We start from the raw sequence: 46,607 nt of genomic DNA, 5'->3' as shown, positions 1-46,607 counted from the left end.
CGCACAACTTCCCGCTGGACTTGGCGGCGGTGGAGGTAGCGCCGGCTGTGCGGGGCTAGTGCCTCCCCAGGTTTCCTGACTCTACTTCCCCTGGCCCCAGCGCCAGGGGTTTTTTTGGTTGCCGCAATTCTCCTGGCGGCTAGAAAGACCGCGACGTTTTCCCCTTTGGCCTTTTAAAGTTAAAGTTGGGCCGTTGTATCTGCAGGTAACAGATGGCAATTATTTCTTCTCGAGAACGAAGCCCAGAGTCGCCTCTTGACGCAAGCGAAGCAGGAAGGGGGCTGCTGCAGCCCCAGGCTCAGGCTGGCGAAGCCCAGGAAGACTCCTTGCGCCCGCGCACCCTAGCTGAGTACATCGGCCAGACGGAGCTCAAGGAAGTGCTCTCGATTGCCATTGCAGCCGCCCGCGCCCGCGGGGAGCCTCTGGATCACCTCTTGTTCTACGGGCCCCCTGGCCTGGGCAAAACCACCGTGGCGGCAGTGCTGGCAGCGGAGATGGGATCCCGCTTCTACATGACCACGGCTCCAGCGCTGGAGAGCCCCCGCGACATTGCTGGCTACTTGGTGCGTCTCAAGCGGGGCGACGTGCTGTTTATCGACGAGATCCACCGCCTGCCTAAGGTTACGGAGGAATTGCTCTATCCGGCAATGGAAGATTTTCGCCTCGATATCACCATTGGCAAAGGCCGCTCTGCCCGCATTACCTCCATACCCCTGGAGCGCTTTACTCTCATCGGAGCCACTACCCGCATTGGCGCTCTAACCTCGCCGCTGCGGGATCGCTTTGGTCAGGTGCAGCGGCTGCGCTTCTACGAGCCTCACGAGCTGGCGGAAATTGTGTTGCGCAGCGCCCGCCTCTTGAACACCTCCATTGATCGGGAGGGAGCCGAGGAGATCGCTCGCCGCTCTCGAGGCACGCCTCGCATAGCCAACCGCCTTCTCAAGCGAGTGCGCGATTATGCCCAGGTGCGGGGCAATGGCCACATCAGCCGCGAGGTTGCCATTGCTGCTTTGGAGTTGTTCCAGGTGGATCCCATGGGTTTGGACTGGACGGATCGCAAGTTGCTAACCCTACTGGTGGAGCAGTTTGGGGGAGGGCCGGTGGGCCTGGAGACAATGGCGGCCATAACCGGCGAGGATCCCCAGACTATTGAGGAGGTGTATGAGCCTTACCTAATGCAGATTGGCTATCTGCAACGCACGCCCCGCGGTCGAGTAGTCACCCCTGCTGCGTTGCGGCACTTGGGCTATGCAGGCCAGTCCCCTCCGCCTCTGGGGAACTGATCCTACCTCGGTTTCGGGGGGACTGGAACGTTGCAAAAAGCCCCTGGCTGCCAGATCCAGGGGCTGCCTCAAGCCTGGGTATGGAGATTTTCAGCTAGCTGCGATCGTTGCCTAGAGGTCTGAAACTGGGCACCACCAGCTCTTTGTTTTGCTTGGTGAGGCGGCCATACAGTTCTTGGGTGTTGGGGAAGTTGGCTGCCGGCAGGGTGGGGAAGCGGCGGTAGGGCACCGTGTCCTCGCCAAAGAGATCCCGGTACTCCTGGGTGTTGAGCAGAGCGCGCACGAAGGCCTTTAACCCCTGGGTAGCCAAGATCTGGTTGTATTTGCGGATCTCCTGCTGGTTTAGGGGTGCGCGGCCTAGGAAGTGCTTGGTGCCCAGCTCGATGACCTTGGTGTTGGGGTAGGGGGCATAGAACTCAGCGCGGTACAGTTCGGAGCACCCCAGCGCCTCGATAAACTCCTTGACGGTGATCTCGCCATTGCGCAGCTTAGACTCGGCAGAGCTAAGCTCGGCGCTGATGTTGTAGATGTCCATGTCGCGCTCGAAGATCTGCCGGTAAGCAGCGCGGATGAGGTTGTTGACCTCGGCTTTGTTGGCCAAGCTGGTGAGCTTGAAGACAGGGATCTCTTGACGAATCCTAGGCACCCCTTGCTGGACGCGCCGCTGGATTTCCAGCTCGCCGGAGGGCTTGTCCTGAGGCTGGCCCAGCTTGACGAAGAGGGGGATATCGTCGTCGGTGCGGATGGGCCGGGTAACCACGGCCATGTCGCTGGATCCAGGGCGCATCCGCCGCCGCGCTAGGCCAGCAGGGGTGAGGTAGCGTTCGTAGGGCACGATATCTTCCCCAAAGACCTGCTGGTACTCCTCACTGTCGAGGATGGCGTCTACCACGGCGTAGAAGCCCTGCTTGGAGGCAATGTCGAACAGGCGGTTCATCTCCTGCCGCCCGTAGGTGGGCCGGCCCAGCAGCTTGCGGTGGATGAACTCGATGGCTTTGCAGACGTAGAGGCTAGACCAGTATTTGTTGCGGAAGAGATCCGACTTGGCCAACTGGCGGACAAACTCTCTGACGCTGATTTCTCCGGATTCCAGCTTGATTTCCCAGCGGGTTAGCCGTTGGCCGGCGTAGGGCACATAGCCATACACCTGCTGGTAGCAGGCGCGGATGACCGCTTGCGTCGAGACTTCGCTGCCGACAATCCCAGCCCGTACCCCCAGCCGCCGGCTGCGATCTCCAGGGGTCTGGGTAAGCTTGAAGACTTTGGGGCCAAGGCTGCCGGGATCCCCGACCGCCTTGGGGTTGGTGCGAGCGTTGGTAAGAGCAAAGCCGCGCCGGATGAGGATGCGCTTGACATCCTTGTTGAAGGGGGCCGGGCTGGCGTTGAGGGAGCGGGTCTCTTTGGGGAAGATGGCGCCAAACTGGATCTCCAGCGGGTCGTTGCCGACGCCATAGGGGTGCTGATCCGGCAGGGGACGGTTGTAGCGGGCGAAGAGGGTGATAAATTGTGGCACCTTGCGGCGAGGAGCCGCGTAGTTGTAAAGGTCGAACTTGGGCCCCCAGTTGGCGCTGGTCTGGGCTTCCACCCCCAGCTTGCGCAGGTAGGGCACCGTCTCCTCACCAAAGTAGTCGCTGTACTCGCGGCTGTCGACCAGGGCGTCCACCAGACCTGCCAAGCCCTTGCTGGAGACGATGGCAAAGTAGGTCTGCACCTCCTCGCGGGTCTCTGGGGCCCGCCCCAGGAAGTGGCGGAAGGCCAGCTCCACCACACGGCTGTTGATGTAGGGCTCGTAGAACTGTTTGCGGTAGAGGTCTGATTTGCCTAGGCGGCGGATGAACTCCCTCATGGAGATCTCGCCGTTTTTTACCTTGGACTCCAAGTCGGCCAGCTTGAGGCCATAGGCGCGGCGGATATCCCGCTCAAACACCTGCCGGTAGGCAGCCTTGATCACTTCCTCCTTCTCGGCGTTGGAGAGCCCCGGCTTCATGGCAAAGACGGGCACTTTTTCTGCCGCCAAGCTGTAGACCTGAGGCAGTTGGAGTCCCTGCAGGGGCAGGCCGTCGGCGGTGCTGGCATTGCGCTGCCGCAGCTTGTCGGAGGGGGCAGGGGCAATGAACTCGCTCAACAAGACGTCAAAATACTGGTTGATGATGGCCACCGCCTCAGCATCTCTGCGGAAGTAGCTGGCCGAGGCCCGCTTCATCTCCTGGAGGGCAACGATGGTGGCTTCGGCGGAGCAGGCATTTTCGATAATCTCCCGCAGGCCACGGGTGTTAACCACAAGGATATTGGGATCCCCGGCCACAAGGGCGTAGGTGACGTAGCGCAAGAACCAGCTTAGATCCCGCAGCGACTTGCGCATGTTGGCAGCCCCGTAGCGGGCGATGCTAATGGGGCGGAAGTTGGGCGGGATCTCGACGCCACTGGCGCTGAAGAGGTTGCGGATGGCCTCGATAAAGCCCCCCGTGGATTCCACGTAGAAGGCCGTGCCCAGCTTGAAGGCCTCTTTCTCATCCTGCGTGGCTTCTGGCCGCTCCAGATAGGCCATGGGGGAGCCGCCGGTGAAGATGCGGTTGGCGGCCCGACTGACAATGATTTCAGAATTGGCCGCCAGAACCTCGGCAATCTCCAGCCGTTTTAGGCCAGTGGAGAAAAAGTCCTCGAGGCGATCCAGCTCAGTGCGCGACAGGTAGCGATCCTGCTGTTCCGCCTGGGAGATGGTCGATAGGGGCAGAGTTTGGTAAAGACGCGGACTGGAGAGGACGGCGCCGCCGGATGCGTTGATACCCATCGCTTCTTAAACTCCGCTTATCGATTACCGAAAAGTTTCCAACCAAAACCACGAGCCCTGCTCCACCCCCCTCTTGCCGTCGAGGAAGTAGGGACGCCGGACCCCTGAGGGAGAAGCCAAGCCTAGAATACTAGGGGGATGCGCCCGGAGTGGGGAGGTTGTTGCAGTTTGTAACACTCCTGCTCAGCTCCCTTCTCAGCAAAAGCCATGGCCTCTACCCCTCTTGTCCAGGACCCTCTCCAGAGCCATTGGGAGCAGGGATCCTACGAGTCGGTTGCCCAAGAGCTGTTGCAGCAGTTGGAGCAGGGATCCCAGCATCCCCTGCTCTACTGGTGGTTGGGAGCCGCCTACCTGCTCCTGGGGCGAGAGCTGGAAGCCCAGCTTACCTGGCAGGAAGGGGTGGCGCTGCTAATGGGAAAAGGCCTGGGCGAGCTAGAAGCTAGCCGCTGCTGGGCAGAAGGGCTGCAGGAGCTGGCGGAGGGGCTGTGGGAAAGAGGCCACTGGCCGCAGGCGGCGGCCTTGTATCGGCAACTGGTGGAGGGATCCCTTCCCGCCGAGCTAGAACCTAGGCAGGCCCTGGCCGCCCATCGCCTTGGCCTAGTCCAGGAGCGCCGTCGGCTGTGGCTAGAAGCAGCAGCGTGGTTTGAGCAGGCTTGCCGCCGGGATCCAACAGCCACGGAAAGCTTTTGGCGCTGGGGCCTGGCCCTGCTCAAGTTGGGCCGGCTGCGGGAGGCGCTCTCCCCTCTCCAGGAGGCAGCGAGGCTAAGGCCAGACTGGGGGGATCCCTGGGTGCAGATGGGCCTAGCTTGGCTGGATCTGGGGGAGCTGGAGCAGGCGGTGGCCTGCTTTCAGGAGGCAGCGGCGCGGGGCACCCAGACAGCGGAGCTCTACAGCTACTGGGCGGAGGCCCAGGTGCGGCGGGACGACCCCCAGGCAGCTTGGGAGAAGTTCCAGCAGGCGCTGGCTGCCGAGCGGCAGTGGCTGCAGGCTTGGTGTGAAGGCAGCGGCAGAGACAGCTCCCTGCGGCTGGAGCTAGAGCAGGCCCTCCAGGGATCCCCGGGCAAGCTTTGGCAAGAGCGGTATCGCCTCTGGCGGCAGCGCTGGATCCCTGCAGAGGTAGCTCCCCCTTCTGCGGCTTGCCAGAGCCCATCGCCCAGGGCCAGCGACCCCCTGCCAGTGCCCAGCCAGGGCTACCTCACCACCCGGCAGTGGCACCAGGCCACGGGCGAGGGCAGCTACCAGGTGTTGGATCCAGAAGGGGTTCTCTACCTGCAAGCCCCTCCGACGGCTGACCCTGCCCTTGGGCAAAAGCTGCGCTCACAGCGGATCCCCTTGGCCGAGACCTTTGTGGCCCAGATCCCGCAGGGATCCGTGCACGTGGGCCACTATCCCCGCCACCTCTACGCCAGCTTTGCCAGCGCCGTGCTTACCCGTAGGAGGGAGTTGCTGGCCGATGTCTCCCCCGGCTTGCCACCGCCGGAGTTTCTCGACTGGGACTGGAAGTCGGAGCACCTGGAACACCACCCCATTTGGGACTTGCCTCACCTGCCGCCGCCGATTCCGCTGGAGGGCTCTGCTGCCCTCTTGCCCCTGGGGGCAGTCAACTACTTCCATTGGATGGTGGACATCCTGCCCGCCCTCGAGCTCCTACGCCGCGCCGGCTTCCTCGAAAAGGACATTCCCATCTTGATCCATGGCTACCAGGGCAAGCCCTTCCAGGTGCAGAGCTTAGCTGCCCTGGGGATCCCCACAGAACGCCTTCTAAGCTTCGAGCAGGTGGGGGGATCCCATCTGCAAGCGCAGAACCTCATTGTGCCCTCGCTAGCTGGGCCGGTGGGGTGTCTAACCCCCAGGGGCTGGAAGGTGCTGCAGCGACTGGTTCCTCTGGGGCAGGCGGCGGATCCCTTGTTGCCGCGGCGGGTTTACATTAGCCGTCGTGCTGCACGCTGGCGGCGGGTCATCAACGAGACGGAGGTTCTGGAGGCCCTGCGCCCCTGGGGCTTTGTGCCTGTGCAACTGGAAGCCCTTTCCCTAGCCGAACAGATAGCCTTGATGCAAAGGGCAGAGGCAGTCATGGGGATCCACGGGGCGGGCCTGACCAACCTTGCCTTTTGTCAGCCTGGCACAATTGCCATCGAGATCTTCCCCAGCAACGCCGTGCTCCCCTACTTCTGGAGCCTTGCCCAGGTGGTGGGGCTAAACTACTTTCCCCTAGTGGCCCCAACCTGCGACCCCGCCCTGGTGGCCCTGCTGGCTAGCCCAGAGCTAGACCGGGAGGATGCCTGGGTGCCGGTTCCGGCTCTACTTGCCTTGCTAGAGCAAACAGGGCTGCAGTAATGGGATCGGAGGGACTCGAACCCTCACGTTCTTGAGGAACAACGGATTTTAAGTCCGTAGCGTCTACCATTCCGCCACGATCCCTGGAGTAGCCGTACTACTCTACCAAAGGGTTTGCTGTGGGGGGGCTAGGAGGCTTCTATAGGGAGAGTATGGCATGCCAGCTTCTGGCAGACAGCCTGGCGCAGGAAATGAGCTAAGGCCGCCACGCAGTCTCGATCCTCAAGAAGCAGGTCGCGCCGCTCTTGGATTTGCTGAGCGATTTGCTGCCGAAATTGGGGATCCGTTCCCAGTTGTACGGCCAGCTCTTCGTAGCGCTGGAGGTCTGGGGCAATTAGAAGCTCAAGGCCCATTCTTTTGAGGATGGCGTAGGTGTGGCGGCCCCGCAGAAACCGGCCAGGGCAGGTGACCACTGGCAAACCGGCAGCAATGGCTTCCAGGGTGGTGATCCCGCCCGACCAGCCGTAGGAGTCCAGCATGATGTCCGCGCAGCGATTGAGATCCAGGTAGTCTTGGTGGTCCAAGGCGGGCAGGATCCTACAGTGGTCTTCCACCGCAAGGCCATAGCTGGAAAAGATGGAGGCAAGCCGCTGCCAGAAGCGCTGACCAATGGCGGCATTGGGCAAGGCCAAGAAGACAAATTGGGCCCTGGGCACTTGCCGAGCAATAGCTGGAAAAAGGTAGTCGTATTGCGGCAGGTACTTGCCCAAATACTGGCAGGTGAGATAGACAACGGCCTCTTGAGGCAGACCAAAGTCCTGGCGGTAACGTCTCTGGGGAGGCAAAACGGGCTTTTCAAAACAGGTACCCAGGTGGGGCAGCCGGACCAAGGTTTCGCTGTAGTGAGCCTGCCCATTTTCAGGCTCCATGAGGTCGCTGGAGAGAAAGTAGTCAATGGTCGACAGTCCCGAAGTAACGGGATGAGCCCAGGTGGAGCATTGGACGGGGGCTAGCCGCAGGGACGCCAGCTGCAACATAAGAGGAGAAAGGCCAATTTCCAAGTACACCAAAACATCCAGCTGATCCTGCAAAATTTGGCGGGCAGCCTCTTCAAAGCCGGTGGGAATGTGGCGGAAGACATCGGCATGCTGACGGTATTGCTCCGTCAGGAAATCAACTCTGGGATCCAAGTGGTAGGCAAAGACCTGGAAAGGCTGCTTGGAGCTGGCCTTTAAGTACTTCACCCACCCCAAAGAAAGGCGGCTGTAAGAGCAAGCGCGCATGGAGGCCGAGACAAACCCAACGCGAATGGGATCCCCTGGCCGGGCTTGCCGGGGAAGATACTCCCAATCGGGGTAGGAGGCTTTCACAATGCGCTGCACAAACTGAGCGTATTTCTTCTGCAGCTCCAAGTCGTCGTAGCCCTGGTACTGCAGAAGGTGAGGCGTTCCCCAACTTGACCCTAAAAAGGCAAGCCGCCGCTGCTCTGGGGTGTCTAGGGGCGTCTCCTGAATGAGGCGATCCAGGTGCTCTACAAAGCGCAAGCGAAAGCGGTGCAGCTCCTGTTCATCCTGATAGATAGCCGGCAGATAGAGATGGTAAAGCCAGCGGGCTTGCACCAAGTTAGGATCCAAAGTCCATGCCTTTTCCAGGTGAGCCAGAGCCGCGCTGTGTTCCCCTTGCTCGCGATGGGCTATCCCCAGATAAAAATGCACCTCAGCCCAAGGGATCCCTGCTAGTGGATCTGGATTTTCTAACAGGGAGCCCAGCAAGGAGATTGCCTCTTCGTGGCGGCCTAGGTTAACAAGAATCTTGCCCGCTTGAAAGGCAGAAAGGTAAGCCTTGGGATGGAGGCTCAGGCTTTGCCGATAGCAAGATAGAGCCTTTTCCAGTTGCCCCAAAGACTCATAGACAACGCCCAGGTTGTGGTGATAGAGGGCTACGCGGGGATTGAGCTCAATGGCCTCGGCAATCAAAGCAGCCGCCCATTCCTCCTCCCCTTTGGCGTGGGCCACCGTCCCCAGCAGATGGAGAGCGTCGGCTTGATCTGGAAACTCCACCAGAATTTCTGAGTAGATGGCTTCCGCTGTCCGCAGGTCGCCAGCCTGCTGGGCCTGGATCCCGGCTAGAAGCTTCTCTGTAAGGGTGAGATCCGACATCGACAGCCACGGAAGCCGGAGAACTTCCCCCACTATAGGCGCTTCAGCTCGGTCAGAACCCTCCTCACCGCCCCCTGAGGCTCATGTTGCCAAAAGCACAAGAAAACGGTATCCGCAGCTCTGCGAGCAATCCGCCAAAACCCCAAAAGGCTGATTCTTTCGTCGGATCCCTCGACGCCTTACGCCACAAGGCTTTCAGGCCCCAAAGCCCCCTCGCCAAAGCTCCTTTTGCCAACTTTTTCTCGGATCCCTCGCAAATGGGTCTTGCATCCCTTGCCCTGCTTGGGTTTAATGGGGGTAGAGTTCCCCCTTTGTGGGGATCCCTAGAAATTGGAAACGCTCCAAACCCTTCAAGAGGCCCTCCTGGCCGCAGTAGAATGTTCCCCCTTTGTGGGGATCCCTAGAAATTGGAAACCCGATGAGATGTACCGGTCGATCCCAAGCTTTTAGGTATTCGTATAGCAGCGTCACGACTGTCTCCAAACTACAGGGCTCATCCTGGGTTTGGTGATACTCCCAGTAGGCTACACGGAAACATTTTCCCAGGGATCCCAACAGAGGCCGATCGAAAAGCTTTAGACTGGGAGAAACGCCCAAATAAAGTGCTTCAAAAGAAGGCGCAGAAGCGGAACCTAAGCTCATTTTAGCCATCCCATTTCGACGGTCGAAAGATTAAAGTTGCTGGCTGACAAAAGCTTCATAAAAAAGGGTTATCGGATCCAGAAGCCGGCAGGCAAAAGGTAGAGCCAGATCTCGACAGAGAGGAGGGGATGAGGATCTCCCCTCCCTGCTTTGAGAAGCCTCAACCCTCCTTTACAGCCCCGGCAAAATCTGGGCTACCACATCGCCGCTGCCCAGGAGCATGTAGGCAAACAGGGCACCGCCAACGCCGCCCACCAGAAACCCTCCGGCCAACTGGCTCCAACCGGCGCGGGTGCGCAAGTTTTCCGGCAAATCCTCAGAGCCTGCCGGCACGCGCACCGGCTGAGGGGATCCCTGCGATTCGGCCATCAGTTGCACGCCCGGCGTCGGATAGGCCACCTCGCCGTAGGGGGTATTGACCACTGCCACCAGCCGCGAGCGAGGAAAGGACACCCGTCCGTAAATGGAGAGACAAACCGTCAGGATCAGCACCAGGCCGATGGTCGCCAGCGTCCCTGCCGTCAGGGCCTCCTCCGAATTCCGCAGCGGACTCAACTTGTAAAACGGCCCCACTAGGAAGTACCCATGAGCCATGCCGATCTCCAAGCCGCGCAAAAAAGGAGAGAGGCCCTCCCGGTAGATGGGCAGGTTTTGCAGCAGCAGCAGGGTGAGATCGCCCCGGTTTACCGGCGTGTCCAAGTTGCCCACCTGCGGATCTGTGGCTCGCACCCAGCCCCCGTGCTGGAAGTCAAAGCCGCTGGCTGCCGCCCGCGCCCGGATGGCATGCCAGATGTGCCCCGCCAAAAACAGGATCCCCAAGACAAAGTGGGCTGTGGCCAACCAGGTGCGGCTGCTCACCACACCCATCTCGTCGGCAGCCAGCCCCAGCGGCCCGTAGAAAGCCACCGGATAGGCGATCTCGTTGACGCTGACAAAATAGGCCGCCAAGATGCCCATGTAGGCCAGGGCCCCCAGGCTGTAGGAGAGGTAGGCTTCGCCCGAGTAGATCAGCACCTGCTTGGCCCAGGCAAAGGGCCGTGTGGCTATGTGCCACCATCCCCCCAGCACACAGAGCAGGCCGACATAGATGTGCCCTCCCACCAGATCTTCCAGATTGTTCACGGCGGCCATGCCCTGCTGGCCCATGAGCGGCGTCAGGTAGGCAAAGATCCGCAGCGGATTGAGGGTGGGATCCGTAACTACGCGCACGCGGCCCAGTTGAGCATCGTACAGCCCTCCCCAGAAGAGCGCTTTGGCCACCAGCAACCAGGCCCCCAGCCCCAGCAGCAGCAGGTGGATCCCCAGGATGGTGGTCATCTTGTCGTCGTCTTCCCAGTCGTAGCCGAAAAACTCGGCAAAGGTTTCTCCCTTGGCCAGCACCTCCGGCCCCAAAAGGGCGTGGAAGATCCCTCCTGCCCCCAGCACCGCCGAGGCAATCAGGTGCAGAACGCCCACCACAAAAAAGGGATAGGGATCCGTGGCCACCCCCTCTGCATTCACGCCGATGCCCAACGTGGCCAAATGGGGCAGCAAGATCAGCCCCTGGCTGCCCATGGGCTGAGCCGGATCCCAGTGGGCCACCTCAAACAAAGTCATGCCGCCGGCCCACAGCATGATCAACCCCGCATGGGCCACGTGGGCCCCCAGCAGCTTTCCGGACAGATTCACCAAGCGAGCATTGCCCGCCAGCCAGCTCACCTGAGGGGATCCCTCAGCAGAGGTAGGCGATGAAGATAGAACTGCGCCAGTCATGACAAACTCCCACAGTATCCACAACAAGCTAAGAAGCCGAGTTTGAGATTACAGATTGAAGAGTGTTTTGAGTTTGGCCGTCCACTCTTTAATTCGTTTTTCCGTCAGCTCCGGCTGATTGTCTTCATCCAGAGCAAGGCCGACAAACTCGCCGTTAACCACTCCCTTGGACTCATTGAACTCGTAGCCTTCTGTAGGCCAGGAGCCGACGTTTTTTCCGCCGCGCTCGGCAATTTTTTGGGCCAGGATCCCCATGGCATCTTGAAAGTTGTCGGGATAGCCCAACTGATCCCCAACTCCAAAATAGGCTACCGTCTTACCGGAAAAATCGATTTCATCCAAATAGGGGAAAAACCCATTCCAATCGGCCTGCAGCTCCCCGATATTCCAAGTTGGACAGCCGATGATTAAGTAGTCGTACCTATCAAAGTCCTCAACCGTGGCCTCGGCAATGTTGATCAAATCTACATTGTCTTCGCCCAGCTCTTTTTGGATCATCTCAGCGGCTCTCTCGGTATTTCCGGTTTGAGTGCCGAAAAATAGACCTACTTTTGCCATTGCTCCTACCTCGAAACTGCAAGTGCAAAGCTCAAAATCAGATGGCTAGATTGCCGTTAGGCCTGCTGCGCTGCAAGTTCTACTCTGCCGGTACGGAAATTGAACCCTCGCGCTTTCAGGGCATGGAACAGGTGGCCCTGAAGGAAGAAAAAGGCCAGCCAAAAATGGGCATTGGCCAGCCAAACCCTAGATGTGAGAGCTCCCCCTTGCTCAAAGAAGGGATAGCGATCCAAGCCCACCTGCAGCAGCGGCCCATAGAAAACTTCGGGATAGACCACTGGGTTAACGGCAACGAAATAGGCGGCAATAAATCCCATCAAGGCCAAAGCTCCCAAGCTGTAGGAAAGATAAGCTTCCCCAGACCAGATAAAAATCCGTTCTGCCCAGGCAAAAGGCTTGGTCGCGATATGCCAAACCCCACCTGCCACCAGGAGCAAGCCCAGCCAGAGGTGGCCGCCCACCACGTCTTCTAAAGTGTCCACCCCGGCGATCCAGTGGCGCCCTTCTATGCCCAACAGGTGGCCAAAGGGGTTCCAGTTGGGAGACACCAGGCGCACCTCTCCTGCCACCGGGTCGAACAAGCCGCCAAACACCACTGCCTTGAGCACCAAAAGCCAGGCTCCCAATCCCAGCAGCACCAGGTGGATCCCTAGGATGGTGGTCATCTTGTTTTTGTCTTGCCAGTCGTAGCTAAACAGGGGAAAGGCTTTGGGATCCAGCACCGCCGGCCCGCGCAGGGCATGAAAAATGCCGCCAAACCCCAAAAAGGCAGAGCTGATGAGGTGGATCGCTCCCACCGCAAAGTAGATATCCGTATCCAGGACTTCCCCGCCGGATCCCACCCCCAGCCCCAAGCTGGCCAGGTGGGGCAAGAGAATCAGCCCCTGCTCATACATCGGTCGGCTGGGGTCAAACTTGGCCAACTCGATCAGGGTCATCGCCCCTGCCCAGAGAACGATCAGCCCGGCATGGGCCACATGCGCCCCCAGCAGCCGGCCAGAAAGATCGGTCAAACGGGCGTTGCCCGCCCACCACGGGATCTGTTGTTGCGAGCCAGATCCCCCTTCTTGCTTGAGTGTCGTCGCTGTCATCTCCGCTCCTCTTGCGTTTCTAAACAAGCTTTTCTAGGAAAAGGCCAGAGACCTTGCCCCAGGCCCGCCTCTGGCCGCACGGACACATCCTTTCGAGACACGTAACCAACTGTTGAGAGTAAATCTCAACAGCGAGCTGTGACCTACTCTAGGCTTCTTGCAAACAAATATCAATGTCTTTAGAGTTAAGTTTTGTTAAGAGTCGGACTTGTATCCGCCCATAGCCCCACCTGGGGAAACTGCAGATGGAAGCTGGCCCGCAGAGGGACGAGCCGGGCGATCCGGTGGCAGCCGGTGATAAAAATCTCTCCCTTCTTAAGATTGAGTCGCAATAGCTGGATTACAATCAAGCCAAAGTTGGCCAAGTCGAGGGCGAAGGAGTCGGAGGAGATGTCGAGGTATCTGAAGCTGTGGACGGGGATAGGGCTTTATGTTCTGGTCAGCGGGGCCGCTTGCGGGGAAACCCAAAAGGATCCCTCGGCTGCGGGCGGCGGGGATCCACCGGCCCTGAGCCAGGCTTCGCCTCAGCAGGCAGCTCAAATGAACCCGGAGTGTCGGCCTATCCCGGTGGATGGCGGCGGCGAGGGTGGGGAAGAAGGGGCAGGCTCTCGCCGGCCAGCCGTTGTGCTCTCTCCTGAGCAGCGGTTTCAGGATCGGCAGATTTTGCTCGACTTTGCCGATCAGGTGGTGATCCCTGCCTATGAGCAGTTGGTCGCCGATACCCAGGCCCTGTCTCAGGCCATCCAGGCCTTCGTGCAAGATCCCAATGCCCAGACTTTGCAAGCGGCTCGCCAGGCTTGGTCTGTTGCCCGCATCACTTGGGAGGAGAGCGAGGCTTTTGCCTTTGGGCCGGCGGCTTATTTGGGGCTGGATGCGGATTTGGACGAATGGCCCCTGAACGAGGTGGAGGTGCTGGAAGTTCTCAACAGCGGCGATCCCCTCACTCCAGAGACCGTGGCCAAGTTGGAAAGCGGGCAAAAGGGATTTCATGCCGTGGCCTTCTTGCTCTTTGGCGTGGATAACAACAAGTCTTTGCAAGACTTTACCGAGCGGGATCGGGAGTACTTGGCTGCCCTTGGCCCAGTTTTGGCGGATACGGCGGCAAAGCTGCTCAAAAGCTGGACAGAGGGAGTGCAAGGGCTGCCTGCTTTTCGCGAAGAATGGGTAAAAGCCGGCGAGGGCAGCAAGAGTTATCTCACGCTGCAAGCTGCTGCTGAAGAAATAGCCCAAGGTATTCTCGGCATGTTGGACGAGCTGGGCAAGGTCAAAATTGGCGAAGCCTTCGCCCAGCAAAATCCTTTTCTGCTGGAAAGTCGCTTTGCCCACCATTCGCTGCCGGAGTTCCAGGCCAATGTGCGCAGCGTTCAGTATGCTTACTTGGGCGGATTTAGAGATAGAAAAGGTCGTGGCCTGAGCCAATTTGTCCGGGACATCAATCCCAATTTGGATAGTCAAATTCAGTCGGAGTTACAAGCAGCGGCGGCGGCTCTCCAGGGGATCCCTGCCCCTATCGAAAAAAGCCTTTGCGATGCCAATGCCCGTGGATCTATTACTGCCGCTATGGAAAAAATTGAAGACGCTTTCGACAGCTTTGCTCAGGAAGTTGTGCCGCTCCTGCAGTAGTAAGAAAGTCCCAAAAGAGCTGAGTTGCCGATATTTTGATAGCCGATGCGTCGTCTTCTCCAGATTTTCATGGTTCCCCCTTTGTGGGGATCCCTAGAAATTGGAAACCGAACGGAGCACCGGCTACATCGTGGACGCGGTCAACGTCGTTCCCCCTTTGTGGGGATCCCTAGAAATTGGAAACTTACGAGCCTTCAGAGCGTCCAGGATATAATCGTAAAACTGTTCCCCCTTTGTGGGGATCCCTAGAAATTGGAAACTTGAGACTTCCGTTGTTTGTAGAGCAAATAGCTCACTGAGAAGTAATAGCAGGACTTCCGGAGATAGTGCTTTCATTGCCGTAAGCATTTACGGCTGACACACCATATATGTAGGTAATACCCCGCTCTGTGGCTGTATCTCTGAACTCATACCAACCCCTGTTGTCTCCTGTAGCTTCTACTCTGGCAGTAAGTTGCCAATCTTCATCATTGGCAATCTTTCGGTATACTCGGTAATACTCGATTCTGTCATCACCAGTGCCAAGCCATGTCAACACAATCACGCCGGCTGTTGCCCGCGCTGCGACTTGAGTAGGATGAGATGGATTCAATTGAGAATCTTCCTCACGGGAGATACCAACTTCTTCCGATGGGCCAACAACTTCTGCGTCTATTGCTGTTTGAGTTGCATTTACTCTTGGTGTTGGCGAAGCAATTCTCGGCGGTGTAACATCTGTACGAGGTGCTAAAGTCGCTTGCTTATTTGACACAACTATACACCCCGATAGCCCGCAAAGCAGTATAAACGTTACAGCAATTGGAGCCAGTGTCTTAAGTGTTTTAACGTTGCCCACTTGTCAACCCTCCGTAGTGTCTCTTGAGTATAAGGCATTGAGCTGCCAACTAAGCCGACTCGGCCATTTTACGTACTATGCCGGCTAAGCGATAATATCCTATGCTGCGTGCTATGCTACCTTAGCTAGCAGCCTATCACAGTTTGCCATGCGTGCGTTCCCCCTTTGTGGGGATCCCTAGAAATTGGAAACGAGGGGAAGTCTCGCACCATGAACCAGCTGCTCGACGCGTTCCCCCTTTGTGGGGATCCCTAGAAATTGGAAACACCTGTGCATGACAGCCTCGTCGGGAATCATAGACTCAACGTTCCCCCTTTGTGGGGATCCCTAGAAATTGGAAACGCATGTAGATGTCATTTGTTTCAGTGACTGCAACAACGGTGTTCCCCCTTTGTGGGGATCCCTAGAAATTGGAAACATGCTCACCATGCTTAGCGCATGGCGAATGATGTCACCGTTCAGGTTCCCCCTTTGTGGGGATCCCTAGAAATTGGAAACTCTCGCGCAATCTCTAAGGAAAGACAACCGCAAGACTTGAAGTTCCCCCTTTGTGGGGATCCCTAGAAATTGGAAACAACCGCCAGGTGCTCCCAAACTTCACGCGCCTGTGCAGCGTTCCCCCTTCGTGGGGATCCCTGGACAGCCGACGACGAGATCCCCAGCACCCAGGGCGTAGAGCGTCTCTGCCGTCTCCTCCGTCAAGCACACGATGCGCTCTGGCAATCGCGGTCGCGGAACATGTCTGCCAATTATCGGGATTGCTTCGAGCGAGTCCACAAAGTGGTTTGCCAGATTCTGGCAGGCAAAGTTACTACCTACGGTCACCTTGCCGAGGCCCTGGGGGTACGCTCCGCTGCACGCAGGGTCGGTTGAGCGCTCTAGGCTGCCCGCTTCGATGCCTCACCCCGACGCTCATGCAAGAGCTCTCGCAGTCGGAAGGGGTTCAATGCAAGACGACTGCGGGGGGTTCCTAGAAATTGGAAACAGCTTTAGGAGAAGTCCGCCGCTACCCGGTGGGCGCAGGCAAAGCCAGAGAAAGCGACGGCGTTGAGTCCCTGGCCAGGGAAGGTGCTATCCCCCACGCAGTAGAGGTTGGGGATGGCCGTGCGGTTGAAGGGCATACCCAAGAGGCCGCAGGGAGTGCCGCGAGGGATAGGGCCGTAGGTACCATTAACGCGGCCTAAGAAGCGGCGGTGGGTGCGGGGCGTGCCCACTTCCTGAAGTTCAATGTGGGATCCCAGCTCTGGCCAGAGGGCCTCCAGGCGGCGGATAAGGCGCTGGGCTGCCGCTTGTTTTTGCTGCCGGTACTGCTCTGGGCTCAAGCCCTGCCACGTCTGCATCCAACTGGGGGTAAAGGCGTGGACAATGTGGCGGCCTGGTGGGGCCAGCTCCGGATCCAAAAGGGTGGGGATGGAGACGAAGATCGTGCCCTGCTCCGCCTCCATGGCTTGCCAGTCTTCGAGAAGAATGTGGTGGCAGTAGCGCTCACCGGCCAGGGCCTCGGCCCGCACCCCCAAGTGCAGGCTCAAGAAACTGGGGGACTGTTGATAACGGCTTTGCCAGCGCCGCTCCGCTGCCGGAAAGGGTCCTGGCCAGAGGCGGCCAAAGGTATCCCAGCGGGTGGCATTGGAGATGATCTTGCGCGCAAAGAGCTTTTCCCCCGTGGAGAGCTCGACGCCCACGGCCCGGCCCCGTTCTGCCAAAATCCGCCGCACCGACGCTCGGTAGCGGATTTGCCCCCCGCAGGTCTCTAGCCCCTGGGCCAGCTTTTGAGCAATCTGCCCCACCCCTCCCTTGGGGTAGTTGACGCCACCGTAGTGGCGGTCGCAGAACACCATGCCAGCGTTGATCATGGGCGTGCGCTCTGCCGGCACCACCGACCAGCAGTAGCACTCCATATCCACAAAGCGCAGCAGCGCCGGATGGCGGAGGTAGCGCCGCGCTACCTGGCCCACATTCACCGGCAAATAGCGGGCCAAAGTCAGGCAGGCGCGCGGGTGGCCGACAAAAGAGCGCCAGAGATAGCTCCACTCCTCCAAAGAGAGAAGCTCCAGGGCGTTAAGGCTGTTGAAGATAGGCCAGAAGCTGTCGTAGAAACGGCGGATGCTGCCCGCTTCCTGAGGGAAATAGCTAGCTAGCTCCTGCAAAAACTCCTCGTAGTTCCGGTGTACGCGCGGGCTGAGCCCCTGGGGCAGGTGGTAGGCAATCTGCACGGGGTCGGGGATGGATTCCAGAGTTTGGCCCACAGCAGCCAGGGCACGGGTGAGCAGGTTGGTGGTGCCTTGAGTGCCCAGGCCAAAGATCATGGAAGCCCCGACATCAAAGCGATAGATCCCGTTGCCGTTGGGATCTGGGCGCTCGAAGTAGCCAGCGCTGCCACCGGGGATGAGGTATTTTTCCAAAACCAACACCCGGTAGCCCTTGGCCGCCAACTGGGTAGCTGCCACCAGGCCACCAATCCCAGCGCCAATGACAATCACATCCCAAACAGAAGGGGGGGAAGCGGGAGGTGCCGCAGCTTGAGGTCGAGAAAACAGCGTCTGGGTCAAGGGATCCCTCTAGCGCAACGCCAGTATCCTCAACCTACCAGAGCTTTAGGCAGCATCCGCCATCCCATCTCAGGGCAGCGACTTAGATTAGATCTTCCAGGCCGCGGCTGCCGACGTAGCGGCTGTAGGCGTAGACTAGCCCCAGGCTCAGGCCAGTAACCAGAAAGCTAAGGGCCGCTCCAAAGGGGTAGTCCAGGCTCGCGCCAAACTGCATCTGAATGACATTGCCAATCAAGAGCGTCTTGCTGCCCCCCAGCAAGTCGGGCACCACGAACATGCCCAAGGCCGGGATCCCAACCAAAATCAGCCCCGCTGCCAGCCCCGGCAGCGTTTGGGGAAAAAGCACCCACAGGAAAACCTGCCAGCCGTTGGCGTAGAGATCCCGTGCTGCCTCGGCCAGGCGCCAGTCGATGCGCTCCACGGCTGTGTAGAGGGGCAAGACCATGTAGGGCAAGAACGTGTAGATCATGCCCAGATACACCGCCAGCCAACTGGGGTAGAGAGCCGTCTGGGGCGGAATCCAGCCCAGCCAGGCTGCTAGCCGCGCCGGCCACCCCTCCGGGGCCAACACCACCATCCAGGCGTAGGTGCGGATCACCAAGTTGGTCCAGAAGGGCACCACCACCAGCGTCAGCAACAGATCCCGCTGTCGGGGCGGGTGGGCGGCGATAAAAAAGGCCAGGGGATAGGCCAGGAGCACACAGAAGAAGGTGGTAACTGCCGCCACCAGCAGGCTGCGGCCCAGGATCTGCCAGTAGATGGGCGTCCACCCTAGGGGACCGTAGCCAAGAGCGCGCAGGTAGTTGGCCAGCGTCAAGGGCAGGCCCACCTGGCCAAACTCGCCGCGGCTGAGAAAGCTACAGGCCAAGAGCAGCAGCCCCGGCAGCACCAAAAACGTTACCACCCACAGCACCCCCGGCCCGGCAAAGATCAGGCTGTGCAGCAGCTCCTGCCAGGGCGTGAGCAATTCCCCGGCGCGCACTTGGGCAGGCTTCTCCAAGCGCTTCAGCATGGGGAGTCCTCCCGCCGGGGATCCGGCCGCAGGCGCACCAAGTTTTTGGGAGGAAGATGGGCCACCAGGGCCTCCCCAATGGCAAAATCCTGGTCTTCGATGTCGGCGTTGAGGGTGAGGGCCTTGAGCTGCTGGCCGCTAGCTGTGCGCAGGAGGTACTGGTTTTCTGCCCCCGTGTAGATGAGGTTTTCCACCCGCACGGGCACTTGGTTGGGCAGCAGATCCCAGCCGCTCCGAGAAAGCCGAATCTTTTCCGGTCGAATGGCCAGCTGCACTGGCTCCAGGGTGGGTTGGATCCCAGGCACCTTGAGCTTGCCCAGGGGCGTCTCGACGCAGTCGGTGCCGCAGGCGATCCCTTCAATGAGGTTGCTGGCCCCCAAAAAGTCGGCCACAAAGGCTGTTGCCGGGCGCTCATACACCTCGTCAATGGGGCCCACTTGCTCAATGCGCCCAGCCCGCATCACCGCCACCCGGTCGCTGGTTACCAAGGCCTCCTCTTGGTCGTGGGTCACGAAAATGAACGTCATGCCCAGGCGGCGCTGCAACTCGCACAACTGCACCTGCAGCTGCTTGCGCAATTTGGCATCCAAAGCTGAGAGCGGCTCGTCTAATAGCAGCACCTCTGGCTCATTGACCAAGGCGCGGGCTAGGGCCACCCGCTGCTGCTGCCCGCCGGAGAGCTCCTGGGGCTTGCGCTTGGCCAGATCCCCAATCTCCACCAACTCCAAGGCGGCGGCCACCCGCTTGCGCAGCGCTTCCCCCCGCACTCCCCGCATGCGCAGGCCAAAGGCGACGTTCTCTTCCACGGTCATAAAGGGAAAGAGGGCATAGCTCTGAAACACGGTGTTGACGTTGCGCTTGTGGGCAGGCAGATGGCCCACCGGCTGCCCTCGGATCACCACCTCTCCGCCATCGGCAACCTCCAGGCCAGCGATGATGCGCAGCAGGGTGGTCTTGCCGCAGCCGGAAGGGCCCAAAAGGCCAAAAAACTCCCCCCGCTGAATCTGCAGGTCAATGCCATCGAGGGCCACAACATCGCCAAAGCGCTTGCGGATTCCTCTAAGCTCGACACTCCATTGGCAAGCCTGGGAGAGGTCAGCAACGACACCGGCCATTGCAGTTAACAGCCCTGCTCAATTCTTAACCCAGTATGCAAGTTGGCGGCGCCAGGGGGATGGGGAGGCCGGCACCCTACCGCCATTCTGCCTCCGGCATCTCTTCCCCTGACGGCTCCTGGGCTGCCCAGACCCAATCCGTGAGATTTTGGTTGGGGATCCCTTGCCCCATCAGCCCGTGGCAGCGAGCGCAAAACAGGCAAGCAGCACAGCGCTCGCCATAGGGGAGGGGAGGGAAGTCCTGGGCCTCCAGTTGCCGCAGGCGGTTCAGGGTGGCTTTGAGGTGGGCCAGATCCCGCTGGTAGGCAGCAGCGCTGTAGCGCCACTGAAAAGGCCGCTGGGGGTGTTGCACATACCAAAGGGTCAGTTGCACCTGCTCCGGCTCAAAAGGGCCTTCCAGGGGCAGTTGGTGGGCCAACCCACACACGAGCAGCGGGTAGAGGCGCACCTGCCAGTCCTGGGCCAACTGTTCGTCGGGCGGGCGCTGCCGCTCCGTCTTCCAATCGACAATGTGCAGGGATCCCGGGGCAATCACCAGCCGATCTAAGCGGGCAGTGAGGTTAAACCCCTCAATCCGCTGCCGGAGGGGCAATTCCGCCAACACCCGCCCCTGCGGTTGGGCATGGGGACTGGCCAAGAACACCTGCCACCACTGGCGTACTGTTTCGTCTAGGGCCGACAGGCGCGGCTCCACCTGCTGCCCGCGGCTAGACCACTCCACCAGGCGGTGAAACTGCCGTCCCCGCTGCTGCTCCACTTCGTGCTCAAAGGCATCGGCGGCAGGCCAAATCAGCCGCTCTAGGTACACGTAGCAAAACAAGCGGGGGCAGTAGTCGAATAGCGCCAGGGCTGCGGCCGAGAGGTTGACCTCATCAAGGCTCCACCTCTGCGGGGAAGGAGCAGCAGGAATCATGGGTCAAGAAGAAGCATTATGGCCATTCTATTGGACTGCTAGGGGGTCGGCTGCCAGGAAAAGAGTGGCCTCTGGATCCCCAAGGGGGGCTAGACAAAGCGATAAAATTAAACTCAGGCTCACGCTAGAGGTCTTGGTTTTTTGCCGCTAGTGGCCGAGCGTCTGCAAACTGTCTTACTTAAGCGAGGAAAACGCCGTGGAGCTAGCTGAGATCGAGGAGTTAATGAGCAAAGCGGTGCAGGCCACCCAGCGTTCCTTTAGCACGGTGCGCACGGGGCGAGCCAACGCCAGCCTACTGGATCGGGTTCAGGTGGAGTACTACGGCGTTCCCACTCCCCTGAAGGCGCTAGCCAGCATTACCACTCCAGATGCCAGCACTCTCCTGATCCAGCCTTTTGATCCCTCGACCCTGGCAGCAATTGAGCGGGCCATCCTCGCCTCCGACCTGGGCCTGACGCCCAGCAACGACGGCAAGGTCATCCGCCTCACCCTCCCCCCCCTGACGGAAGAGCGGCGCAAAGAGCTAACCAAACAGGTGGCCAAGCTGGCAGAGGAGGGGCGGGTTTCCATTCGCAACATCCGCCGCGACGCCATTGACGCCGTGCGCAAGCAGGAGAAAAACGGCGAGATCTCCGAAGACGAGTCCAAGAGTCGGCAAGAAGAGATCCAAAAGTTGACTGATCGCTACATCAAAAAGATTGATGAGCTGCTGGCGGAAAAAGAAAAGGAGCTGACCACAATCTAAACGCCCCTTTCCATTACTTTTTTGGGCCTAGGCCAGCAAGGCGCTGCTGCCAGCATGGATCTCATCCTGTGTCACCAGTCGGCGGACTTCGACACCTTGGGAGCGGCGGTAGGCGCAGCACGGCTGTATCCAGGCGCCCGCATTGCCCTAGCTGGTGGATCCCTGCCGGGAGTGCAGGAGTTCTTGGCCCTCTACCGGGACGAGTTCCCCCTCATTGAGCTGCGCTCGGTGGATCCCCGACAGGTTCAGCGCTGGATCTTGGTGGATTGTTACGATCCGGATCGCCTCGGTAAGGCTGCGGCCTGGCTGAGCGTTCCTGGGGCGAAGATTGAGATTTTCGACCACCACCTGCCTGCCACCTCGCTGGAGGAGGTATGGCCGCAGCAGCAGGTCAGCGCTCACATTGAAGCCGTGGGCTCCACCTGTACCCTTCTCGTGGAGCGGCTGCAGGCGGCCGGGATCTGCCTCAGTCCATTTGAGCGGCTGGCCCTGGCTTTGGGCATTCACATGGACACGGGATCTCTGACGTTCCCGGAGACCACTGCCCGCGACGGTGCTGCCCTCACCTGGCTGTTGCAGCAGGGGGTGAACCTGGTGCTGTTGCGGCGCTTTTTGGGGGACGGCCTCACCCCGCCGATGCAGGAGCTGCTTGCCCAGGGGCTTGCCCAGATCCAGGTAGAGACGGTGGGGGAGTACCGCTTGGGCACGTGGCTGCTGGATCTGCCGGAGTTTGTGCCTGGCCTGGCCGGCCTGGTGATGCGGCTGATGGAGCTGACGGGGGTGGACGTGCTGCTCTTGGTGGCGCAGCAGGGGGAGCGGCTCAGCCTCATTGGGCGGGCGCGGCAGGAGTTTGCCCAACTGGGCCAGGTGATGGCCCGCTACGGCGGCGGCGGCCACGACTGCGCGGCGGCAGCCACGCTGAAAGCTTCCCCGGGCCGGCCCTTGCCCGATCCAGCCCAGGTGCTGGCCGACCTCAGGCAGGCGGTTAAGGAGCGGATCCCGCCACCAGTGACCGCTAAGGATCTGATGTCCTCGCCGGTGCGCACCATCCGACCGGAGGTGACCATCCAGGAGGCCCAGCGGGTGCTGCTGCGCTATGGCCACTCCGGCCTGGTGGTAGTGGATGCCCAGGGCTGCCTGGTGGGGGTGATCTCGCGGCGGGACATTGACATTGCCCTGCACCACGGCTTTGGCCATGCCCCTGTCAAGGGCTACATGACCACGGAGGTCAAGACCCTCTCCCCCGATACTCCGCTGGCGGAGATCCAGCGGCTGATGGTGCAGTGGGACATTGGCCGTCTGCCCGTGCTCCAGGATGGCCAGTTGGTGGGCATCGTTACCCGCACCGACGTGTTGCGGCACCTGCACGAGCTGCCGGCTCTCTCGCCCCGGTTGGCCGCTCCTGAGCTTTCCTGCCCCCTGGATCTCTCCTTTCCGGCCCTGTCGCCGCAGCACCGCCGCTTGCTGGAGGTGGCGGCCCGCCTTGCCGACGAAAAGGGTCTGCGGCTGTATCTGGTGGGGGGAGCGGTGCGGGATCTGCTGCTGCACCAGTGGGGTCGGCAGCCTCCCTCTTGCCTGGAACGGCTGGACCTGGACTTGGTGGTGGATGGGCCTTACCCCTCAACCTCCCCCGGGACGGATCCGCCAGGCTGGGGGTTGATCCTGGGGAAAGCCCTCAAGCAGCACTTCCCGGAGGCGCGCTTGGAGATCCACGGCAAGTTCCAAACCGCCGCCCTGATCTGGCCAGGGGGCTTCTGTGTGGATATTGCCAGCGCCCGCACGGAGTTTTACCCCTACCCGGCCTCGCCTCCTGAGGTGGCCATGGGATCCATCCACCAGGATCTCTACCGGCGAGACTTTTCCATCAACGCTCTGGCCCTGCGCCTCAACGGCCCGCAGCGGGGTCAGTTGCTGGATTTTTTCGGCGGGCAAGCTGATTTGCAAAAGGGAATTATCCGCGCCTTGCACCCCAACAGCTTCATCGAGGATCCCACCCGCATCTACCGGGCAGTGCGCTTTGCCGTGCACCTGGGCTTTAGGCTAGACCCGGCGACGGAAGAGTGGATCCGCGCCGCGGTAGCTAGCGGCCTTCACGACGCTGTCGGCGGGGAGCGCCTCAAGCAGGAGCTGGCCTACATCCTCCGCTCTCGTGACTGGCCCTTGGCCTTTGAGCGGCTCTCAGCGTGGGGAGCCCTGCGCTGCATCCACCCTGATTTAAGCTGGGAGCCCTCCCTGTACCGGCGGCTACAGCGGGTGGGCCGCTGGGCCTCTCACTTCCGCCGCCGCTACCCCGAGCTGGGATCCCAGGAAATCTGGCAACTGCGCCTGGAAGCCCTGCTTCTGGCGCTGCCCCAGGCGCCCCAGGTGGCCAGCCAGCTCCACCTCACCCAGGCAGGCATCGAACGCCTCCGCCATTTCCCCTCCTACCAGACTCTGCTGGCGCAACTGGAGAGCGGATCCCTCTCCCCAGCTCAGGTGGTGCAGCTACTGCAGAGGCTGCGCATCCCGGCGCTGATCCTGTTGGCTGGGCTTGCCGACAAGCCAGCGCGGCGGCTGATCTGGCGCTACCTGCAGGAGTGGCACTGGGTAAAGCCGCCTCTTAACGGCCACGATTTGCGTCGCCTGGGCTACAGGCCAGGCCCTCTGTTTCAGGAGATTCTGGATGGCCTGCGCTACCTTACCCTCAATGGCAAGCTCTCCACCCGCGCTGAGGCAGAAGCCTGGCTACGGGAACACTACCCTCTCAATCCCAAAGCCTCCAGAGAAGGGCCAGCCCCACCCCTAGACCGCTCCACACTCCCAAAACCTGTCGCAGCAACTGCAAACTTTCCCGCACCACCTGGGGGCTCAAGGGGCGAGCCGGGATCCCCAACTTCGGCTTAACCTTGGGAACGCCGCGGTAGAAGTTGGTGCCTCCCAACTGAATCTGCAGCCGCCAAGCAAAGGCCGCCTCGCTCCAGCCCGAATTGGGGCTGGGGTCTGCCTGACCGTCGCGGCGACAGCGCTGCCAAAACTCCCAGGGATCCCCGCCGAGCAGCGCCAGCGTCAGTACCGTCAGCCGGCAGGGTAGCCAGGTCAGGACGTCCTCGCAGCGGGCTGGCACTGTGCCCAGGTAGGTAAAGGGGGCATGGCGATAGCCCACCATGGAGTCCAGCGTGCTGCTGGCCTTGTAGGCCAAAGCCAGCGGCGCTCCCCCCAGAAAGGCGTAGAACAAAGGGGCCGTTGCCCCGTCAGGGGTATTCTCTGCCACGGTCTCGATCACCGCCCGCAAAATCTCTGGCTCCGTCAGGTGCTCCGTATCCCGGCCTACGTAGCGGCTAAGGCGTTGGCGGGCCTGGGGCAGATCCCCCTTTTCCAGGGAATCCAACACTTCCAAGGCGGCAAAGCGCAGGCTGCGCCCCCCTAGGCAACTGGCCATTAGGACGGTCTGCATCAGGATCCCTGCCCAGGGGTGGAGTGCCTGGGCGATGGCAATCAGACTCCAGCCCGCCGCGTAGGAGCCCGCCACCAACGCCAAGGTGAGCATTGCCCCGCCCCAGCGCTGGGCTGAGGGAGTTAGGCAGTGCTGGAGGATATAGCCTTGACCCCAGGCAATCACCGCCCCCATGACCCGCACTGGGTGAGGCCACCCCCAGGGATCTGCCAGCAGGTAGTCCAGGGCCAAAGCCATCGCCAGCACCAGCGGGGCCGTTGGCTGAGCGGGGAAAAACAGCCAAGCTTCAGACCACAAACTTTCCCTCCTGGCTTTGGGCTGCCTGCCAACTGCGGGCGTCAAAATACAAATCTTCCAGGGTCGTTTCCTCCAACACCTGCTGCACTCGCTGGGCAATCCGTGCCCAGAGGGCCGCCGTTACCCAGTCCGCTCCCGCGCCGGCGCTTTCTTGAGGAGCTCTTGCCCCCTCCGAGCTGTTGGTGCGGAGATCCAAGGACTCCCCCACCGCCGCCAAAATGGCGCTAATGGGGATTCGCCGCGGCGGCCGTGCCAGCCGATAGCCCCCCTGCGCCCCTCGCTGGGAGCAGACCAAGCCAGCTTGGCGTAGCTCTATCAGCAGCTTTTCCAAGTAGGGGGCCGGGATCTGCTGTCGCTCGGCAATCGCCCGCACCGACGCCCTCTGGCCCTTGCTAAGCATCGCCAGATCTAGCAAAGCCTTGATGCTGTAGGTGGCTCGCGTCGTCAGGCGCACCGGCACTCTCTTCTCCCTTTTCCCCTCGATCCTGTCACAGGCAGCTAGCCTGGAGATCTCAGGATCCCCTTAGCCTTAAGGCTTGGCCATGGAGCGCCCTGGCGCCGTCCTTTACTTAGTGGCCACTCCCATTGGCAACCGCGAAGATATCACCCTGCGGGCCCTGCGAGTTTTGCAGGAGGTGGACTGGGTGGCGGCGGAAGACACCCGCCACTCCGGCCAGTTGCTTAGCCACTTTCAAATCTCCGCTCGCCTCATGAGCTACCACGAGCACAATGCAAGCCGGCGGATCCCGCAAATCCTCAAGTACCTGGCAGCAGGGCAGTCAGTGGCCCTCATCAGCGATGCCGGCACACCTGCTCTTTCCGATCCAGGCCAGGAGCTGGTGCGCGCCTGTATCCAAGCTGGGATACCGGTGATCCCAATACCTGGCCCTGTGGCGGCGGTGGCTGCGTTGACAGCTTCGGGCTTGCCCACCGACCGATTTGTCTTCGAGGGCTTTTTGCCCCTCAAGCCCCGTCAGCGCCAAGCACGCCTGCAGCAACTGGCCCAGGAAGAGCGCACCATCGTCCTCTACGAAGCCCCCCACCGCCTGCAGCGGACTTTGCAGGATCTCCTCGTGCACTGCGGCCCTCAGCGGCAGATCGTGCTGGCCCGCGAGCTCACCAAATGGCACGAGTCCTTTTGGCGGGGATCCCTGGCCGCTGCTCTGGAGCACTGCCTAGCCCAGCCGCCGCGGGGAGAATTTACCCTGGTTTTGGAGGGACGGCCTTGCTCAGAAAAAGCCGAGGAGCTCTCCCCTTCCGAAGCAGAAGTGCGCCAGGAGCTGGCTCGCCTGCTGGCTAAGGGCCTGTCCCGCTCCGCTGCCAGCCGGCAACTGGCCCAGCGTCTGCAGGGATCCCCCCTCTGGACGCGGCGCCGCCTTTACCAGCTTTCCTTGCAGTTGGAGCCCCTTCCCAGCGGGGATCCCGACGACGAGGCGGAATCCCTGGGGTAGGGGATTACCTGGACTTGAGCTTCTCGGCCTTCTCGATGGCCTCCTCGATGGTGCCCACCAGGTAGAAGGCCTGCTCTGGCAGATGGTCCAGCTCTCCCGACAGGATGCGCTGGAAGCCCTTGATGGTATCCTCCAACTTCACATACTTGCCAGGCGAGCCGGTGAACACTTCCGCCACGAAGAAGGGCTGCGACAGGAAGCGCTCGATGCGGCGGGCACGGGCCACCACCAGCTTGTCTTCTTCAGAGAGCTCGTCCAGGCCCAAAATGGCGATGATGTCCTGCAGCTCCTTGTAGCGCTGCAGCGTCTGCTTCACGGCCCGGGCGGTGTTGTAGTGCTCTTCCCCCACAATGTCCGCCTGCAGGATGGTGGACGAAGACTCCAGGGGATCCACGGCTGGGTAGATGCCCTTGGCCGCCAAGCTGCGCGACAGCACCACGGTCGAGTCCAGGTGGGCAAACGTCGTCGCCGGTGCCGGATCGGTCAGGTCGTCGGCAGGTACATACACTGCCTGCACGGAAGTGATGGATCCCTGTTTGGTGGAAGTAATCCGCTCCTGCAGGTTGCCCATTTCCGTAGCCAAGGTGGGCTGGTAGCCCACCGCCGAGGGCATGCGGCCTAGGAGCGCCGACACTTCCGAGCCGGCCTGCACAAAGCGGAAGATGTTGTCGATAAACAACAGGACGTCTTGCTTGTTGACGTCGCGGAAGTACTCGGCCATCGTCAGAGCAGTGAGGCCTACCCGCATGCGGGCACCTGGCGGCTCGTTCATCTGGCCGTAGACCAGCGCCACCTTACTCAGCACCCCGGACTCCTTCATTTCGTTGTAGAGGTCGTTCCCCTCGCGGGTGCGCTCTCCCACCCCAGCAAACACCGACAGGCCGGAGTGCTCCTCGGCAATGTTGTGGATGAGCTCCTGGATCAGCACCGTCTTGCCTACGCCGGCACCCCCAAACAGACCCACCTTGCCGCCCTTTTTGAAGGGAGCCAGCAGGTCAATTACCTTAATGCCAGTTTCAAAGGGCTCCGGCTTGACCGTCAGCTCCACCAGGGGCGGGGCACTGCGGTGGATGGGGGCGAACTCCTTAGCTTGTACCGGCCCCTTCTGATCCACCGGCTCTCCCAGCACGTTGAAGATGCGGCCCAGGGTGGCCTCGCCCACTGGCACGGTAATTGGGGCGCCTGTATCCACCACCGGCATACCCCGCACCAGCCCATCGGTGGAGGACATGGCCACGGCCCGCACGCGGTTATCCCCCAAAAGCTGCTGGACTTCGCAGGTAACTTTGACCTTCAAGCCACTTTCGGTTGTGGCCTCCACCTTGAGGGCATTGTAGATTTGAGGGAGTTTGCCGCTGGGAAACTCAACGTCAACAACCGGTCCAATGACTTGGGTAATGTAGCCAACGTTAGCTGCAGTGGCAGTAACCATGTTGGGGTTTAGCTCCTTGTTTGCTCAGGTGTCAAAACGTCAGCGGATCCCGGCAGGGAAAGCCAGGGGCGGCTTCGTTGTAGGACTTGGTTTCACTGCTAGGATCAGCCTACCACTCTATAACCAAAGTTTGGCCCCGCGGCTCTTGCCCACCCGCTGGCAAACTGGCTCAGTACTCAAAGGTCATGGATAGAAAGCGCGAGGGAGAAAAGCTGGCAGGGCTGGGCTTTGGGGAAGAAACGGGATTTCGAAAAGCCTCTGCTGCCTGCTGAAAATGCTGCAGCGCTTGTTCAATTTCCTGAAGCCGTGCCTGAATTTGCTCTTGCCGTTCCTGGAGAAACTCCAGTTCCTGATTAAGCCGCTGCTTTTCCGCTGAGAGCTGCTGCATCTCGGCATAGAGGGCAGATTCAGCTTTGCGGCGAGGGATCGAGCGCAACTTGGGCCGAGGTCGGGAGCGAGGCAGGCGAGGCAAGCTCATCGCAAGAGGTCTCAAGGGCATGTGCTTATCCTAGCGCGGTTTTGAAAAGAAGAAGGAGCTGTGTTCTTGGCAGCAACTGTCTCCCCCAGTAGGATCCGACTTGTCTAGTGGAGGAAAGGCAATGGTTGAGAGCGCAACAGAACTGCTGCAGCGCTACGGCAAGGGTGAGCGCGATTTCAGCAACAGCCAACTGCCAGGAGCTGACTTGGCTGGCGCGGATCTAGCCGGGATTGATCTGGGGGGAGCCCTCCTCCAGCAGGCCAAGCTAGCTGGGGCTAACCTGGAGCGGGCCTACCTCAGCGGCGCCGATCTCAGCCAAGCTGACCTCCAGGGATCCAACCTGCGCCTAGCCAACCTGGAGAAAGCCAAGTTGCCGGGAGCCCAACTTCAAAAAGCCAACTTGCGCGGCGCTAACCTCAGCCAAGCCGACCTCAGTGGCGCCGACCTCAGCCAGGCCGATCTAGCAGGGGCCAACCTCAGCGATGCCAACCTCAAAGGGGCCAAGCTCAGCGGCTGCAAACTCAAACTGGCCAACCTGCGCGGAGCCTGCTATGACGCCGCCACCCAACTGGAAGCAGCTACTGAGGAACTGGGCATGGTTTTTGCCTAGTCCTCCTGCGGCTCCAACTCCAAAATCTCCTCGATCTCAGCGTCCGTGTAGCCCACTGCCCGCAACTTCTCCGCCACTACCTCAATTTCCTGGGCTGCCAAATTGTGCTGGCGCACCCGCTCCCAAAGATTGGCCGCAGTCTGGAGCAACAAGCGACGGCTTTCTACCTCGAACAGTTCAAAAGCCGTTGCCAGCTCGATAGCCTGCAACACCTCCTCAGCGCTGTCAATGGGCTGATCCAGGGACTGTTCCTCCAGCTCCACCAGCAGCTGGCGCAGCCGCTCTAGGCCATCCCCAAGGGCAGACATCCTCTTGGCTCCCTCTCCCCTGCTGCCTAAGTACCCACCCTAGCAGGCTTGTCTCTCCCAACGAAAGGGATGCGACCCATCCTGTTCCAGCTAGGGCTATCCTGAGTGGAGTAACCCTAGACCAGCAAGCGCTAGGATTATTGCACAGCTAGCAAAGGGATCCCGGCGCTCGACAGCCCATCAAGGAGATGCACGAGTATGGCCCCAGCAAACGTTTCCCTCCCAGCCAATGCCAGCGACACCACCCTAGACTACAGCAGCCCCGCGTATCGGCAGGCCTACTCTCGCATCAACGGCATTGTTATTGAAGGCGAACAGGAAGCCCACGACAATTACCTCCGCTTGGCCGAAATGTTGCCGGCAGCAGCAGAGGAGCTGCGCAAGCTGGCCAAGATGGAACTGCGCCACATGAAGGGCTTCCAAGCCTGCGGCAAAAACCTGAAGGTAGAACCGGACAGGGAGTTTGCCCGTGCCTTCTTTGCCCCCTTGCGGGACAATTTCCAAAAAGCGGCAGTAGCTGCAGACCTGGTGACTTGCTTGGTCATTCAGTCGCTAATCATCGAGTGCTTTGCCATTGCCGCCTACAACATCTACATCCCGGTTGCCGATGAGTTTGCCCGCAAGATTACCGAAGGGGTAGTTCAGGACGAGTATCTCCACCTCAACTTTGGGGAGCGCTGGCTGGGCGAGCACTTTGCCGAGGTCAAAACCCAAATTGAAACGGCCAACGCCCAAAACCTGCCCCTGGTCTGGAAGATGCTGCAGCAGGTGAATGAAGACATAGAAGCTATCTACATGGATCGCGAGGCCATTGTGGAAGACTTCCTCATTGCCTATGGCGAAGCGCTGGCCAACATTGGCTTTAACACGCGCGAGGTGATGCGCTTGTCAGCCCAGGGGCTGCGGGCTGCCTAACCTCCTTCCGCTTTGTGGGGATTCCTGGCTGAGCTGCGGCACTTCCTATCCTCCTTGGGGGGATCCGGAGAGGATCCACAACAAGCTACGTGAGTGAGCCTCTATGTTTGGCCTGATTGGGCACTTGACCAGCCTGGCCCATGCAAAGCAAGTGGCAGACAAGCTGGGGTATGCCGAATATGCAGAAAGTGACCTGGACTTTTGGTGCATGGCTCCACCTCAGGTGGTGGACGAAATTGTAGTTACCAGCATCACTGGCCAGAAAATTTATGGTCAGTACGTCGAATCCTGTTTCTTGCCGGAAATGCTGGCCAGCGGTCGGGTCAAAGCCGCCTGTCGCAAGGTTTTAAACGCGATGGCTTTAGCCCAGCGGCGAGGCCTTGATATCACTGCCCTGGGCGGGTTTAGTAGCATTATCTTTGAGAATTTTCGCCTCGAAACCCTCAAGCGGGTGCGCAACGTCAACCTGGAGATCCGACGCTTCACCACTGGCAACACCCACACCGCTTACATCATTTGTCAACAATTACAGGCGGCAGCCCAGCGCTACGCTATGGACTTGGCCGCTGCCACCGTTGCCGTGGTGGGAGCTACCGGCGATATTGGCAGTGCTGTTTGCCAGTGGCTGGTGAACCGCACTTCAGTGGCCAAGCTGTTGCTTGTAGCCCGCGAGCGGCGACGCCTAGAAGAGCTGCAGGCCAAGCTTAAAAAAGGAGAGATCTGTTCCCTGGAAGAGGCCTTGCCCCGTGCCGATTTCATCGTCTGGGTGGCCAGCCTGAGCCAGGGGGTAACCCTTGATCCACAGGTGTTGCCGGATCCCTGCGTCATCATCGACGGTGGCTATCCAAAAAACATTGCCTCCCAGTTGCAGCGCAAGGGGCTATATGTCATCGACGGCGGCATGGTGGAGCACTCGCTGGATATTGAGTGGACTATCATGCGGTTTTTGAATGTGGCCAACCCTGCCCGTCACCTCTTTGCCTGCTTTGCCGAGTCAATGCTGCTGGAGTTTGAGGGCCTGCACACCAATTTCAGTTGGGGCCGCAACCTGATTACCCTGGAGAAACTAGATCTCATCGGGGAATTGTCTCGCAAGCACGGCTTCCGTCCCCTCATGCCGGCAGCTTAGGTTCAAAGACAGCTGCGGGAGCGCTTCTATACAGCGATGCAGGAGAAGGTAAACTCCCCCGCCGGTTAGAGGTTGGCAAACCAACCACCCTCCTGCGCCGGTTTACGGAAGCTCCAAGCAAGGCAATTATCTTGGCTACGTTGCAGCCCACATCCGCTCTGAAAGACTCATACAACCCCGGACAAAAGCGGACTTTTGCTCCAGGTTGAGGCTTTCTTCCTGCTTCCATGACATATAGCTAGCAGCAGAGTTCACCTCCACTACCCCACTAGAGGGATCTCCCCAGGCGTCACTTCCCGTCGAGCTGACGGTAGCTACTCCTTGCTCTGGTTCGAGCACACAGGCTCAAGACAGAGCCAACTTTAGCCTAGGCAAAAGGCCTACCAGAGGAAATGTACCTGCCAGCCTAGCTAATCCACGTGAAGGCAGAAGGTGCGTTGGCGAGGTTGCCCATTGTGCCACAAAGCGGCATTTTTGACTGCCTCTTGCCTGGATGGCTATTTTCTCCCAGCCCCCTCCCAGGAGGAGAAGGGAGTTAGCTGACGGGGCAGCAACTGCTACTAACACTGGATCTGGCAGCAGCTGTAGGGGGTGTTTTACTGCCACCAGCTTGCCAGTGCTGGGCCCGATCCCCAAACCCCCGCAAGCGCGGCTTACTCTTCTTCCTCCTCCTCCGGCTCGTCGACAGGGGTGGAGTCGTCGATGAGTTGGTCGTCCTCCAGGACCACGCGGCGTGGCACCGTCGGCAGCACGGCTGGAGGTTCTTCCTCCTCAGGAGGCTCCGGCTCTGGAGCCATCTCCTGGTAGGTGCTAAAGCCTGTGCCTGCCGGGATCAGGCGGCCAATGATGACGTTCTCCTTCAGACCCCGCAGCCAGTCGGATCTGCCCTCGATGGCTGCCTCGGTGAGCACCCGCGTGGTTTCCTGGAAGCTAGCTGCCGAGATGAAGCTGTCGGTATTCAAGCTGGCCTTGGTGATCCCCAGGAGGACAGGTGTGTACTTGGCCGGCGCCCCGCCACTGACGGCTAGGGAGGCATTCTCTTGCTGGATTTGCCGCAGCTCTACCAGCTCACCCGGCAGCAAGACGGTGTCACCGCTGTCGTCCACCCGCACCTTGGAGGTCATCTGGCGTACCACAATCTCAATGTGCTTGTCCGCAATCTCCACCCCCTGCGAGCGGTAGACGTTCTGGACCTCGTTGACGAGGAAGCGCTGCACCTCCCGTAGGGCTAGCCGCGCCGCTTGGTCATCTCCCAGGGTCTGGCGGTAGTACTCGAAGTAGATCTCCAAAAGGTCATGGGGGTTGGCAGGGCCGTCAGTCAGGGGATCCCCTACCCCCACCGATTGGCCGTCCACCACCATCAAGCTCTGCCCTGGCAGCACGGCATAGGGAGTAACCGTGCCATCAGCTTCAATGACCTTGAGATCCGGCTCCTCTCCCTGCCAGCTTAGCTGCACGGTGCCGGGTCGCTTGGCCAAGACACACATTTCCTTGGGTTTGCGAGCCTCCAGCAGCTCCTCCACCCGCGGCAGCCCCTGGATGATGTCGCCGGTCTTGGCCCGCTCGAAGATTAGGATAGCTAGGGCATCCCCCCGCTGAACCAGATCTCCATCTCGCACCTGGAGGATGGCACCTGCCGAAACCAGGTAGGGCCGCGCCCGCCGCAGCACCAGGTGATCCTCCGCAATTTGCATCACTTGTCCCGACTCGGGAGCAGGGATCCCCGGCGCCAGTTCTTCTCCAGCTCGCACCAGCGCTCCCACCTCAACGCTGGCTGGCCCGTTTAAGGGTACCGTCAGCAGATCGTCGTCGGTAATCACCAGCACCCGCCGCACCACCTCGGTGCCCTCGCGGATCCCTTGCACAATCCCAGCTTTTTTGGCCTGGATCTCGGTGCGGGCGATAACCCCCCCTCTGCCGACGGTGTCTCCTTGGTTAACCAACAGCCGGGTGTGGGTACTCCCCTGAGTTAGATCTGCCTCTACATCGCGGCGCAGCAGCAAGGTTTCCAGAACCACCAGTTGCAGGCGGCGGATACTGGGATCTTTCTCATCCTGGATGAGCTCAATATCGGCCTTGAGCTGCGGCGCGTCAGTATCGATCTCCAGCACCAGTTGCGTGCGCAGCAATTCCACCGGGCCCACCGACTTGACCCGCTCCCCATCCTTGAAGGGAACCCGCTGGACAGCCCGCAGACGAATGGAGCGACCGGACTCGCTCGTAGACTCCTGGGTGGGCACCACCGGTCGGTCGGGGATTTCATACTCATACACCGGCCGCAGCAGGATGCCGGGTCCTTCGGGAGTTTCCACCTGCTCCAGATAGACCAGTCGGTCAGGGACAATGCTGCTGAGCAGCTTTTGACCCGGCTGGATGAAGGTGCCGGTGGGGATTTCCAGATCAGCGGGATCCTCCACCAGATGCAGGGATCCAGGCTTGATGACGATTTCCCGGAGGATGTCGTTTTTCTGGATAACCTCGACAACACCGGCATTTTGGCAGAAGATGTCCTTCACTACCTCGGTGCCGGCTTCCACGTACTGGCCATCTTCCACATTGAGGAGGGAGATGTCCTTGTTCACCTCATGGGTCTCCTCCGGGATCCACAGCAGGGTGCCGCCGCGGATGACTTCGTAGCCCTGCTTTGCTCTGCCCCGCCGGGCTACCTCAACGCCAGCAAACTTTGCCAAGCCTCCCGTGTGGCTGCGGAAGTGGTTGTCGATGAGCTCCGCCACCACCTCGTCGTTGCCCACCTTGGTACCTGGTGTAGCCTTGAGAACAAAAGTCTGGCCGCTGGGCGTGTCCAGCAAAAATTGCTCTCGGCCTTGGTGAGATTCCACCCGCACCCGCGCCTCGTGGAGCACCACCGCCGCATTGATGATCTCCACCTCCCGTCCGCCTTTGATGTCGCTGCGCTCTGGCAGGCGCACGATGCCACCGTGCTCGGTGACCAGCGAGGTTTGGGCAATAACATCCCCCGGCTGCACCCGATCCCCGTTTTTTACCGCTGGCTCAGCGCCGGGAGGCAGGTTGTACACCTGGCCAGACAGGACCCAGATCAGCCCTTGCCGCTGGGCAGTAGAGGTGGTGTTGCCCTGGCGGTCGGCTTTCTCCTCGATGAGCAGGTCGGTAAAGCGAATTTCCCCCGCCAGATCGGCCACCACTTCCTTCTGGGCTTTCTCGGTGCTCTTGCGCACCGCTTTGGCTACGGCCACTTCCGCAATTAACTGATCCCGCTGCACCAGGGCCCCATCTCGCACCAGCAGGGTGGATCCCTGGGTCAGGTCGAAGACTTCTCGCTGTCCCTCTGGCCCTTCCAGAACGATTTGGTTGTTGACCTCCACCTGGAGGGCATCGTCGCCGTGGCGGGTGCGGAAGGGGCGGGTGCGCAGGTTTTTCGGGAAGCGCACTACCCCGGCAAAGGGGGCGCGGATTTGGCGAGCCACCTCCCCTGTAAACACCCCTCCCGTGTGGAAGGTGCGCATGGTCAACTGCGTGCCCGGCTCTCCAATCGATTGGGCGGCAATGATCCCAACCGCCTCCCCCAGATCCACCAAGCGAGAGTGGGCCAGGCTCCAGCCGTAGCACATGCGGCACACTGAGCGGTTGGCTTCACAGGTAAGGGGAGAACGCACCATTACCTGCTGGATGCCCGCCTCCACAATGGTTTTGGCCAAGTCGTGATCTACCTCTTGGTTGCGGCGGGCCAGGATCTCCTGGGTTTGCGGATGCACCACATCTTGGGCCAGCACCCGCCCTACCAGGCGCTCCTCCAGCGGCACAACGACTTTATCGCCATCCATCAAGGCCTGGAGCGGGATCCCTTGATCCGTGCCGCAGTCGGCCTCTCGCACAATCACGTCCTGGCAGACATCCACCAGGCGGCGGGTGAGGTAGCCGGAGTCGGCAGTCCGCAGCGCCGTGTCCACCAAGCCCTTGCGCGCGCCGTAGGAGGAGATGATGTATTCGGTCACGGTTAAGCCCTCGCGGAAATTGGCCTTGATGGGCAGGTCGATGATCTCCCCCTGCGGATTGGCCATCAGGCCGCGCATGCCCACCAACTGCCGCACTTGCGAGACGTTCCCCCTTGCCCCCGAGTGGGCCATCATGTAGACGGAGTTGAGGGGATCGTTCTGGCGGAAGTTGTTGAGCATTTCCTCTTTAATTTGCTCATTGACTTGGTTCCAAGTGTCGATGACCTTTTGGTAGCGCTCCACCTCGGTAATCTCGCCGCGGATAAAGCGCTCTGTGGCCGCCTCGATCTCCGCCTCTGCCTGGGCCAAGAGCTGCCGCTTGCTGGGCGGAATGCGCAGGTCTTCAATGCTGATGGAGACGGCAGCTTGGGTGGCGTACCTGAAGCCCAATGTCTTCAGGGCATCCGCCATCTGCGCTGTGCGGGCAGTGCCGTAGCGGGCAAAAGCCCAGGCAATGAGGTTGTGCAGCTCTTTTTTGCCGATTTGATAGTTGCGAAAGGGAATAGGAGGCGGCGGGGTCTCGGCCCTAGAGCTAGAGGCAGGCTGCCACCGCAGGCTGGGGGAAATTTGTCCTTTTTCGCTCATGGCTATGCCAACAGAATGTCCTGCACCGTCTTGTTAAAGATGATCCGGCCTGGCGTAGTGCGAATGTATTGACTGATAACGTTGCCCTCTTGATCCTCGCGGATGCGGCGGTAGTTGGTGATCTTGAGGCGGGTACCGCCTGGCTCCTCGACAATCTGGGGCTCTGACTCTTTTTCTCCTTTGCCCAACTCCATCGGGCCGCTGTAGCGCACCCAGATTTTGCTGTGCAGGCCAATGATGCCGCGGTCGTAGGCGACAAGAGCATCCTCCAGGCTAGCAAAATAGCGGTCGTTAACCTCGGGTGCCTCGGGGTTGTCCACTGTCAGGTAGTAGCAGCCCAAAACCATGTCTTGGGTAGGGGTAATGATGGGGGCACCGGTGGCTGGGGAGAGGATGTTGTTGGTGGCCAACATCAGCAGGCGCGCTTCCGCCTGGGCTTCCAAGGACAGAGGCACATGGACAGCCATCTGGTCGCCGTCAAAGTCAGCGTTAAAGGCGGGGCAGACCAAGGGATGGAGCTGAATTGCCCTCCCCTCCACCAGAACCGGCTCAAAGGCTTGGATCCCGAGGCGGTGCAACGTGGGAGCGCGGTTGAGCAAAACTGGGTGGCCGTCGATGACCTCCTCCAGCACGTCCCAAACCTGCGGGTCATTGCTTTGGATGAGCTTTTTGGCGGCTTTGATGTTGTTGACGATATTTCGCTTGATCAACTTATGGATGACGAAGGGCTGAAATAGCTCAATGGCCATCTCTTTGGGCAAGCCGCACTGGTGCATGCGCAGGTTGGGCCCCACCACAATCACCGAGCGCCCTGAATAGTCCACCCGCTTGCCCAGCAGGTTTTGCCGAAAACGGCCCTGTTTGCCCTCAATGATGTCCGACAGGGACTTGAGGGGACGATTGTTGGCTCCCACCACCATGCGCCCGCGCCGCCCGTTGTCAATGAGGGCATCTACTGCCTCCTGCAGCATGCGCTTTTCGTTGCGCACAATGATCTCCGGCGCCATGATCTCCTGCAGGCGCGCCAGGCGGTTGTTGCGATTAATCACGCGGCGATAGAGGTCGTTGAGGTCACTGGTGGCAAAACGGCCCCCATCCAACTGCACCATCGGGCGCAGATCGGGGGGGATGACCGGCAGCACCCGCAGCACCATCCACTCAGGCCGAGCTCCCGTGGCAATGAAGTTGTTGATGACCCGCAGCCGCTTGATCAGGCGGGCTCGCTTCTGGCCGCGGGCACTGGCGATTTCCTCGCGCAACTTCTCCGCCTCTTTTTCTAGGTCAATGTCTTTGAGCAGGCGTTCGATGGCCTCGGCCCCAATCATGGCCCAGTTTTCCGGCAGCTGCAGGTTGGATCCCTCCTCGTACATCTGATCTTCGATCTCAAGGTATTGATCCTCCGTCAGCAGCTGCTTGTAGGAGAGGTTGGGGGCATTGCCCGGATCCACCACGACGTAGGCGTTAAAGTACACCACCTGCTCCACGTCGCGCAGCGGCATGTCCAGCAGGGTGGCAATGTAGCTAGGGATCCCTTTCAGATACCAAACGTGGGTAACCGGGGCAGCCAGCTTGATGTAGCCCATGCGATAGCGGCGCACCCGCGACTCCGTCACTTCCACCCCACAGCGTTCGCAAACAATGCCGCGGTGCCGCACGCGCTTGTACTTGCCACAGTGGCACTCCCAGTCCTTAACCGGCCCGAAGATGCGCTCACAGAAGAGACCATCCATCTCCGGCTTGAGGGTGCGGTAGTTGATGGTCTCTGGCTTGGTAACCTCTCCCACGACTTGGCCGTTGGGCAGGGTGCGCTGGCACCACTCCATAATCCGCTGGGGAGAGGCCAACCCAATCTTGATGTAGTCAAAGCGCTGCTCTGGTCTGGCCATAGCCATTTCTCCTGACTTGCTGCCTTAGCACCTAGATAGGAAGGAGAGAGGGATCCTCCCCCCTTTCCTCCCTTAGCTGAAACCTGCCTGGCGCCACCTAAAAATCGTCCTCGTCTTCTTCCTCGTCCCGGCTGCGGCTAGCTACGAAGCCTTCCCTGGCTGCTGGGGAGAGATCCTCAGCCGTAATTGACTGGTAAGTGGGCCGAGAAGGGACATGGCGGGTCGAGACATCGGCCATTAGGTCTACCTCCACATGGTGGGGCTGGCCTTTGCTGTCCACCTCCACCTTGTACACGGAGACGTCCAGGCACAGGGACTGCAGCTCCCGCACCAACACCTTGAAAGATTCCGGCGTGCCCGGCCGAGGAATGGGCTTGCCCTTGACGATGGCGTTGAGGGCCTCGTTGCGCCCCACCATGTCGTCCGACTTGACCGTGAGCAGTTCCTGCAAGATGTAGGCCGCCCCAAACGCCTCCAAAGCCCACACCTCCATCTCCCCAAAGCGCTGGCCACCCTGCTGGGCTTTACCCCCCAGCGGTTGCTGGGTTACCAGCGAGTAGGGGCCGGTGGAGCGGGCGTGGATCTTGTCGTCCACCAAGTGCACGAGCTTCAGCATGTAGGCCCGGCCCACCGTAACCGGCTGGTCGAAGGGCTCGCCCGTGCGGCCGTCAAACACCTGCACCTTGCCGCAGTATTTGCCCTCAGGGTTGAAGATCCAGTCCTTGCCGGTCTTCTCGCGCGCCTCCCGCAACTTGGCTTCCACGGTCAGTCGGGAAGCCTCCAGGCCGTGCATTTCATCGAAGGGCATTAGCTTAAAGCGCACCCCCAAGTGCTCCGCGGCCCAGCCCAGCAGGCACTCGTACACTTGGCCCACGTTCATGCGGGAGGGCACTCCCAGGGGGTTGAGCACCACGTCCACCGGCGTGCCATCGGGCAGATAGGGCATGTCCTCAACCGGCAAAATGCGGGAGATGATGCCTTTGTTGCCGTGGCGGCCAGCAATCTTATCTCCCACCTGGATTTTGCGCTTGAGGGCAATGTAGACTCGCACCACCATGTTGGCCCCCGGCGGCAGCTCATCCCCCTGCTCGCGGGTAAAGATGCGCACATCCACCACCCGCCCGCGCTCACCGTTGGGCACGCGCAGGGAGTTGTCCCGCACATCGCGAGCTTTCTCCCCAAAAATGGCCCGCAGCAGCCGCTCTTCCGGAGGCTGATCCGACTCCCCTTTGGGCGTAACCTTGCCCACCAGAATGTCGCCGGCTTCCACCCAAGCCCCAATGCGCACGATGCCGTTTTCGTCCAGGTTGCGCAGGGCATCTTCCCCCACGTTGGGGATCTCGCGGGTAATCTCCTCTGGCCCCAGCTTGGTCTGCCGGGCCTCAATTTCGTATTTCTCGATGTGCACGGAGGTGAAGACATCATCGTAGACCAGCCGCTCGCTGATCAAGATGGCGTCTTCGTAGTTGTAGCCCTCCCAGGGCATGTAGGCCACCAGCACGTTCTGGCCTAAGGCCAGCTCGCCGCCCTCGGTTGCTGGACCGTCAGCCAGCACCTGGCCGGCCACTACCCGATCCCCCACGTAGACCAGAGGACGCTGGTTGAGGCAGGTGTCTTGGTTGGAGCGCTGATATTTTTGCAGGCGGTAGACAATGGGATCTCCCCCATCCTCGGGCCGCACCACGATTTCATCGGCGGAAACATAGGTCACCACCCCGTTGGTGCGCGACACCACCACCATGCCGGAGTCCCGCGCCGCCTGGGCTTCCAGGCCTGTGCCCACGTAGGGCCGCTCTGGCTTGAGCAGGGGCACCGCCTGGCGCTGCATGTTGGCTCCCATCAAGGCGCGGTTGGCGTCGTCATGCTCCAGGAAGGGGATCAACGAGGTGGCCACCGAGATCACCTGCACCGGCGACACCTGTACGTAGTGCACCTCACTGGGGTGAGCAGTGGTGAATTCTTGGCGGTAGCGCACGGGCACCACCTCGGCAGTGATGCGGCCTTCGGCGTCCACCGGCACGTCCCCTGGCGCCACGCGGTACTCGTCCTCTTCGTCGGCGGTGAGGTAGACCATCCCCAGGTCTTTGCGCACCACGCCATTCTCGACGCGGTAGTAGGGGCTTTCGATAAAGCCGTATTGGTTGACGCGGGCGTGGGTAGCAAGAGACCCAATCAACCCGGCGTTGGGCCCTTCGGGGGTTTCGATGGGACAGATGCGCCCGTAGTGGCTGGGGTGGATGTCCCGCACGGCAAAGCCAGCCCGCTCCCGCGTCAGGCCCCCAGGGCCCAGAGCCGACAGCCGCCGCTTGTGGGTCAGCTCTGCCAGGGGGTTGGTCTGATCCAAGAACTGGGAGAGCTGGCTGGAGCCGAAGAACTCCTTAATAGCTGCCACTAGGGGCTTGGGGTTAACCAGCGAGGCAGGGGTAAGGTTTTCCGACTCGGAAACCGTCATGCGCTCGCGAATAATCCGCTCCAGGCGGTTGAGGCCCACCCGCACCTGGTTTTGCAGCAGCTCGCCCACCGAGCGCACCCGCCGATTGCCCAGGTGGTCAATGTCATCCACCTGGCCAATGTCGTATTCCAAGTTGATGAGGTAGTCGATAACGGCCAGAATGTCGGTAACGGTAAGCACCCGAACATTTTCGGGCACCGTCAGGTTGAGCTTCTTGTTGAGCTTGTAGCGCCCTACCCGGCCTAGGTCGTAGCGCTTGGGATCAAAAAAGCGCGATTCCAGCAGTTGCTGGCCGCCAGAGACTGTAGGAGGCTCCCCGGGCCGCAGCTTGCGGTAGAGCTCCATCAGCGCCTCTTCTTCGCTGTATTGCCCCTCCTCTTCCATGGTCCTTTGGAAAAATTCGGGGTGGCGCAGGCTGTCGTAGATCTCCGAGTCACTCAGGCCCAAAGCTTTGAGCAAAACTGCTGCCGAGAGCTTGCGGGTTTTGTCGATGCGCACCCACACCAGCCCCTTCTTGTCCGTCTCAAACTTCAGCCAGGCACCACGGTTGGGAATGAGGCTAGCGCTGTAGGTGCGGCGGCCACTTTTGTCCAGCTCCGCCTTGTAGTAAACGCCGGGGCTGCGCACAATCTGGTTGACGATCACCCGCTCCGCGCCGTTGATGATGAAGGTGCCTCGATCCGTCATCAAGGGCAGCTCGCCCATGAAGACGTCCATGTCTTTGATTTCGCCCGTCTCCTTGTTGATTAAGCGCGTCGGCACCCGGATTTGGGCTTGATAGGTGGCATCCCGCCGCTTGGCCTCCTCTGGGTCGTAGCGCGGCTTGTTGATCTTGTACCCCTTGGAGGGATCCCCAGGCCGGTAGTCTGGCAGAAAGTGCAGCTCCAGCTTGCCGGTGTAATCGACAATGGGAGAAAAACTCAGGAGCTCCTCTTCAAACCCTTCCCGTAAAAACCAGAGGAAACTTTCCCGCTGAATCTCTACCAGGTCAGGTAAGGTAAGAACAGGGGAGGGAACAGCTAACGAGCTCATGCGTTGCTTAGCAGGGCTTGCGCTGCAGTCAGGCCTCCAATTATAGAAGCCCCGCCAACGATCGTCAACGAACTTTACAAGGGTTGGCGGCAACTCCTGCCTTTAGCCTGGGAGCTAGCAAGCTCTGCTTCCTCTCCAACCTGCCTTAAGGATTGTTCACATCCATTCACACTCGGGCGGATTATTCTAAGCTTAAGCCATTGACCGCCAGTCGAGTGCTGCTTAGATAGGGATGGCGGGGAAAAAGAAGCATCGAGCCCCGGAGAAGGGCGTTTAGCTGCCGCAGCGAGCGGTCTGCGTTGCCTTTGCCGGGTCTGCTGCTGAGGCATCCCTCGCTGCCTCCATAAGCCGGTCAATGGCCGGAGCCAAGCAACTTTTTACAAGGAGGGTTTTGTGAGTAAAGGTTTGCCCAGCCAAGAAAATCAAAACGCTGGCCTGTCAACCCAGTTGCGGGAGGGCACCAAGCAGTCCCACACCATGGCCGAGAATATGACCTTTATCAAATGCTTCCTCAAGGGAGTGGTTGATAGGCGTACCTACAGCCGCTACGTGGGCAATTTCTACTTTGTCTACAGTGCGCTGGAAGAGGGGTTTGCGCGGTTGCGAGAGCACCCGATAGTGGGTCAGCTCTACTACCCCGAATTGTGGCGCAAGGCCAGCCTAGAGAAAGATTTGAACTATTTCATCGGTCCCCATTGGCCCTCTGTGGTCAAGCCCTCTCCCGCTTGCCAAGTCTATGTCAACCGCATTCAAGAAGTGGTGGAAAAAGATCCGGTTCTGCTGATTGCCCACGCCTACACCCGCTACATTGGCGACCTGTCGGGCGGCCAGATCCTGAAAAACATTGCCCGCCGGGCCCTGCGCCTGCCACCAGGGGAAGGCACCGCCTTCTACGACTTTGAACAGATCCCGCACGAGGGCAAGTTTAAGCAGCGCTACCGCGCTCAACTGGATGCGCTGGGGCTGGACCAGGCTACTATCGAGCGCATTGTGGCAGAAGCCAACTACGCCTTCAAGCTCAACATGGACTTGTTTAGAGAGCTGGAGGGCAACTGGCTGCTGTCCATGGCACGCATAGCCTGGAACTCGCTCCTGGGTCAGTTTCAGCGCAAGCCTGCCCCCTCAGAGGCGGCTGCCCCCAGCTCGTAAGCTAGGGCTATTTCCAAAGTTTCGCCCCTCTCTCCCAGGGAGGGGGGCTGGGGGTGAGGGCTAGTTGCACCCCAGGGTGTCGCGGGTGGCCCGGCCGGTAACCGGGTTAACGCCGCTAGCCCGCTCGCAGAGGATGGCGAGGGCATCCTTGCGGATTAGGGCATTGGTAAAATCTGCTCCCTCGATCTCGATCCCTTCCACCCGCACCAGCCACATCATGCTGTCTTGCAGTTGGGCTTCCCGCAGATCAGCACCCTGCAAATTGGCCATGTCCAGGGTGGCGCCGCGCAGATCCGCCCCGCGTAGGTTAGCTTTGCTGAGGTTGGCTCCGAAAAAATTGGCTCCTGCCGCCTTCACGTGGCTGAGATTGCTCTGTCGCAGGTTGGCTTTGAGAAATTTCCAGCCGCTCAGGTCTTGTCCGGCAAAGTCTGCCCCCTGCAGCTCCCGCTTGCTGTAGTCTTCCGCCCAGGCCGGGGATCCCAGCAGGAATAACCCCAAGGCCAGCAGAGGGAGAACCGCCAGCACGGCCCGTAAACAGCGGGCCCACCTAGGCCCTCTTTTCTCCGTCGAAGCTGGACCTGTAGCGGACACTGCAGTGGACATGGCGGCTCTCTCCCTTCTAGGGCTTTATATCCTATCCTACTGGCTGCGGATCTGGGCTAACTTGGGCTCCTATAGGTCGGCCTCAACTGTCCATGTCCACAACCGAGGTGTTCAATGCCCAGGAGATGGCTAGGCAAATGGCGGCTTTGGCGGCGGCCATTGGCAGAGATCACCCCCACCTGGACAGGCTGGTGTTGATCGGCATCCGCACCCGCGGGGTGCCTTTGGCCTACCGGCTCCGGGATGGCATAGCCGAGCTGTTTGGGATACCGCCCCAGGTAGGGGAGTTGGACATCACCTTCTTCCGCGACGACCTGGGCTCTGGCCGGCTGCGCACTCCCGATCGCAGTGAAATGCCCCGGGATCTCACTGGCCAAGAGGTGGTGCTAGTGGACGACGTTATCTTTCACGGCCGCACTGTTCGGGCGGCTTTGGAGGCCCTGAACCACTTTGGGCGCCCAGAACGGGTGCGCTTGGCCGTGCTGATTGACCGCGGCCATCGGCACTTCCCCATTCAGCCGGATTACTGCGGCCATAGGCTGACCACAACTCCCGAGCAAATGGTCAAGGTGCACCTGCGCGAAACCGACGGCGAGGAGCGGGTGCTGCTGATCAACCCTGATTCTGAGTGAGCTCTCCAGAGTGCGCTAGGGTGGGGATATCGGCTCAAGGTTTTGCGATGTCCCAGTTGCCGGAAAGCCGCCGCTATGCGGTTTTGGGCAGTGGCGCCGTGGGAGGATTCTACGGGGCCAAGCTACAGCAGGCCGGCTTTGAGGTGCATTTCCTGCTCCATAGCGACTACGAGCAGGTGCGCCAAAACGGCTTGTGGGTGGAATCCTGCTGGGGAGACTTTCACCTGCCCCAGGTCAATGCCTACGCCTCCGTGGAGGCAATGCCCCCTTGTGAGGGAGTAATCGTGGCCCTGAAAGCCACCCAAAATCACCTTCTGCCCCGGCTGCTGCCGCCTGTGCTGGCTGAAAAGGGCGTGGTGATCCTGCTGCAAAACGGCTTGGGCGCAGAGCCGGAGATTGCCAACTGTGTCGGCCCTGAGCGCGTCGTGGGTGGCCTCTGTTTCATCAGCTCCAATAAAGTTGGCCCTGGCCATATCCGCCACCTCGACTATGGCTCAGTACTGCTGGCCGAATATGGCCCTGGCTATGCCCCCCAGGGGATCACGCCCCGTCTGCAACAGATCCAGGCCGATTTTCAACGGGCTGGGATCCCTACCTCCCTCTCGCCGGATCTGATGGAGGCCCGCTGGCAGAAGTTGGTCTGGAACATTCCCTTCAATGGCCTCTCGGTTGTTTTCAATGCCGACACCCAGCAGATAATCCGGGATCCGGAAGCCCGCGCCCTGGCAGAAGCCCTGATGCAAGAGGTGGTGGAGGGAGCTGCGGCCTGTGGTCGCCGGCTTCCCCCTTCCCTAATTCCCGAGATGCTGGCTAACACCGAGAAGATGGTCCCCTACCGCACCAGCATGAAGATTGACTACGAGCGCAAGCGTCCCCTGGAGCTGGAGGCTATTTTTGCCAACCCTCTCCGCTATGCCCAGCAGGGTGGAGTCCAAATGCCGCGGGTGGAGATGCTCTACCGGCAGTTGCAGGTGTTGGATCGCCTCAATCGAGGGATCCCTGCTTTTTCCCCCACTTGCGGCTAGACTCAGCCCCAGGGGAGGGCTGTGCTCTTTATGCCCTGGGGATCCACCCACGATCGCCTCATCCTCTGGACAGCTCCCGGCATTACCCTGGCAGTGGCTTTGCTGGGCAACAGTGCCGCTGTGGCTTTGGCGGTGGGGTCGGCCTATCTCTTCAGCGGCCTGATGTTTTCCGGGGATCTGGACACTGACTCTCGCCAGTATCGCCGCTGGCTGTTCCTGCGCTGGATTTGGCTTCCCTACCGCCGCTGGCTGCGGCACCGCTCCTTCTGGTCCCACGGGCCGCTGGTGGGCACTGCTCTGCGGCTGCTCTACCTGGGCTTGTGGGTGACAGGGGTGGGCCTGACCGTCGCCTGGCTGGGATCCCACCTGGGCTGGTGGCCGTGGCAGCCGGGGATCTGGCGGGACAACCTCTGGCAGTGGCTGCAAGCCCACGCCGAGACCCTGGGGTGGGTGGGCCTAGGGCTGGAGCTGGGATCCGTTAACCACAGCCTCAGCGATTGCCTGGTCTCCCGCTGGCGCCGTTGGCGCAAAAGATGGCAGGGGGAGGCCAAAGGAGAGCCAGTTTCCCTCAGATCCCGCAAAAAAGCTGCTAGGAGGGGATCCCGGCAGCCGTTGAGGAGCTAATCTCCGCTAAGCTGATCGGGGCAGAAGCCTTTTGGATGGCCCTTGGTGCAGCCGCTGCGTAGCTATCGCCGTCTCTTTCCCTTCATTCGGCCCCATCTGTGGATGTTGCTGCTGGGGCTAGTCTGTACCCTCGGCTTTGTCCTCACCATGCCTGCCCTTGCCTACTTGATCGAGTGGGTGGCTCGCTCCATTGGCGCTGGGGATCTCAGGCAACTGCGGACGTTGGCCTTGATTGGGGTGGTGTTCTTCTTAGTGCGTGGCGCCTTCCAGTACGGCCAGGACACCCTCATGGCCAGGGCCTCCCTGCAGATGGTGTTGGAGCTGCGGCAGCGAGTCTACGCCCACTTGCAAGGATTGGACGTGGACTATTTTTCCGGGAGCCGCACGGGTGACCTTGTCTATCGCCTCACCAGCGACCTGGATCGGGTGGGGGAGGTGGTACAGCGGTTTTTCCACCGCTTTATCCCCAGCGTGCTCACCATCCTGGCCGTGGTGGCCTACTTGTTCTACCTCAACGGCATCCTCACCCTAACCACCCTGGTGATTGCTCCCCTGATGGGCGCCTTGATCAGCTGGTTTGGAGAGCGGCTGCTGCAGCGCTCCCGCCGCAACCAGGAGAGCATGGCCGACCTGTCTTCTCTGTTAACGGAAGTCTTTGCCGCCGTCAGCCTCACCCGCGCCTTTGCTGCCGAGGACTACGAGATCCGCCGCTTCAGCGCCCTGGCCGAAAGCAACCGCCTGGCTCGCTTTCAAACCGAACAGGTCAAAGCCATCCAAGACCCGGTGGTGGGCTTTCTCTACGCCATGAGCGTCCTGGGGGTATTCTGGGTAGGGGGCTGGCAGATTAGCGAGGGCAACCTGACCGGCAGCCAGTTCCTCGGCTTCATTGCGGGGGTGGCTCTGCTCATCGATCCCATTGTCCACATCACCAATAACTACAGCGACCTAAAGCAAGGGGAGGCTTCCGTGGAGCGGATCTTTGAGCTCCTAGATACCCGACCCCGCGTGCGCGAGCTGCCTGGCGCCCGCCCCCTGCCGCCGATTCAGGGCTGGGTGGAGTTCGATCGGGTCTCCTTTGCCTACAAGCCGGGCCAGCCGGTGCTTAAAGACATCAGCTTTCAGGTAGCTCCCGGCGAGATTGTTGCTCTAGTGGGATCCTCCGGGGCCGGCAAGTCGACTTTGGTGAATTTGATCCCTCGCTTCTACGATCCGCAGCAGGGGTGTATTCCTGTCTCTTATACACATCT

At 60.4% G+C, this 46,607-nt stretch carries 35 protein-coding genes, 1 tRNA gene, 1 pseudogene and 1 CRISPR repeat array; of the genes and pseudogenes, 15 read left to right on the top strand and 22 right to left on the bottom strand.

The window, feature by feature from the left end; all coding sequences use genetic code 11:
- Nucleotides 1–212: 212 nt before the first annotated feature.
- Nucleotides 213–1,283, top strand: coding sequence for a Holliday junction branch migration DNA helicase RuvB (gene ruvB / locus NW804_RS08440; protein WP_414423317.1), 1,071 nt, complete (start codon nucleotides 213–215; stop codon nucleotides 1,281–1,283).
- A 94-nt stretch (nucleotides 1,284–1,377) separates the two neighbouring features.
- Here the strand turns inward: ruvB and NW804_RS08435 are convergent, their stop codons facing one another.
- Nucleotides 1,378–4,074, bottom strand: coding sequence for a phycobilisome rod-core linker polypeptide (locus NW804_RS08435; protein ID WP_414423316.1), 2,697 nt, complete (start codon nucleotides 4,072–4,074; stop codon nucleotides 1,378–1,380).
- 207 nt (nucleotides 4,075–4,281) lie between these two features.
- On the opposite strand from NW804_RS08435, the gene NW804_RS08430 reads away from it, so the two are divergent.
- A complete protein-coding gene (locus NW804_RS08430; protein ID WP_414423315.1) occupies nucleotides 4,282–6,411 on the top strand; it encodes a glycosyltransferase 61 family protein in 2,130 nt (709 codons plus the stop codon).
- Here NW804_RS08430 and NW804_RS08425 read toward each other — a convergent pair.
- The 6 genes from NW804_RS08425 to NW804_RS08400 form a co-directional block, all read right to left on the bottom strand.
- Nucleotides 6,412–6,495 (bottom strand) — tRNA-Leu (locus tag NW804_RS08425). It abuts the gene before it with no gap.
- A 44-nt stretch (nucleotides 6,496–6,539) separates the two neighbouring features.
- Nucleotides 6,540–8,543: a tetratricopeptide repeat protein gene (locus tag NW804_RS08420; RefSeq protein ID WP_414423314.1), complete on the bottom strand. Its 2,004-nt coding sequence runs from the start codon at nucleotides 8,541–8,543 to the stop codon at nucleotides 6,540–6,542.
- A 255-nt stretch (nucleotides 8,544–8,798) separates the two neighbouring features.
- Complete coding sequence (locus NW804_RS08415; RefSeq protein ID WP_414423313.1) at nucleotides 8,799–9,107, bottom strand: hypothetical protein; 309 nt, start codon at nucleotides 9,105–9,107, stop codon at nucleotides 8,799–8,801.
- A gap of 216 nt (nucleotides 9,108–9,323) precedes the next feature.
- On the bottom strand, nucleotides 9,324–10,904 hold the full coding sequence (locus NW804_RS08410) for a chlorophyll a/b binding light-harvesting protein (RefSeq protein ID WP_414410246.1): 1,581 nt from the start codon (nucleotides 10,902–10,904) through the stop codon (nucleotides 9,324–9,326).
- A 48-nt stretch (nucleotides 10,905–10,952) separates the two neighbouring features.
- Nucleotides 10,953–11,462: a flavodoxin FldA gene (gene fldA, locus NW804_RS08405; RefSeq protein WP_414358087.1), complete on the bottom strand. Its 510-nt coding sequence runs from the start codon at nucleotides 11,460–11,462 to the stop codon at nucleotides 10,953–10,955.
- Between the two features lie 56 nt (nucleotides 11,463–11,518).
- Nucleotides 11,519–12,553, bottom strand: a complete 1,035-nt coding sequence (locus NW804_RS08400; RefSeq protein ID WP_414421065.1) for a chlorophyll a/b binding light-harvesting protein — start codon at nucleotides 12,551–12,553, stop codon at nucleotides 11,519–11,521.
- 390 nt (nucleotides 12,554–12,943) lie between these two features.
- Between NW804_RS08400 and NW804_RS08395 the strand changes: the two genes are divergently transcribed.
- Entirely contained in the window at nucleotides 12,944–14,176 is a 1,233-nt protein-coding gene (locus tag NW804_RS08395; RefSeq protein ID WP_414421066.1) for an imelysin family protein, read from the top strand.
- A 292-nt stretch (nucleotides 14,177–14,468) separates the two neighbouring features.
- Here the strand turns inward: NW804_RS08395 and NW804_RS08390 are convergent, their stop codons facing one another.
- Nucleotides 14,469–14,927 carry a hypothetical protein gene (locus NW804_RS08390; RefSeq protein ID WP_414423312.1) on the bottom strand — a complete coding sequence of 153 codons (459 nt, stop codon included), beginning with the start codon at nucleotides 14,925–14,927 and terminating at the stop codon, nucleotides 14,469–14,471.
- Between the two features lie 239 nt (nucleotides 14,928–15,166).
- Nucleotides 15,167–15,586: a CRISPR direct-repeat array (repeat unit 36 nt; unit sequence GTTCCCCCTTTGTGGGGATCCCTAGAAATTGGAAAC).
- 22 nt (nucleotides 15,587–15,608) lie between these two features.
- Nucleotides 15,609–15,788, bottom strand: a complete 180-nt coding sequence (locus NW804_RS08385; protein ID WP_414410259.1) for a hypothetical protein — start codon at nucleotides 15,786–15,788, stop codon at nucleotides 15,609–15,611.
- On the opposite strand from NW804_RS08385, the gene NW804_RS08380 reads away from it, so the two are divergent.
- Complete coding sequence (locus NW804_RS08380) at nucleotides 15,750–15,884, top strand: MGMT family protein (protein WP_414410243.1); 135 nt, start codon at nucleotides 15,750–15,752, stop codon at nucleotides 15,882–15,884. The genes NW804_RS08385 and NW804_RS08380 overlap by 39 nt on opposite strands.
- A gap of 116 nt (nucleotides 15,885–16,000) precedes the next feature.
- Here the strand turns inward: NW804_RS08380 and crtH are convergent, their stop codons facing one another.
- From crtH to NW804_RS08360, 4 genes are all read right to left on the bottom strand, one after another.
- Entirely contained in the window at nucleotides 16,001–17,548 is a 1,548-nt protein-coding gene (crtH, locus tag NW804_RS08375; RefSeq protein WP_414396106.1) for a carotenoid isomerase, read from the bottom strand.
- Between the two features lie 94 nt (nucleotides 17,549–17,642).
- Nucleotides 17,643–18,572: an ABC transporter permease gene (locus NW804_RS08370; protein ID WP_414395939.1), complete on the bottom strand. Its 930-nt coding sequence runs from the start codon at nucleotides 18,570–18,572 to the stop codon at nucleotides 17,643–17,645.
- Complete coding sequence (locus tag NW804_RS08365) at nucleotides 18,566–19,687, bottom strand: ABC transporter ATP-binding protein (protein WP_414421067.1); 1,122 nt, start codon at nucleotides 19,685–19,687, stop codon at nucleotides 18,566–18,568. The genes NW804_RS08370 and NW804_RS08365 overlap by 7 nt, the downstream gene beginning before the upstream one ends.
- 76 nt (nucleotides 19,688–19,763) lie before the next feature.
- On the bottom strand, nucleotides 19,764–20,600 hold the full coding sequence (locus tag NW804_RS08360) for a PD-(D/E)XK nuclease family protein (protein ID WP_414423311.1): 837 nt from the start codon (nucleotides 20,598–20,600) through the stop codon (nucleotides 19,764–19,766).
- A 196-nt stretch (nucleotides 20,601–20,796) separates the two neighbouring features.
- On the opposite strand from NW804_RS08360, the gene frr reads away from it, so the two are divergent.
- A complete protein-coding gene (gene frr, locus NW804_RS08355) occupies nucleotides 20,797–21,345 on the top strand; it encodes a ribosome recycling factor (RefSeq protein ID WP_414348012.1) in 549 nt (182 codons plus the stop codon).
- Nucleotides 21,346–21,399: 54 nt separating this feature from the next.
- Nucleotides 21,400–23,550, top strand: a pseudogene (locus NW804_RS08350) (CBS domain-containing protein); the annotation flags it as partial.
- Nucleotides 23,551–24,088: 538 nt separating this feature from the next.
- Here NW804_RS08350 and cbiB read toward each other — a convergent pair.
- Together cbiB and NW804_RS08340 are read right to left on the bottom strand one after the other, a co-directional pair.
- On the bottom strand, nucleotides 24,089–25,015 hold the full coding sequence (gene cbiB, locus NW804_RS08345; RefSeq protein ID WP_414405218.1) for an adenosylcobinamide-phosphate synthase CbiB: 927 nt from the start codon (nucleotides 25,013–25,015) through the stop codon (nucleotides 24,089–24,091).
- A gap of 49 nt (nucleotides 25,016–25,064) precedes the next feature.
- Complete coding sequence (locus tag NW804_RS08340; RefSeq protein WP_414423318.1) at nucleotides 25,065–25,529, bottom strand: RrF2 family transcriptional regulator; 465 nt, start codon at nucleotides 25,527–25,529, stop codon at nucleotides 25,065–25,067.
- 88 nt (nucleotides 25,530–25,617) lie between these two features.
- On the opposite strand from NW804_RS08340, the gene rsmI reads away from it, so the two are divergent.
- Nucleotides 25,618–26,526, top strand: coding sequence for a 16S rRNA (cytidine(1402)-2'-O)-methyltransferase (rsmI, locus tag NW804_RS08335; protein ID WP_414405155.1), 909 nt, complete (start codon nucleotides 25,618–25,620; stop codon nucleotides 26,524–26,526).
- Between the two features lie 4 nt (nucleotides 26,527–26,530).
- Here rsmI and atpD read toward each other — a convergent pair whose 3' ends face one another.
- Together atpD and NW804_RS08325 are read right to left on the bottom strand one after the other, a co-directional pair.
- Nucleotides 26,531–27,958 (bottom strand): F0F1 ATP synthase subunit beta, encoded by a 1,428-nt coding sequence (atpD, locus tag NW804_RS08330; RefSeq protein WP_414395945.1) that lies wholly within the window; start codon nucleotides 27,956–27,958, stop codon nucleotides 26,531–26,533.
- Between the two features lie 169 nt (nucleotides 27,959–28,127).
- A complete protein-coding gene (locus NW804_RS08325; protein WP_414423310.1) occupies nucleotides 28,128–28,457 on the bottom strand; it encodes a gas vesicle protein GvpV in 330 nt (109 codons plus the stop codon).
- Nucleotides 28,458–28,557: 100 nt separating this feature from the next.
- On the opposite strand from NW804_RS08325, the gene NW804_RS08320 reads away from it, so the two are divergent.
- Nucleotides 28,558–29,046, top strand: a complete 489-nt coding sequence (locus tag NW804_RS08320; RefSeq protein ID WP_414410238.1) for a pentapeptide repeat-containing protein — start codon at nucleotides 28,558–28,560, stop codon at nucleotides 29,044–29,046.
- On the opposite strand, the gene NW804_RS08315 is transcribed toward NW804_RS08320, so the two are convergent.
- Entirely contained in the window at nucleotides 29,043–29,354 is a 312-nt protein-coding gene (locus NW804_RS08315) for a hypothetical protein (protein ID WP_414395950.1), read from the bottom strand. The two genes, NW804_RS08320 and NW804_RS08315, sit on opposite strands and share 4 nt — an antisense overlap.
- A 198-nt stretch (nucleotides 29,355–29,552) precedes the next feature.
- Between NW804_RS08315 and NW804_RS08310 the strand changes: the two genes are divergently transcribed.
- Nucleotides 29,553–30,269 carry an aldehyde oxygenase (deformylating) gene (locus NW804_RS08310; RefSeq protein ID WP_414395952.1) on the top strand — a complete coding sequence of 239 codons (717 nt, stop codon included), beginning with the start codon at nucleotides 29,553–29,555 and terminating at the stop codon, nucleotides 30,267–30,269.
- A gap of 103 nt (nucleotides 30,270–30,372) precedes the next feature.
- Nucleotides 30,373–31,398: a long-chain acyl-[acyl-carrier-protein] reductase gene (locus tag NW804_RS08305; RefSeq protein ID WP_414410236.1), complete on the top strand. Its 1,026-nt coding sequence runs from the start codon at nucleotides 30,373–30,375 to the stop codon at nucleotides 31,396–31,398.
- Between the two features lie 653 nt (nucleotides 31,399–32,051).
- Here the strand turns inward: NW804_RS08305 and NW804_RS08300 are convergent.
- The 3 genes from NW804_RS08300 to rpoB all read right to left on the bottom strand — a co-directional run bounded on the left by NW804_RS08300 (nucleotide 32,052) and on the right by rpoB (nucleotide 41,327).
- Nucleotides 32,052–35,957, bottom strand: coding sequence for a DNA-directed RNA polymerase subunit beta' (locus tag NW804_RS08300; protein ID WP_414423309.1), 3,906 nt, complete (start codon nucleotides 35,955–35,957; stop codon nucleotides 32,052–32,054).
- A gap of 2 nt (nucleotides 35,958–35,959) precedes the next feature.
- A complete protein-coding gene (locus tag NW804_RS08295; protein WP_414395959.1) occupies nucleotides 35,960–37,843 on the bottom strand; it encodes a DNA-directed RNA polymerase subunit gamma in 1,884 nt (627 codons plus the stop codon).
- Nucleotides 37,844–37,940: 97 nt separating this feature from the next.
- Nucleotides 37,941–41,327, bottom strand: a complete 3,387-nt coding sequence (gene rpoB, locus NW804_RS08290; RefSeq protein ID WP_414423308.1) for a DNA-directed RNA polymerase subunit beta — start codon at nucleotides 41,325–41,327, stop codon at nucleotides 37,941–37,943.
- A gap of 435 nt (nucleotides 41,328–41,762) precedes the next feature.
- On the opposite strand from rpoB, the gene NW804_RS08285 reads away from it, so the two are divergent.
- Nucleotides 41,763–42,476 (top strand): heme oxygenase (biliverdin-producing), encoded by a 714-nt coding sequence (locus NW804_RS08285; RefSeq protein ID WP_414421129.1) that lies wholly within the window; start codon nucleotides 41,763–41,765, stop codon nucleotides 42,474–42,476.
- A 60-nt stretch (nucleotides 42,477–42,536) separates the two neighbouring features.
- Here NW804_RS08285 and NW804_RS08280 read toward each other — a convergent pair whose 3' ends face one another.
- Nucleotides 42,537–43,079, bottom strand: coding sequence for a pentapeptide repeat-containing protein (locus NW804_RS08280; RefSeq protein WP_414423307.1), 543 nt, complete (start codon nucleotides 43,077–43,079; stop codon nucleotides 42,537–42,539).
- Between the two features lie 92 nt (nucleotides 43,080–43,171).
- Between NW804_RS08280 and pyrR the strand changes: the two genes are divergently transcribed.
- The 4 genes from pyrR to NW804_RS08260 all read left to right on the top strand — a co-directional run.
- The gene (gene pyrR / locus NW804_RS08275) at nucleotides 43,172–43,711 is read left to right on the top strand and encodes a bifunctional pyr operon transcriptional regulator/uracil phosphoribosyltransferase PyrR (protein WP_414421075.1); all 540 of its coding nucleotides are present in this window, start codon (nucleotides 43,172–43,174) and stop codon (nucleotides 43,709–43,711) included.
- A gap of 47 nt (nucleotides 43,712–43,758) precedes the next feature.
- Nucleotides 43,759–44,736 (top strand): putative 2-dehydropantoate 2-reductase, encoded by a 978-nt coding sequence (locus NW804_RS08270; RefSeq protein WP_414421076.1) that lies wholly within the window; start codon nucleotides 43,759–43,761, stop codon nucleotides 44,734–44,736.
- A gap of 30 nt (nucleotides 44,737–44,766) precedes the next feature.
- The gene (locus NW804_RS08265) at nucleotides 44,767–45,360 is read left to right on the top strand and encodes a metal-binding protein (protein WP_414421077.1); all 594 of its coding nucleotides are present in this window, start codon (nucleotides 44,767–44,769) and stop codon (nucleotides 45,358–45,360) included.
- 45 nt (nucleotides 45,361–45,405) lie between these two features.
- A partial coding sequence (locus NW804_RS08260; RefSeq protein WP_414423306.1) for an ABC transporter ATP-binding protein occupies nucleotides 45,406–46,607 on the top strand: 1,202 nt, incomplete at its 3' end.

The sequence above is a fragment of the Synechococcus sp. WC10meta genome, from assembly GCF_047461475.1.
The sequence above is the reverse complement of the archived record's forward strand: the minus strand, read 5'-3'. Positions and strand labels throughout refer to the sequence as shown.

Coding starts and splice junctions, on each gene's coding strand:
- NW804_RS08310 (WP_414395952.1), top strand. CDS start 29,553: ATGGCCCCAGCAAACGTTTCCCTCCCAGCCAATGCCAGCGACACCACC.
- NW804_RS08410 (WP_414410246.1), bottom strand. CDS start 10,904: ATGACTGGCGCAGTTCTATCTTCATCGCCTACCTCTGCTGAGGGATCC.
- NW804_RS08395 (WP_414421066.1), top strand. CDS start 12,944: ATGTCGAGGTATCTGAAGCTGTGGACGGGGATAGGGCTTTATGTTCTG.
- NW804_RS08280 (WP_414423307.1), bottom strand. CDS start 43,079: ATGTCCACTGCAGTGTCCGCTACAGGTCCAGCTTCGACGGAGAAAAGA.
- NW804_RS08400 (WP_414421065.1), bottom strand. CDS start 12,553: ATGACAGCGACGACACTCAAGCAAGAAGGGGGATCTGGCTCGCAACAA.
- rpoB (WP_414423308.1), bottom strand. CDS start 41,327: ATGAGCTCGTTAGCTGTTCCCTCCCCTGTTCTTACCTTACCTGACCTG.
- NW804_RS08315 (WP_414395950.1), bottom strand. CDS start 29,354: ATGTCTGCCCTTGGGGATGGCCTAGAGCGGCTGCGCCAGCTGCTGGTG.
- fldA (WP_414358087.1), bottom strand. CDS start 11,462: ATGGCAAAAGTAGGTCTATTTTTCGGCACTCAAACCGGAAATACCGAG.
- rsmI (WP_414405155.1), top strand. CDS start 25,618: ATGGAGCGCCCTGGCGCCGTCCTTTACTTAGTGGCCACTCCCATTGGC.
- ruvB (WP_414423317.1), top strand. CDS start 213: ATGGCAATTATTTCTTCTCGAGAACGAAGCCCAGAGTCGCCTCTTGAC.
- NW804_RS08370 (WP_414395939.1), bottom strand. CDS start 18,572: ATGCTGAAGCGCTTGGAGAAGCCTGCCCAAGTGCGCGCCGGGGAATTG.
- NW804_RS08265 (WP_414421077.1), top strand. CDS start 44,767: ATGCCCTGGGGATCCACCCACGATCGCCTCATCCTCTGGACAGCTCCC.
- atpD (WP_414395945.1), bottom strand. CDS start 27,958: ATGGTTACTGCCACTGCAGCTAACGTTGGCTACATTACCCAAGTCATT.
- NW804_RS08360 (WP_414423311.1), bottom strand. CDS start 20,600: ATGATTCCTGCTGCTCCTTCCCCGCAGAGGTGGAGCCTTGATGAGGTC.
- NW804_RS08320 (WP_414410238.1), top strand. CDS start 28,558: ATGGTTGAGAGCGCAACAGAACTGCTGCAGCGCTACGGCAAGGGTGAG.
- NW804_RS08325 (WP_414423310.1), bottom strand. CDS start 28,457: ATGCCCTTGAGACCTCTTGCGATGAGCTTGCCTCGCCTGCCTCGCTCC.
- NW804_RS08430 (WP_414423315.1), top strand. CDS start 4,282: ATGGCCTCTACCCCTCTTGTCCAGGACCCTCTCCAGAGCCATTGGGAG.
- NW804_RS08380 (WP_414410243.1), top strand. CDS start 15,750: ATGTCTGCCAATTATCGGGATTGCTTCGAGCGAGTCCACAAAGTGGTT.
- NW804_RS08365 (WP_414421067.1), bottom strand. CDS start 19,687: ATGGCCGGTGTCGTTGCTGACCTCTCCCAGGCTTGCCAATGGAGTGTC.
- NW804_RS08305 (WP_414410236.1), top strand. CDS start 30,373: ATGTTTGGCCTGATTGGGCACTTGACCAGCCTGGCCCATGCAAAGCAA.
- NW804_RS08295 (WP_414395959.1), bottom strand. CDS start 37,843: ATGGCCAGACCAGAGCAGCGCTTTGACTACATCAAGATTGGGTTGGCC.
- NW804_RS08270 (WP_414421076.1), top strand. CDS start 43,759: ATGTCCCAGTTGCCGGAAAGCCGCCGCTATGCGGTTTTGGGCAGTGGC.
- NW804_RS08300 (WP_414423309.1), bottom strand. CDS start 35,957: ATGAGCGAAAAAGGACAAATTTCCCCCAGCCTGCGGTGGCAGCCTGCC.
- NW804_RS08435 (WP_414423316.1), bottom strand. CDS start 4,074: ATGGGTATCAACGCATCCGGCGGCGCCGTCCTCTCCAGTCCGCGTCTT.
- cbiB (WP_414405218.1), bottom strand. CDS start 25,015: ATGGCTTTGGCCCTGGACTACCTGCTGGCAGATCCCTGGGGGTGGCCT.
- pyrR (WP_414421075.1), top strand. CDS start 43,172: ATGTCCACAACCGAGGTGTTCAATGCCCAGGAGATGGCTAGGCAAATG.